Origin of the sequence: Prosthecobacter fusiformis (assembly GCF_004364345.1) — a bacterium.
Taxonomy (GTDB): Bacteria; Verrucomicrobiota; Verrucomicrobiia; order Verrucomicrobiales; family Verrucomicrobiaceae; genus Prosthecobacter; species Prosthecobacter fusiformis.
Map to the genome: position 1 here is coordinate 1 of NZ_SOCA01000014.1, position 57,671 is coordinate 57,671.

The window sequence follows — 57,671 nt, forward strand, 5'->3', positions numbered from 1 at the left end:
CGCCTTTGGCCGAGCTCGCGAGGTGGCCGCCTTTGCCGGACTGACACCTGCCTTGAGCCAGTCAGGCACGAGTGTGAACCGGCGCGGGCACATGACCAAAGAGGGCAGCGCCATACTGCGCAAGATGCTTTACATGGCAGCGCTGCAAGCGGTGAAACGCGCCACCAATGCCTTCCATGCCAGCTACCAAGCCTTTGTGGAGCGCGGCAAGCCGAAGATGTGCGCCCTAGGAGCCATCATGCACAAAATCATCCGGGTCGCCTTTGGCGTGCTCAAACACGACACGCCATTTGTCAAAAACTTCGCCAAACTGGAAGCCTGAAAAAATCTTCCACTTCGGCCTTGCTCTGACCATATCTATTTTCCGCGCTCCCTCCGGGAGCGAAGGGCCAGGGAGCATGACGTAGAAAAAGGAAGTGCACGCGCCCCCGCGTGCATTGGAAGGCACCCTCGCCTTCCACCGAGGTCCCTGGACGTCCTTCCTTCCGCACGACTAACTTCCTGCATCTGTAAAACGGGGGCGAGGCCACCTCCGCAAATCCCCCGCCGCAGTGCTGGGTTCGTATCCTAGCAGACCTTTCAAGGGCGCGGTTATTCACCCGCACCGCCTTCTTTCATGGCATCGCCGCTCGAACCCCGCGATTCCCCCAATTAAGGGCACCACAACAAACCTTCGCCACGGTTGCCGTTCAAGAATAATGGATTAAATTATAAAACATCATCCACCTTCTTCTCATCCCGCATCTCATAGTTCTCGTGATGCAAAGGCATGTCACACGATTCCGATTTTCCACAACTCAATGCCAATGGAACTTCTTAATCAAAATTCCAAAACTTCTTCCCCACCGTTCCCCACCGTTCCCCATTGGGGACACGATGGGGAAACAATCCCCATCATAATCCGTTGATTATCAATGGTAAACAACGCCAAATCCCCAAATGGGGAAAATTTCAAATTCATCCCCATGCACCTGTTTTAACACCTCTCTAGTTTCATGGGCCACGTCCCTGAATGCACCCGGCGCGTTATCTTTGGGATGGGCCTCGCTTTCCTGGGCCTCTCACTTGTTTCCATTGTTCCAGACTTCGTTCGTGACAAAAAAAGTGCTCCTGCTAATTTTGCATTCTTTTTCACGAATAATGTCCGGTAATCGCCCTGTGTTTCAACATCTTCGGATTAAGTTTGATCGTACCTGCCAGGTACGAGTGTCCGATTTTGCATTGTGATCCCTCGGTCAGTCATGTTTTACTCGTCTTCGTCTGCCATGCGTTACGTTCTTAGCCTAGTTTCAGTTCTTGCCTTCACCCTCCAGCTCACCGGGCAGGCCCCGCCGCCTGCTGCCCCGGCTGCACCCGCTGGCGCATTGAACATCCAGCAGGAAACGGAAGCTCTCATGGCTGAGGCTCTGCGCTTTTTCCAAGAGGCCAAATACCCCGAGGCGCTCAAAAAGATCGAGCAGGTAAAGACCAACCTCAATAACAAGCCCTTCGCTCAAGTCCTCTTCGTGGAAGGCGCTTCCTACTTCAATCTGGAAGAATACGACAAGGCCATTGCCGTCCTGGAGGACTACATCAAAAACTTCGGCGATGGCGAATACATCAGCGCTGTCAAAATGGCCCTTGGCCGCAGCTACATCAATAAAGGCGATGCCGACAAAGGCATCTCCGTCTTAAAAGAAGTCGTCTCCCAGTCCCCCGACATGAAGTCTGAGGCAGGCCTGTTCGTGGCTGAAGCACTCAAAAAGCAGGATAAGGTGGATGAAGCCCTCTCCGTGCTGAAATCCGTCCTTGAAGGCGGCATCCGCAGTTCGGAGGCCATCCAGGCCGCCATGATGGCCGCAGACCTTCACGTCGCCAAAGGTGAGCTGGATGAGGCCGGTGCCCTCATGGAAAAAGTGAAAGGTTTCGCCACCGGCGGTGACAACGTCGCCCAGATGAACAACATCTACCTCCGCCTCGGGGATCAGATGCTGGAGAAAAAAAGCTTCCGCGAGGCCCTCGGTGCCTACCAGTTCGTCCGCCGCAAGAATGAGATCACCCGCATGCAGAAGGACGTGATCGCCAAGATCGAGCAGAGCCTCAAAACCCCAGGCCGTGGCCCCATCAAAGGCACCAAGGAAGAGCTCGAGGAAAAGCTCAAATCCAATAACACCCTCCTGGCGGAAATTGAGCAGCGCAGCGACTACGATGCCTCCCTTTATTACCGCCTGGGCCGTTGTTATTTCGAAATGGGCCGCTTCTGGGAGGCCCTCCTCGCTTTCGATGTCATCGTCAATGACTTCAAAGAATTCCCCCAGCGTGACCGCTGCGTCTTTGGCATGATCATCGCCAATGCCCAGCTCAAGCGCGTCAAGTCCGCTCGTGAGCTCTGTGAGCGTTACATCAATGATTTCCCGGATGGGGCGGATCTCGGCACCGTTTCGGAAATGTTCGGCATGCTCGCCTATGAAAATGGCAAGCTCCAGGAGGCTGCCGATGCCTTCAATAAAGCCGAAGGATTCCCTAAATCCGACCGGGAACGCCTGCGCTTCCTTCGCGGGAACGTGCTCTTTGAAATGCAGCGTTTCGACGACGCCCGCACCACCTTTGAACTCCTCATCAATGAGTTCCCTCAGTCCGCCTATAAAGATGATGCCCTCTACCGCATCGCCCTCATCTACTTCTACCAGAACGATTCCGTCAATACCACGAAGGCGCTGAAGAACTACATGAAGGAAAACCCGAAAGGGCAGTACGTCGTGGATGCACGCTACCGCCTAGCCTTCATTAAATTCCAGGCCCGCGATGTGGACAATGCCATGCTGGACCTCCAGGCCATCATCAAAGATGCGCCGAATGATCCCAACATCGGCCAGGTGCACAGTTTGTTAGGGGATGCCTATAACCAAAAAGGCGAATATGAAAAAGCCCTGGAAAACTTCGCCCTCGGCGTGACCAAGGCTAAGTCTGACGATGTCCTCAGTTATGCCATGGACCAGGCCACCGACCTCTATGCCGGGACCGGCAAGTGGAAAGAGCTGGGAGACATGTGGCAGAAATACATGAATACCCACAAGGACAACGAAGAGCAGGAGCTCAAAGCTGTCCTATGGATCTCCCGCGCCCGGGTGAAGGAAAACAAACTGGACGAAGCCAAAAAGCTTCTCGCTGACGCCACCCGCCCAAAAATTTCCAATCCTTCCAATCAGCAGGTGGAAGGTCTCATTCAGCAGCTCGTCAGCCTTGTCGCTCCTAAACGCCGCCGTCCAGTGACCACCGAAGGCGCACCGGCACCGGAGCCTGAGCTCACCCATGAGCAGGTAGCCACTCAGCTTGAGGAGTTGCTCACCCCGCCTCAGGCCGCCCAGAATGGCACCTCCCAGATGCGCATCCTCTTTGCCAAGGCCTGGCTCGCCAAGGTCATGCGTGAACCCGTGAAAGCGGAAAAACTCTTCGCGGTCATCATTGACGTCGCCAAGCCGGAAGACCTCAGCGCCATGCTCCTCGCCACCGTTGGCGACAATGCCCGCACCAAAGGCGACCTGGATAAAGCCGCCGCTTGCTACAACCGCCTCAACGAATTCTTCAAGGAAACCGAATACGCGGATGGTGCCGCAGTCGGCTTGGCAGAAATCGCCTACTCAAAGGGAGAATACGACAAGGCTCTGGAGCTCTTCACTTCAGCCATTGAAGAATACTCCGCCAGCTCCCGTCTCCTGGATGCCACACTGGGCAAGGCCAAGACCCTCTTCCAGCTCAAGAAGTATGACGAGGCCAAGGCGCTTTACGTGCAGATCCTCAATACCAAGGAGTGGCGCGGTGAAGCCCATGCCACCTCACTGTTCATGCAGGGGGAGATCGAATTCGCCAACCAGAAATGGGGAGAAGCCATCCCCTTCTATCAGCGTGTCTTCATCGCCCATCAAAAGTGGAAGTCCATCATGGCCCAGTCTTACCTCCAGTGCGCCCGTGCATTCCTCAAGCGCAACGGACCTGCTGAGCCGCCTAACAAATACCCGGACCGGGAAAACGCCAAGCTCCTGCTCATTGAAATGGTCAAGCGCACAGACCTCAAAGACCTGCCTGAAATGAAGCAGGCTGAGCTGGAACTCTCCAAGCTGTAATTCCCCACGACTTAACTCCACGTTCTCATGTTGCGTTACACCTTTTGCATCCTGGCCTCCTTCCTCTTTTGCGGGGCCGCTTTTGGCCAGGCCATCGTTCTCAAAGACGGCACCCGCGTTCCGGATACGGAATTCACCATGGATGGGGACAAAATTGTCCGCACCCTCAAGATCGCCGGCAGTTCCGCCACCACGGTGCTCCCTTGGCAGAACGTCGCTTACCTCGACTGGCCTGAACCCCCGGAACTCCTGGAAGCCAAGTCCCTCATGGCCCAGGCCAAGGCGGACGAAGCACTCGCCATGCTCAAGAAGTCCCTCGATTTTTTCCAGAAGTTTGAAAAGATCGAAGGCAACTGGTACCAGCAGGTCTTCTTTGCGTATGTCGAAACACTCAGCCAGGCTGGCAAGTTTGAAGACACCATCAAACTTCTCCCGTTGCTGAGAACCCTGCCTCTCACCGCTGCCCAGAAGATGACGCTTCGCATCATCCAGTTGGACATCGACCGCCAGACCTCCACGGAATACACCTCCATCATGGCTGAGGCTGAAGGCATCCTGGCTGATACGGACGACTCCGCTGTCGGCGCTTCCATCTGGATCATCATCGCTGACATTCATGCCAAAAAGAAGGAGTGGGAAAAAGCCCTCATGGCCTACCTGCGCATTCCCGTTTTCTACGGTACTCAGATGCAACGTGTGCCGGATGCCGAACTCAAGGCCGGTCAAATGCTTGTGAAAATGAAACGTTATGAAGACGCCCAGGCCATCTTCAGCCGCATTGCAGATTCCTACAAAGGCTCCGCCATCGCCGATACCGCAGCCAAAGAAAAGGCCGCCATCAATGGCATGAAAAACGAGCCTGAAGAGGAACCTGAAGCCCCTGCTCAAAAAAGCTGATCTGTACTCATCCTTCTTCTTTTTCCAAAACAAATCTCTACACCCGACCCGCTACCCATGCACACCAGCACCCCTCCCTCCATGATCCAGAAAATCGTCCGTGGTTTCGTCCGCCTCAGCGCCTGCGCGCTCCTCGTCGGCGGGACTTTCCTTATGACTTCGGGCCTTCAGGCTCAGGACGCCGCACCTGCCGCTGAAGCTTCTGCTGCTCCTGTCGTCCACCAGCATACGCTCATGGACCGTTTTCATGAAGGCGGCTGGATCATGTATCCCCTCCTGCTTTGCTCCATCGCCCTCGTTTGGCTCACGGTGGATCTCTGGATGCGCACCAGCATCAAGAGCATGGCTCCTCCTTCCCAGGTGACTCAGGTGCAGGATCTCTTCCGCGCTGGCGATTACGTTGGTGCTTATCAGTTCTGCCGCAGCAACAACTCCTACTTCGCGGACATCACCCGCGTCGGCCTCAGCTTCGTCGGTGAAGGCCAGGAAGCTGTGGAAGCAGCTCTCTTTTCTGAGCTGAACAAAACCAATTCCATCGTTCAGACCCGCATCAACTATCTCTCCGTGCTCGGCGTCTGCACCCCCATGATCGGTCTTGTCGGCACCGTGACCGGGATGATGAGCGCTTTCGCCACCCTGGGCACCAGCGGTGTGGGTGATCCTTCCAAGCTCTCCGCGGCTATCGGTGAGGTGCTTGTGGCTACTGCTTCCGGTCTCGCCGTCGCCGTGCCTGCGTTCATGATCTTCTACTTCCTGCGTAACCGTCTCCAGGTCTCCATGCACGGCATGCAGGAAATCGTTTCCTCCCTCTTCCGCAAGATGCCTTACGAGCACCTCAAGGACGCTCAAGTGGGTGAAGAAGAATTCTATGCTGCCGTGCCTAACTGGGTCACTGGCAATGGTGAAGTCCAGGCTGTCGCCGTTGCTGTCGGCTGATCGCCATTCCGGCAGGTGCCGGTCCCAGTGTTATAAACCTTTTAATCTGATACCCATATGGCAGGAGGAGGCGGAAGTACCGAAAGCGGAGAACCGGAGTTTCAAATTGCTCCGATGATTGATGTGCTGTTGGTGCTGCTCATTTTCTTTATGAGCATCACCTCGGCGCAGGTGTTGGAGATTGATAAGGACATCAAGCTGCCGGTCGCAGCGGACGCCAAGAAGAAGGATAAGAACGCCATGTTCGAGACCGCCATCAACGTCCGTTGGATCGCGGCCAAGCAGCAGTCCATCATCAAGCTCGACAGTCAGGAATTGGATAACGAAGCAATCGTCAACACCCTGACCCAGTTCAAAAATGCCAACGCCGCCCATCGCGTCATCATTCGTGGTGACCGCGACGTGCCGGCTGTAGAAATTCAGAAAGTCATGGCCCTCATTGCCCAGTCAGGCATTGATGACATCTCTTTCTCAACCCTCAATCAAGACGGCTGACCCATGGCTCATAACAAAAAACATCGCCACATTGAGGCGGAGCAAGTCAACATGGGCTTTCAGATCGCACCCATGATTGACGTCGTCTTCGTCATCATGCTCTTCTTCATGGTCATGGCCGGTGCGGTGAAGGTAGAACGTGAACTGAAGACCCAGCTCCCAGGACTTGGCACTCCCGCGCTAAGTGATGACAATACCCCGCCTGATGAAATCCTCGTCACGGTGGAAGAAACCGGCATCGTCACTTTGAATGAGGAGGAATTCGATTCCCCCACAGACAAAGTGCTGCCGAATTTCACCAATACCCTCATGCGTCTCAAGCAGGAGGCTGATCATCGCAACGCCAAGGTCATGGTCACCATCCAGGCCGAAGAACAGGCACGCTATGAGCGCGTGATCGATGTGCTTAATTCCATGGCCAAGGCCAAAATCGCCAACGTCACATTCACGGTCGGTGGGGATGAATTCTAGAATCTTCAGCAGGGGCCATTAGCCCTCCTCATCCAAGCATCGTCAGTTGCTACAGGCTTCAGCGCCTACCTTTCGCCTTCTATGTCTGCCACGCCTCCCCCGCCTAGTCCCGGTGGCCCACCTTCGCCATCGGATCTTAGTGCCACCCAGCCCCTGGGTCCACCACCCGGGGCCACCAACCCTGGCAACCTGGGCTACCCGGTGCAGGGGAATTTGGGTTATCCAGTGCAGCCGAATCTGGGCTATCCCGTCCAGCCCGGCATGGTGCCTCCTACGCAGCCGTTGGGTTATCCCACTCCGTCCGCAGCTTCAGGCCCGGTGCCCGTCGCCGCCGTGGAGGAAGAGGAAGAAGAATTCATGGCCGTGGAAGCCGTGGGCGGAGAAGTATTCCATCCGCCAGCGCTCAATCATTTTGAACCGGCAAGACCCTCCAATCCTCTGATCCAGGCTTGGCGCAAGGTCGGCGGCGGTTCCCTGGCGCTGAGCATCGCCATCCACGTCGGCATCCTGGTTGTCGGCGGGGCCATCGTGGTCAGCACGCAGATGATCCAGAAGCAGGTGGACTTCTTACCCGGTGGCGGCACTCAGCAAGGGGCGGAAGCCTCTGCCGAGATGCAGCACAAGGTACAGCAGAAGAAGCGCACCACGCTGAACAAATCCATGCCGATGAAGAAGATCGTCAGCACCAGCCAGACTTCGGCGGTGACACTGCCGGACGCTCCGCCGGACATCCTGGATGTGCCGGATGTAGGCGCGATGCTGGGCGGCGGCAGCCTCAGTGGTGCAGGATTCGGCAAAGCCGGGGCCGGGGGTGGTTTCGGCACGGGGATGGGCATGGGCAGCATGCAGGGATTCGTCAGCCTGCCGCCTTCCATGAAACAGCGTTGCTCCACCTCGGAGCGCCTGGAAAAATTACGTCAAAACGGCGGCAATGCCGAATGTGAGCGTGCGGTATCCGCCTCCCTGGAATGGCTGAAGGGCCAGCAGAATGAAGATGGCTCCTGGGGGCAGGGCGGGGGTAAAAGGAATAAAGCGGCCATGACTGGCCTGGCTCTGCTCTGCTATCTGGGCCGCTGCGAAACGCCAGACTCTCCTTTCTATGGGGACAACGTCATGCGTGCCATCATGTATCTGGTGGAGCTTTCCAAAAAGAACGAGCACGGTGCCATCACCGAAGACTTCAAAGGCAACTCCGGTGCCTATGAGCACGGCATCGCCACCTATGCGCTGGGGGAGATGTATACCCTGGCCCGTCTCGGCAGCAAACAGCTCCCCGGTATGCGTGAAGCCTTCGAAAAAGGTGTCCAGCTCATCATCAAGACCCAGAATAAAGCCGATGCCAAAAACGCCGAAGGCTCCTGGGACTACTATACCAAGAACATCGCTGAGGGTAAGCCCACCTCTTCTCGCGAAGACCTTTCTGTCGCTGGCTGGCAATACCAGGCCCTGAAAGCCGCCAAGTTCACCGGTCTCAAAATCCCGGGTCTCCAGAGCGCCATCGACAAGACTTGTGACTATATCGAGCGTACCCAGACCAAGGACGGCGGTTTTGGCAAAGCCAACCGAGATGCTCATTACAATCAATGGAGCCTCACCGGAGTCGGTTCACTGGGCCTGCAAACCCTCGGTAAAGGCCGCACCGCCTCCATCAAGAAAGGCATCGGATTCCTGCGCAGTTTCATCACCGCCGAGCCGCTGGACTGGAATAAGAACTGCAATCTCTACTGCTGGTATTATTACACCCAGACCTTCTTCCAAGCAGGGGGTGAAGACTGGAAGTTCTACAACGAGCAGTTCCTCCCCCAGATCCTCGCCGCCCAGCAGCCGGATGGCAGCTTCAAAAAAGGCCGCCCTAACTGGCCTTCCGGTGACGCCCCGGATCCCGTCTATCGTCAGGTTCTTTGCACCCTTCAGCTTGAAGTCTATTATCGTTATCTGAAGGTCGGCGACCGTGACGAAGAAAGCTTCTTTGACCGCCAGTAACCGAAGTTGATCAACGCCGCCGGCGGCTGAAGGCCCATACACCGCCGAGCATCAGCAGCAGCATCCGGGAGGGTTCCGGGGTGATGTAGATGATGCCGTGGCTGACAAAAAGGGAAGTATCCCAGGTCAGTCCCAGGTCATCAATGTCCGGCAGTTCCAGGATGCCCGGTGCATCTGCGTCTGTCACTCCGGCGATGCCCAGACCAGCAAAGTCCAGGAGGTCAAAGACCATGCCGGACTGATAACTGATCCCGTCCGGCACCACCTCTACCCGTGTGCCGGTGCTGAATGTCAGCGTGCCTGAGACTTCCAATGAATCATGCTGAGTGCCATTTGGGTCCAGATCGCCCAGGCCGATGATGAAGGCATTGCGAGCAGCCTGATCCAGGCTCACATCCACAAAGGCCAGCGAACCTTTGATTTGCACTTGAAGCAGCGCATCACTCAAAAAGGTGGCGGATGAACCTACGGTCAGTGTGCCGATGGCCGTGCCCCGGGTGCCTCCAGGGATCACCTTGCCAGCCACCGTGATCGCCCGGCCAATGGTGCCATCGCCACCCAGGGTACCACTGGCATTCACCTGGAAAGCCGCGCTGGGAGTGAAGGTCTGCCCCTGCACATAAAGAGCACCATCCACCTGGGTCAGCGATATGATCTGCGTCAGCCTGCCGCCATTGATGAGTTCCACCGTTGCCGCCGTTCCGATCCGGGTCAATCCACTGGTATTGCCAAAGGGTTCCAGGTCGATGGTGGCCAGTCCTGTAGCCGTGGCATTGGCGATCCAGGTGCCCCCTGTCAGAGTGCCTGCACCATCGCTTTGTACAAAGTTCAGGTCGTCAAAATCGGTGGTCAGGGAGGTGGTGACGCGGAAGTTTCCGCCCAGCACTTCCACGGTGCCTTGGTTATCAAAAGTGCCTGCACCCACGTCCCCGTCAGAACTGTAGAACTGGGCCGGGTCACTGCTGCTGGTCGTGGCATTCTTGCGGATGATACCAGTGGCACTGTTGGTGAAAGTATAGCCTTCACGCATCTCGAAGTCATTGATATCCCCAAACACATACAGGCCGTTATTGATGAACTCACCGCCGGAGGTCAAGCCGACCAAGTTGTCCGAGCCCACTGAAATGAGGTTGAAGGTGCCGTTGTTGATGAACGTCCCAACGCCGGAGATGGTCCGGTTGGCGGTGCCGTTGACGTTGAAGGTGCCGTCGTTAATGACGCTCACATCAGCCCCGATGGACCAGGTGGCACTGGTGTTCCAGTTGACGATGCCGGTGCTTGCATTGCGCCATTCCCCGCTGCCATTGATTGTCCGTGTACCGGGATTTTCGAAGTTGAAGGTGCCTTCATTGCGCAGGCTTGTATTGGCATTGATGGTCAATGTTGAACCACTGCTCCAGTTGAAAGTTCCGGTGCTGCTGATCAGAAGCTGGCCTTCGTTCGCGAGGGTGCGCGTGCCCGTGCCGGTGATTTCGAAGATGCCGTCATTGCGGTAAGTGACGGTCGGGGCAATGCCCAGGGTGCCGCCTGTCCATTGTACGGTCCCCGTGCTGTCATTGATGAAAGATCCGGCTCCCGTATAGCTGGCTCCGGCTGCGATGTTCCAGGTGCCCTGGTTCCTAAAGATGCTGTTATCTGACAAGGTCAGGACCCCGTTGCCCTGATTGAATACACCCCCGCTGGCATTGACGAATTCACCCCCGCCAGTCAGGGTTTTTGTGGAGGAGGAGGCCGTGCCGAAGATGCCGAGGTTGGTCAGGGTATAACCTTGAGTATTGATGTTGTGCTGTGACCAGACGATGCCGTTGCCGCTGATATCGAAGGAGAGTCCGCCCAGACCGACAGTGAGTTCACTGACGACCGAAGCATTGGCACTGTCCGTGATGCGCATGGAGGAGCTGGAGCTACCTTTGATCACGCCGGACCAGACACCTGCGATATCCAGGGTGCCCCCATTCGCCGTCCAGGTGGCCCCGGCCACACTGGTGCCGCCGGATGCCAGGCGCAACGTGCCCAGGGTACTTTGGATCTCACTGCCATCGGCGGCGATAAAACCAGCGGTGCCATAAACAAAAGAGGTGTCCCCTGTATTGGAGGTCTTTTTGAGGATGCCGTTGTTTTCAAATGTACCGGAACTTGAAAACAAGATGTCCCCGCCAGCCTGGAAGTCATAGACCCCGTTGTTTTCAAAGGTTACCGTACCGCTGATGCTGAGGTTGTCAGCGCTGCCGCTGAAGACATGGTTAAAGGTGTTGTTGTTGATGAAGCGTCCGCTGCCTGTCAGAGTTTTGTTGGCATTGGTAATGAATTCGGCGATGCCGTTGTTGATGAGCTGGCTGCCGTTGAGAGTCAAGGTGCCACGGATCAGTGAAAAAAGCCCGGTCGCAGTATTGGTTAGGGTACCGCTTCCGCCCAGGGTGAGGGTGCCTGCGGAATCCAGGACAAGAGTCCCATCATTCTGAATGGCGGTGCTGGTGTTTAGGGTGCCCGTTTTGAGGGTAAAGGTGCCGCCTGCCGCATTGATGAGCGTGCCCGTACCTGCCAGGGTCACCGCAGTGCCTGCGGAGGCCGTTTCCAGCGTCATGGTTCCGCGGTTGGTGAAGTTGGCATCCGTCAGGGTCAAAGTCCCGGATTGCAGGAGGAAGGTACCGTCAGCACCGTTTTCCACACTGCCCGTGCCCTGAACCACTGCGCCGGTGCCGGTGAGGCGGAGGATGCCGTCATTGCGCAGGGTATTGCCATTGCCATCCAGGATCCCGGTGGTCCACAGCAGGCCATCACCAGTCACATCCAGAATGGTGATGGCAGCGAGGGCGGAAAAAATGCCACCCGTGGCTGCGGATGGGTTTTCATTGGTCAGTGCGACCGCTCCGGTACCAGTCATGCTGGAGACGCCGCGAAGAAGGGTCCAGCCGCCGGTGAATGACAGGGTGGCCCCATTGGCGACGGTAAAGTCTCCGCCATTGGAGGTGGCGGCACCAGCGGTCGTGCGGGCACCGGAGATATTGAGGTGCCCCGCATCCACCTGGATGTCCCCATTGTTCACAAAAGCTCCGCCCTGACTCGGAGAGGAAGGGTAGATGTAGGCCGGGTCATTGGAGCTTCCGTCACTGCCTTGGGTTTTATGGATCAGGCCATTGTTGGTGAAGGACGATCCAAGGCCTGAAAGGCGAAAATCGGAGCCGCAATCGATCTGATAGGTGCCATCATTGATCAGGCTGGCCGCACCGCTGACGGTGATGTTGTCATTGGTACTGGTGGTATCGATGAGCAGGCGTCCGCCCGAATCAATCTTCAGCGTGCCGCTGCCTGCAAGGATCCGGCCCCCTGTTGAGCTGGAGTTGACGGTGGAATTGAAAGTGACGGTAGATCCCGTGCCGATGTTGACGATGATTCCAGTATTGATGGTGACGTCGCCACCAGTCCAGGTGTCTCCGTTAGCCAGAGTCGTGTTGGCGCTGTAAGTGCCGGCGATATCCGCCGCAGATGCGTGGATGGCAAGGGCGAGGCATGTAGCTGCTATGAAAAAACGGCGCATGGTGGAAAAGGGAAGGTGCGCTTGTTTGGGGGACGCAACCTGATTGGGGACTGGATAGGTCGTCTGCCTAACCGTTTTGGCAAGAGGGTTTCCCGGTCTGAGCTTGGTATAAAGATTCTGCTAAGAGCAGGCAGCTGCCCCAAAAAGATTTGCCATTATCCAATGGAAAAATGATCGCCAAGTTTGGCTTTAAAATCTTCGGGGCAGATACAAAAAGTGACTGCCAGCTCACGCACTTAAAGCCATGCTAAAGAACTCATGACAGAAAACAGGATTCAATGTGATGTGGAAGAGTTGCTGCGGGTCATCGCGGGCCGCTGGAAGGTGGTGCTGATCCGGGAGCTGGAGACCGGGCCGCGCCGCCACGGCCAGCTACTCCGCAGCCTCACCGGCATCACTCAAAAGATGCTGACGCAACGTCTGCGGGAGTTGGAGGCAGATGGCCTGATTCAACACCGCGATGTTCTGGAGGGAAAAGTCCGCCATGTGGAATACTCCCTGACTGAATGGGGAGTGAGCGTGAAGGAGGTGGTCATGCATCTGCACCACTGGGCCGTCGCCCACCATGAAAATTTGGCAGGAAGAAAGCGCCTCCCTCTAAAAGAAATGATGCACTGAGACGAATCCCCCTGCCTGAGATTAGCTTTCCAAACGTTCAGCAAAAATGAGCCGATTGCCAAAGGGATCGTGGATGGTCATTTCCACGGTGCCCCATTCGGTCTTCTGGCAGCCAGGTTTGGCATTCACATAGTCTTTATCGCGCAGGCTCTTTGAATAGGATTCGACATCCTGCGTATGGATCCTCACCGTGGAGCCTGGGCAACTGTCCCCATGATGGCCCGTCAGATGGATCACACAGTCATCTTTGGAGATCTGCATGTACAAGGGAAAGCCATCGCCGAAGCGGTGCTCCCAGTCTTTTGAAAAGCCGAGAAACTGCAGATAAAACTCGGCGGCCTTTTCCTCGTCGAACATTCGAAGGACGGAGATGGTGCTGCCGAGTTTCATGGGATGAGTGAGCGGTTAATGAATCGGAGAGGTGTCGTAAACGATGACACGCTCAAAGAAGGGTTTGCAGATGTCCACGAAGCGTTTGTGTTTCGGGCAGTCTTTCTGGTAGAATTCGTGGTCTTCCATATTCTTGAAATGGAGAACCAGGGAGTAGCTGAAGCTATGGTCCGTGACCGGGCGCTCTTCCGTGGGAGCAGGTTTGCCGACGAAGCCGTGCTCCAGATACTCAATGGTTTTGAGAGCGATGAGCTCGTTTTCGAAGATTTCGACCTGCTCAGTGCTCAGGTCCTTTTTCAGCCAGAAGTAAACGTTATGGATCATGGTGAAAGCATGATGGCACAAGCTGCGCCGGGGCGTCAATCAGAAGAGGTGGCAGAAGTCGGCCCAGGATTCATCGTGGAATAAACCAAACCTTCCTGGCCCCTACAATTCAGGCTCGCCAACTCCCTGACAATATGAAGAATCGTCAGTATGAAATACATCCTTGCGCTTGATCAGGGCACCACCAGCAGCCGCAGCATCCTTTTCGATAAAGCAGGCAAAGTCATCGCCACCGCGCAAAAGGAATTCACCCAGCATTACCCCCAGCCAGGCTGGGTGGAGCATGATGCCAGTGAGATTTGGGACACCCAACTCCGCACCATCAAGGACGTCCTCAAAAAGGCCAAAGCCACCTCACGGGACATTGCAGCCATTGGCATCACCAACCAGCGGGAGACCACCGTCGCCTGGAACAAAAAAACCGGTAAGCCAGTCGGCAAAGCCATCGTCTGGCAGGACCGCCGCACCGCCGCCTTTTGTGACCGCCTGAAGGCCAAGGGAGCCGAGTCCATGATCCGGCATAAGACGGGCCTCGTCGTGGATGCCTACTTCTCCGCCACGAAGATGAACTGGATGCTCAAGCATGTGCCTGAGACAAAGGAACTGGCGAAGACGGGCGACCTGGCCTTTGGCACGGTGGACTCCTGGCTTCTGTGGAATCTCACCGAAGGCCGCGTCCATGCCACCGATGTCAGCAATGCCTCCCGCACCATGCTGTATGACATCACGAAGGGAGAGTGGGATGCGGAACTGATGAAGCTCTTTGGCGTCCCCGCCTCCGCCCTGCCGGAGGTCAGGCCCTCCAGCGGAATTTTTGGTGAGACTTTATTGTTAGGCGGCAGCATCCCCGTGGCCGGTATCGCTGGGGACCAGCAGGCCGCTCTTTTCGGTCAGGTTTGCACTACCCCTGGCATGGTGAAAAACACCTTTGGCACCGGCTGCTTCATGCTCATGCACACGGGCACAAAGCGCATCGCCTCTGGCAACAACCTCCTGACCACTGTCGCCTGGCAGATCGGCGATGGGGAGTTGGAATACGCGGTGGAAGGCAGCGTCTTCATCGCCGGAGCCGTGGTCCAATGGCTGCGCGATGGCCTTGGCATCATCAAAAAATCTTCCGAGGTGGAAGCTCTCGCCGCCCAGGTTTCTGATACTGGCGGCGTTTACCTGGTTCCCGCCTTCGCCGGTCTCGGCGCACCGCATTGGGATCAATACGCGCGGGGCCTCATGTGTGGCATCACCCGTGGCACCACAAAGGCGCACATCGCCCGCGCCGCCCTGGAAGGCATCGCTTTCCAGGTCACGGATATCCTCCACGCCATGCAGGCCGATGCCGGAGTGAAACTGCGCGAGCTGCGCGTGGATGGCGGTGCCAGCAATAACAACCTCATGATGCAGTTCCAGGCTGACCTCCTCGGCGTCCCCGTCGTGCGTCCCGTGGTCACAGAAACTACGGCCCTCGGTGCCGCGTACCTGGCCGGACTCGCTGTTCGTTTCTGGAAAAATCAGGCCGAGATCGCCACCCAGTGGAAAACGGACCGTCGCTTCGAACCGACCATGAAAGCGGCGCAAAGAAAAAGCCTGCTTAGCGGGTGGAACCGTGCTCTTGAGCGCACCAAGGGGGCTTGAGCTTGGGGGCGGTTTCCAGAATGATTGTTAGAACTTCGCTCGGAAGACACCGCCGATACTGCGGCTGGAAGCGGGAGATCAGATGAAGGTCAGTCTAACACCCAGTTTCAACCATCTTCGCCTCGCGCCCTTGGCTCCCGGAGGGAGCGCGGACATTAGCCGGTGGTGGAAACGGCGAAGCCGTTGAGAACCACCGGATGCGGGAAACATCGCCCCCACGGAGCATCGCGTCCCGGAGGGACGCCGGAATGGTAGTGTGAAGGAGGCATATCTGGGGTCAGGGCATACCTCCAGCGTCCCTCCGGGACGCCCTGGGGATTTGCAGATCGGGGTCGTCTCTCCGGTGGTTCCCGGCCGCTGCGCGACCTCCACCACCGGCTATTTTCCATGCTCCCGGAGGGAGCTGGTGTTGCGAAGCCGCGAAGCGAAAGGGTTGGGGGGGAGGGGGCGGTCGCAGCAGGTGAGCTTGTCTATTGCGTAAGTTACTCCTTCAGCACCTGAGTCAGTGCACTCAGCACCGTCATGGCTGTATAGGGCTTGTGCAGGTACAGGTTCACCCCCATGGCCTTCACTTTTTCAGCATCCGTGGTATAACCGCTGGCGGCGATGATTTTCACCTTTGGATTCATCCGCTTCAGTACCTGGATGGTCGCCGGGCCGTCCATCACCGGCATCATCATGTCCGTCAGCACCAGAGCCACTTCTCGTCCATGCTCGGCATAATGGGCGATGGCCTCAGAGCCATCGCTCGCGGAAAGAACCCGGTAGCCATAGGCCTGGAGGGTTTGCTGGGTGATGAAGCGCACGCTTTCCTCATCATCCACCAGGAGAATGATTTCGCCGTTGCCCCGGGGCATCGTATTCGCTGGCGCTTGCACCGGGGCGCTGTCCCCCGTGGTTTTGGATGGGAAGTGTACTTGAAAGGAGGTGCCGTTCCCCGGCTTGCTATAGACGGTGATGAATCCATCGTGACTCTTCACAATGGCCATGACGGTGGATAGGCCCAGGCCTGTGCCTTTGCCCAGATCCTTGGTGGTGAAAAACGGGTCAAAGATCTTTTCCTGCACTGCCTCAGAGATGCCTGTGCCCGTATCCGTGATCTCAAAGACAATGTAGGCTCCTCCTTTGATCCGCGTCCCGGCCCACATGCCCATTTCCCCTACCTGGGTCCCATAGACCTTGAGCGTCAGCCTGCCGCCATCCGGCATGGCATCCCGCGCATTCAGGAAAAGGTTCAGCAACACCTGATGCACCTGGGTGGCATCTCCCATGAATCCAGGCAGGTCCTCCTGCACCTGAGGATAAAATTCAATGTTCTTGGGAAAGGCTTCCTGAACAAAGCTGCGGATGTCCTCCACCACGCCCTTGGGATTCAGCGGATGCCGCTCACCGTCCACGCCACGCGCAAAAGACAGCACCTGCTGCACCATGTTGGCACCGCGCCGCGCACTGCTCTCAATGCTGGCCAGGATGTTCAACTGGCCCGCATCTTTAATGCTCAGCCTCAGCAGGTCGATGGAAAGGATGATGGGCAGCAGCACATTGTTCAAATCATGGGCGATGCCCCCTGCCAGCGTGCCGATGCTCTCGATGCGCTGGGAACGCAGGAAATGGCTTTCCATCCTCTTCTTTTCCATGATGTCCGTGTTGATGGACATCACCGCCCGCGCATGCCCTTCGGAATCACGCACCAGCGTCCAGCGGCTTTCCACCAGCACATCCCGGCCATCCTTGGCATGCTGGCCCAGCTCCCCGGTCCATTCACCATTTCTCAGCACTGCCGCTGTGGCTTCCTGAAAGCGGGTGGGCTCTCCCCGGAGGATCTCCGTGGACTGCCGACCGATGACCTCTGCCGCTGTCCAGCCATAGAGTATCTCCGCACTTTTGTTCCAGTATGTGATGCGGTTATCCATGTCCCGCACCAGGATGGCGTCACGCGCTTTGTCCAGCAGGGAGGCCTGGCTGCGGAAGATCTCCTCCAGCTTCAGCCTTTCCTCCATCTCCTGCTGAAGAGCCGATGTACGCTGCTGCACCACACGCTCCAGATCCCCCAGCAGCATCCGGGCTTCTCCCGCCAGCCGCCACTTCTCCGTCAGCGCATTGGCCAGTTGCTGTACCTCGATTGCATCAAAAGGTTTCTTTAGAATCAGCAGCCTGTCCCCAGGATTGATCTGCTCCTGCATCTGGTCCCACGAATAGTCGGAGTAGGCGGTACAAATCACGATTTGCAGATAAGGATCCACCTCCCAGATACGGCGGCTGGTCTCGATGCCGTCCCATCCTGGGGGCATGCGCACATCCACAAAGGCGATGGCATAGGGGGTGCCATTGGCGATGGACCGCTGCACCTTGGCCAGCCCTTCCTCCCCCTGGGAGGCGGCATCAATCTCAAACCATTCACTCTCCTTGGCCCCGAAAAGCTTGGCTTCAAAGGCATCCAGCTCCGCATCCGCAGCCTCTGGCTCCCCTAGAATTTTGCGAAAGTCTGCCTGGATCGCGCTATTGTCATCAATCACCAGGATACGCCTGTTCTTCTTCACAAGGGGTGCAGTCATCATGGCTGGGTAGTGGGGAAGGGGGGCTGCTTGGGGCAGGGAAGTTCCAGCGTAAAGGTGGCCCCCCGGCCAATGCCTGCGCTGTAGGCGGTGAGGTTGCCGCCCAGCTCACGGGCGGCCAGTGCACCACTGTGCAGGCCGAAGCCATGCCCATCTTTCTTGGTCGTAAAGCCGTGCTGGAAGATCCGCGTGAGGTTTTCTGAGGCGATGCCGACTCCATTGTCGATGATGGAGATTTGCACGGCCTTGTTTTCGTCTCTCGTTACTCTCACGGTGAGGATCTTTTCTTCCTGTGTCTGTGCCACAGCATACTTTGCATTGCCAAGCAGGTTTACCAAAATTTGCAGTACTTTATGCCGGTCCGTCAGGATGGGCTGGTCATCCTGGATATCGCAGACCAGGGAAAGCTCATGCCGGGTGAATCCCGCCGCATTGATGCGGATGGCATCATCGATCAATTCGCTCACCGATATCTCCTCCATCACCCCGCAGCCGCGCGCATAGTTTTGCTGCATGGCCACGATCTCCTTGATATGCTCGATGTTTTTGCGCAGGGATTCCAGTTCCTCCAGGATGCCCTGCTGGGGTTCGGCAAGCTGGCCCACCAGCTTCATCATGTAAGCAGGCACTTCTTTGCCGCGTGGGTCCGTGCTCAAAAAAGTACCCAGGTTGGCTGCATTTTCCTGGAGGAGTCCCGCCAGGTTTTTCAGACTACCGATGCGGAACTGCCGCACCTTGGTGGAGACCACCTCTGCGGAGACACTCACACTGTTTAGCACGTTGCCTACATTGTGCAGGATGCTCGTCGCCACCTCCGCCATCCCCGCCTGACGGGAAGTGGACAGCAGCCGTGTATTCGCCTCTGCCAGGCTTGTCACGGCTTGCTCGCGCGATGTGATGTCACGGAAATTGATCACCACCCCGACTTCCTTCCCATTCACGAGCTGCGGCTTCGCATACCGCTCGAAGGTCTGGCCTGACTTCAGGTAAATCCGGTCGAAGACTTCCTTCTCCAGCGGCAGTTCTAGCTCTTTGCCCTTAAAGATGAACACCTCTGGATTCACGGTTTTTGCGGCGATGAATTCCAGCAGCTTGTTCTTATCCGGCTTTTCTAAAAGTTCCGGCGGGATACTCCACATCTCCGCAAAGTGCCGGTTATGGCACACCACCTCTCCAGTGAATTGGATGGCGATGATGCCATCCGCCGTGGAGTCCAGCGTCGCATTCAGCAGGGACAGAGATTTAGCAAGCTCCTGCGTCCGCTCCTGCACCCGTGTCTCCAGGTTGCTCTGCGCAGTGTGAAGCTCGGAATCCTGCATCTGGATCTGGCTGAGCATCTCATTGAAGGCATCGATGAGGCTGCCCAGTTCATCATCACTCTGCTTCACCGCACGGACCGAATAATCCTTTTCCTTCGCCACCCGTCCTGCGATCTCCGCCAAGTGATGAACAGGCACCGAGATGAATTTTTGCAGCCGTGTGGATAGAAAAAATGCCAGCAGCAGGGAGGCCAGCAACACCGCGAGCACAAAGGTGGCGGAGCGTTTCAACCGTTGAGAAATGAACTCCAGATCCGCTGCGATATAGACCGACCCGATCACCTCATTTGCCAGGATGATGGTTTTGAACGTATCCAGGTAGTCCTTATGAAAGGTCTGCCCAGTCGCCTCAAGCCCGGCGAAATCGAACGGTTTATCCAGATCCGGCCTTTGGTATTCAGCTACCCGTTCTCCTCCCACATCATAGACGCAGGCGGCCATGATGATGGGATTCGCCTGGAGCGTACTCAGCGTATGCTCGATGGACTCCGGGTCATTGAAGGACAGGCCGGAGGCCACATTGTCATCCAGCGTATCTGCCATGATGGCCAGATCTCGCGCCATGGTTTCCCGGAAGGCATGCCGCTCATACATCAGGATGACTGCGCAGGCCAGCAGCAGCGCGGCCGAACTGACGGACATGATGATGATCGTCAGCTTCCGTTTGATGGGGATGTCATGAAGAAACTGCATGATGGATGGCGGGGTTTTAGGGATTTCCCGAGCGTGCTGGAATGGCCAGTTTTAGCAGTTGTGGGCTAATCTTCAGACCGGCGGCCTGACCCTCTTGACGGTTGATGCCAAAGCGGATTTTATCTTGCAGGGTGCTGAAGGTGATGATCCCTCCCAACGCCTCAAAACGGCTGGATTCACCCACCGTGAGCACACTGTGTGAGTGCAGGGATTTCATCGAAGGCCCGAGCCTGGATTCCTCCCCCTCCGCCACAAAAAGCAGGTCCACCGTAGTAGCTTCAGAGACTGAAGAAAGATATTTTACCAGGAGCTTTCTGCCTCCCACCATCCGGCCACGGACCACCTTTTCCAGCTCGTTGCCGAAAGGATTCCTGCCCAGGACGCCCATCACAAACGCATCCCCTGGAGATCCCGGACGCGGCTCTGGCCACACCACAAACTTCGTGAAATTGTATAAAAAGGCCGCCTTGATCTGGTGCTCCTTGGAGCCTTCTTCTGCTCCCTTTCCACCTGGGCAGAAAAACAGCGGGCAGACGAGCAGCAGCGCCAGCAGCCACCAGCGCAGGGCAGTGGGGGTAGGGTTAGCGCTAGAGAGGAGTTTCGTCATGGATTTTAAAATCGCCACGTGACCTTCCCGTAGATGCCTCTAGGTACAGAAGAAGTGACCGTCACCGGCTGGTCCCTCTGCTCCATCTGATAGTTGGAGAATAGGTTTTGAGCGCTCAAGGTTACATCCATGCTGTCTGTCACCCTGTACAGCAGCCGGAAATCCCCCGTCACATACCCTGGCACCGATTCGATCTGATCCACATACCGCACCTGGAAATCCAGGCTTAGCCGCGAAGAAAAATCATAGGAGGAGCGCAGCACTGCCTGCTGCGTGGGTATTGACCGCTCCTGCACCTCGGAATTCCAGTCATTGCTCACTGAATGAAAGTTCGCCAGCAGCAGGGAATAGCTCCCCGTCAGCCGCCATTTATCCGAGGCTGAAAACGTCATCGAGACCTCACCCCCGTAAGTTTCCGCGCTCAGCACATTGTCAAAAGGCAGCTCTGCCCGGCCGGAGGTGGCCCCTGGCACCAGACGGCTGATGGCCTCCACGCTGATGAGTTCATCGTATTGATTGTAAAAGGCTGCGGCATCGATGCTCACGCGGCTGTGAGGCTGGATGCGATAGCCCAGTTCATAAGCCCACAGGACCTCCGCGTGCGGTTCCAGATTTCCCACCACCGTCGGTGTATAAGGGATGCCGCCGGGGCCGATGAAGGGCTCGGCATACTTGATGCCAAAAACATCCATGCTTTCCAGGGCGGAGGGGGTGCGCACGGCCCGTGAAGCGGCTGCCCAAAGAGTCTGTTTCTCCGTGGGCTTGAACAGGAGTCTCAAACTCGGCTGGAATTCATAACCGGTGTAATCATTATGCTCCAGCCGCGCACCTGTCGTCACCCGCACGCGGTCACGCATCATGCGCCATTCATCCTGGATGAAGAGGCTGTATAGATTGCGGTCGAAGCTGTCTTCCCAGACCCTCACATCCGGCGTCGTTTCCTCCACGGAATTCGTCACAAACCGATAGCCTGCGCCCCAGGTGATATCGTGATGCTGGCCGAGGGAGAAGCTGTGCTGGATGGCTATATCGAACGTGTCCGAATTATACAACGCACGCCGCATTTCATCCCGATAGACGCGGTCATAAAAGGCTTGTACTTCTAGCCGGGAACTGCCTGATAACTCCTTCACCCAACGTGCCAGTGAATTAATGTTGTAGGCATTGGATCCTCCCTGGTCCATTTCCAAAAACGTCGCATCTGCCTGCCAAGTCAGTTGGGTATCCCCATCCGCATACTGGTCCACACGGAATCCGCCATGCCAGCTCATCCAGGCATCCTCGGCAGAGCGGCCATTCGCCAGACGGTAGTCATCGTTGGACTGGGTGCTGGCAAAAATCCGGTAGTAAACATCCTCGCTGATCATGCCGCCATAGCGCCCGCCGGCGAGGGTTTGATGCACATTACCGCCGCCCAGGTAGATCAGGCTGCCCTGGGTCTCCCGCGCACTGCGGCTCACCACATTGATCACCCCGTTCATGGCATTGGCACCCCACACGGCAGCACCAGGACCACGGATGACCTCGATCTTTTCCAGGTCCTCCAGCATCTGCTGCTGAAGATCCCAAAACACCCCGGCGAAGAGCGAGCTGTAAGCCGCACGCCCGTCCACAAGGACCAGCATTTTGTTGGCAAAGACGGTATTGAATCCACGAGCGGAAATCGCATACTGCCCTGAATTCACGGCCCCTACATTCATCCCAGGCACCAGCCGCAGCGCATCCGCGATGGTCGTCGCCCCGGACCGTTGAATGTCATCGTTGGTTAGCACAGAAACGGCGGCAGGGGAATCAAACAGCCGGGTTTTCCGCTTGGTCACGGAGTTCACCGATTCATTCAGAAGCTGCTCCATGCTCAGATCCGCCAAGCTATGGGCGATGCCCTCTGCCACCACCCTGGGAGAGGCCAGTGAAAGGGTGCTCAGACAAGTGAGCACTGTCCAAGCAAACCTGTGCAGAGGTTTGAAAAAGGAAGGCTTTGATCGCTGGAGGCGCAGGAAAGGCAAAGAGTTAAAAAGTATAAGTGAATTTCAGTCGGAAACTGCGCCCATCCTGTGGGATCGTATCCTGGACGTTACCCGCCACGGAAGGGTGTGAGTATTCGGTGTCAAAAAGGTTATAAAGGGTGGCGGACAGCTCCAGGTTCTTCATCACCTCACGGCTGAACAACGTCGCATTCGCGATCAGGAATCCCGAATTGTGTTTGCCTGTCGCCGTGGTCACATCCCCGGTATATTGCAGTTCCAGACCGCCATATAGCTTCTCCTTATAGAGTGGCAGGATCAGCTTCAGCTTCGCCAGATGGCGGGGTGAATTGCTCAGCTCCTCCCCCGTCGCCTCATCCTCCGTCCGTTGCAGGGCATAACTGGCACGCAGGTTGAGTCCACGCGCATACCGGCCTTCCAGTTCGACCTCGAGTCCGTTGGAGCGCACATTATCGACATTATTAAAGACATACAGCCCGTCCACAGGGTCGATCTCCTGGGTAATCAGATCGTCGATTTCATAGTGATAGGCTGAAACATTGAGCCTCAAATTCTTTGGCAGGATTTGCTCATACACCAGCTCATAGGTATGAATGGTCTCGGGCTCCAGCCACAGATTTGACTTGTTATACCCAGGGCTTTCCAAATACATCTCATACGCATTGGGCGCACGATAAGCCTGACCGTACAGAAGCTTAAAAGTGCTCTTTTCCCAGGGAGTATAAATCAGTCCCACCCGAGGATTTGCCGTGCCTCCGAAGTTGCTGAAGTAATCATACCTCAGACCCCCGTTCAGCAGTAAATCATCCCTGAGTTTAATCTCCGCCTGCGTATAGATCCCCAAGGTGACGGTTTCCCTTTCATCCTCGAAAAAGTACGCCGTCGGGTCTGTTGAATACCCTGCCTGATAAAGGCTCAGGCTGTGCCGGTATTCGGCTCCGACAATCACCGTATGACGGTCTAAAAAAGTGCGCGTAAATTGCAGTTCCGCACCGATGCCCTCAGCAGCATGGTCATCGACATTCACATACGCAGGCAGCACGTCGTCATACGGGTAAGTCCCCAGGTAGGAGTAGTGGTCGTAAAACACGCGCGCCGTCATCTCCGTCCCGCCGGTAAAGCTGTGTTCGAACTTCAGGTTAGCGAAAAATCGCTCATCCACGGTTCTTTGCCTGCGGTCATTAAAAATGGTCCCGTAAGAAGCCGTCGGCACCTGTTTCTCCCTCCGCGACCAGCCTGCCGTCAGCGTGAAAGCCTCATAGCTCAGGCTCCCAAACAGGCTCTGTGAATAATCTCCGTCGATCCCGTCCGCCACCCCGCCGTTATTCCCTGCCGTATTGAATTCCTCAAAATACAGCCCCTGCTGTCCGTCCGATGAAAGCACGGATCCTGAAAGCACTAACTCCACCCCGTTTTTGAAACTCTTGCCGTAAGTAAAGCGGCCCTTGTAACTGTCGAAACTGCCCACAGCAAAGGCCGCCTCGGTGCCATTGATCTGACTAGGCTTCCTCGTCACTACATTGATCACCCCCAGAAACGCACTGTTGCCGTAGATTGAAGAACTCGGCCCCCGGATCACCTCCACACGCTCAATCAGATCCACGTCCAGCATTCCCTCGGTGCCGATCAAGGCTGAACTATAAAGGTCATCATTCATCCGGTGACCGTCCACGAGAAGCAGCACTCGTGTATTGTAATCACTTGGCCGGTTAAACCCCCGCATCCCCACCGCAGAATAATTCCGGTCATAAGTCACATACACCCCGCCCACCCCGTTCAGTACATCCGCCAGCGTTCGGTGCCCCAGCATCTGGATCTCATTGGCCGTCACGATGGTCACGGATGCCGGTGCCTGGCTTATTTTCTGGTCGAATTTGGAGGCCCCATAGACGGAGTCCAGCTTGATATCCATCAGTTGTTCCAGGCTCAAGTCACCGTAGTCCAGTGCGGCCAGTTCTTTCACGTTCGGTCCTTCTTCATCCGCTGCCTTTACACTCTCCGCACACAATAGAATCTTCGCCAGCAGCAGGACTCCTGCGCGGAAGATTGTTTTGGTGATGGTAAAAACTTTACTCACAGACAGAAAAACCTTTATAAATGATCAAATGTTCCGAATGCTCTCATTTCCTCACCAGCGGGTCGAATGAAAAGGTGAAGGGAGCAGCATTGTAAATAAGCCATGACTGAAAAGAAGAAGTGAAGATCAGTGTCTGGTAGCTATTATTGATCCAAAACATGCAATTAAATATGGATATTATCAACGCCTTTCCGCTTTGATTGCATATTGCATGGATATTCGCTTAAAGACGGCTCTGCCAAAAGCACTGTAACTGGCTCTGGAATTCAGTGGAAATCGCGTCTTTCACCTGGGCGGCAGCCCCTGAAGACTTAAAAATCCTCAGTTTATACCCACCCGCCTACGCCTTCCCGCGCTTCACCATCGCCATCGCGATTTCCCACAGGCCCTGCACATGCTCCCAGCGGCGAATACCCAAATCCACAAGGAAAAGCAGCAGCAGGGTCAGGATGAGGGGGGGCCAAAGCTCAATGTATTGTACAGCGCGTGTCTCGCTCATGTCCGGCAGTTCACCGGGTTTCAGAATTTTTCCGCCGGTCAGCTTCGTGGCGCGGTCCAATAAATCTTCATTCACCGTGCCCAGGCTGGCTTCGCTACTTGGATTATGAATCAGGCCGGCGGAGACCATTTCCGCACCGCTTTGCGCCCGGACGAGGTATACCCCCGGCTGATCCGGTCGGAAACTGCCTTCATACAAACCTGGGCCGCTCTGGCCCAGGGTGAGATTTTGCACCGGCTTCAGGGGCGCGCCCAGTGCATCTGCGGCGACGAAGAATACCTCCGCCTGCACCTGCGCATCATTGGAGCGGGTGCCCGCATCTTCCTGCAGGTCCACCCGCAGGAGTGCATCATCCCCGCGCATTTCCGTGGCCAGGTCCATGTGCCGTCCCTGCGGCGGGCGGGCGGTTTCCCGCAGCACTTGGGACCAAAAGCGGCTGAACTCCGGCCAGCGGGCGATCCACAGAGACGCCCAGCGGCTTTTTGCATCACTGGTGAAAGCGGTGACCTTGCCCAAGCCGAAGCGCCAGTGCGCCAGCAGGGGATCTCCCGTATCCGTCACCAGCGGCACCTGCGCCGTCGCCTTGCGGATCGTTTTCACATAGCCCAGCAGGTCAGGGGAGGTCCATTTATCAAAACCTGCCAGCATCGCATGCTTTTCCACCAGCACCGGGATGAAAGGCTCCTCGCGCATCATCCGGCCTGTGTGCATGAGGGTATCCTGGGTGAAAATGCGGCTGATGTTCGTCGCATCCGTCGTGGTATAGGACTGCCCGCCGCCGCTGCTGGCGATGGCCTGGAGCAGCGCCACATGTGAGCCTTCACCGATGGAAACGGTGGAAATGGTGATGCCCTCGCCCCGGCATTGCGCGGCCATCGCTTCATAACCTGAGCCGGAGGTCTGCCCATCGGTCAGGATGATCATGTGCTTCACCTTGGCCTTCACCCGGCGCAGAGCCTCGCGGCCTTCTTCAAAGGCAGGCTGCAGGTTGGTCCCGCCACCGGAGGCCACGGCGGAAATCTGCCCCGCCACCGTCGCTGTGGAGGTCAGCCGCGTCATCGGCGCCACCACATGCGCCTCACTGTCAAAAGCATACACGCCGATGAAATCATTGCGCCCCAGCACCTCCGCCGTGGCGATGGAGGCACTCTTGGCCATCTCCAGCTTTTCACCCGCCATGGAGCCGGACCGGTCCATGACGATGGCCACTGCCGCGCTTTGTTTTTCCTCCTCATCCGGGGCCTTCAACCGCACCGGCAGCAAGTCATCCACCGGTGTCTTGTAATAGCCGCCCAGGCCGAAGCTGTTCGGCCCGCCCAGCATCAAAAAGCCGCCGCCCAGCTTGTCCACATAGTCCCGCATCGCATTCATCGTCCCCTCGCCCAATACATGAGCAGGTACATCGCTGACGATGATGCCGTCATAACCGGAGAGCTGATCCAGCGTCGAAGGGATATTCCCCGGCTGCCGCAGATCCAGCTCGATGCCCTCCTTGGCCATCGCTTGCGCCAGATACGCAGCTTCACCACCCTCACTGTCCAGGTAAAGCAGCCGCAGCCGCCCGCGCACATCCACCAGGGTGAGTGCACTGTTATTCGCCGGGATGGAGTCCCCGCCGATGCCTTCCAGCACCGCGCGATATTTGAAAATGTTTCGTTCCCCAGGCGTCCGGGTAAAGGTTTCCGCCAGGGCCACTCCGGCTTTGAGGGTGACGGGCCGCTGCTCCACCTGAATCCCGTTTTCGTAGAGCTTCAGCGTGCCCTGCGCATCCAGCGTGGACTCGATCTGCGCCGTCAGTTTCAGCGTCGCCCCTTCATTCAGCCGTGCCCGGCTGGCCGTCAGCTCGCGGATGCGCGCATCCGGCTTGCGGGGGCCTGCGATGGGCAGCGCATGCAGACGCACCCCGGCCACACTGGCCTGCCGGGCAGCCTCCAGCAGATCTCCCCGCGTTTCATGCCCGTCCCCGATGATGACGATGTCCCGGCTGGCCCCGGCGGGAAAAAGCGCCTCTGCGTACTCAATGGCCGCACTGTAATGACTGTCGCCGCCGTGCTCCGTTTGGAAGCGGGTCAGATTGTTCACCGGTTGCGGTCCCTTCGGTGTCAGTACGGGTTTATCCCCCAGCATGACGATGAAACTTTCCGTGTCATCCCCCAGGCGGCTTTGCAGGCGGGCGGCCTCCGCCAGTCCCTTGGTCAGCCCTTCCGTCCCCTGGCTCTGGCTGGCATCCACCACGATGCCCAGCGCTTTTTTACCCGTCTGTGAAATCCGTGCCGGACCCGCCAGCGCCGCCAGTGCCAGCAGGATGCCCAGTGCACGCACCACCAGGAGCAGCCTTTTCCTCAGTCCGTCCATGGGATGCGCCGACTGGCTTTCAAACCACAGCAGTAAAGCCAGGGCGGGCAGAGCCAGCAGCAAAAGTTTCGGCGATTCCCAGTCCATGTGAATTAAACGCAACGCTAGGGACAAATGCCGCACTTCCAAGCGAATACCTCATAGACTTCACTCTCACTTCGTTCACCAGTCCTGGTCCTCCGCTCACCATGCACATCCCTTCTCTCATTGAAGCCAAGCGCGATGGCCATGCCCTGTCCGCAGAGCAGATCCGCTTTCTCATCACCGCCTATGCGCAGGGGGACATGCCGGATTATCAGATGAGCGCACTGGCCATGGCCATTTTCTTCAAAGGCATGAGCGGTGATGAAACGGCCGCGCTGACTGAGGCGATGCTGCGCAGTGGCACCGTCCTGCACTGGCCTAAGGACGCTCCCATGCGCGTGGACAAACACTCCACTGGAGGGATCGGGGATAAGACCTCCCTCATCCTCGCCCCCTTGCTGGCCTGTGATGGTCTGTGGGTGCCCATGATCTCCGGACGTGGTCTCGGCATCACCGGCGGTACACTGGACAAGCTGGAGTCCATCCCTGGATTCCGCACCCAACTCAGCGAATCCGAAATCTATAAAACCCTGCCCATCACCGGTTGCCTCATGGTCGGCCAAACCGCCAACCTTTGTCCCGCCGATAAAAAACTCTACGCTCTCCGGGATGTCACCGGCACCATCCAGAGCATCCCGCTGCTGACCTCCAGCATCATGGGGAAGAAGCTTGCCGAGGGACTGAACCGCCTCATTCTTGATGTCAAATACGGCAGTGGAGCCTTCATGCAGACCCGTGAGCAGGCCCAGGCTCTGGCGGAGAGCATGGTCAGCGTGGGCCGTGCTTTAGGTGTCCGTTCCAGCGTCCGCCTCAGCCCCATGGATGAGGCCACGGGAGAATCCGCAGGCAATGCCCTGGAAGTCATCGAATGCCTCCGCTGCCTCCAGGGCCAGGGGCCACCGGACCTGGAAAACATCGTCCTGGACCTGGCTTGCGCCGTCTCCATCTCCTCCCGCGCGGAACTGCGGCAGATGCTGCATGATGGCCGCGCCTATGCCAAATTTCAGCACATGGTCACCGTCCAGGGTGGGCGTGTGGAAAGCCTGGAGCGCTTGCACAAAATTCACCGCGCACCCGTCATCCATGAGATGATCGCTGACCGCAGTGGCCATCTTCGGCGCTTGGATGCAGGCACCCTTGGCCGCGCCGTCCTTGCCCTCGGCGCAGGACGAGCCAAAGCCACCGACCGAATCGATCCCGCCGTCGGCGTGGACGGGCTGCGCAAGGTTGGCCAGGAAATCCAAGCGGGTGAGGTGCTGCTGCGCATTCATGCCCGTAGCCAAGCCGATGCGGAGGAAGCTGAGAAAGCCATCGCTCAAGGCGTGGATATTCGGTAAGCAGAAGCCGGGAGCCTGTTGCATCACCGGGTGCACTTGCTCACTTCGTCACCATCTCATCCAGGTTCAGCAGCAAGTTTGCCACCATGGTCCAAGCGGCCAGTTCGCTCACGTCCAGGTTCGCATCTGGCTTGGATTCACCAAAGCTGATCGCCAGCTTCGCTTCCTCCGGCCGTGCCTTGTATTCCGCCAGATGCTGTTTCAACGCCTGGAGGACGATCTCAGCCTCCTGCGCTGTGGGGTAGCGTCCCGTTGCACTGCGGAAAGCTTTCGTGATCCGCGCATCGGTGCTGTCATTCTTTTGAAGCAAAAGTTGTTGGGCGAAGTGGCGCGCTGCCTCGAAGTATTGCACATCATTCATCAGGTTCAGCGCCTGCAGCGGGGTGTTGCTGCGCTCCCGACGCAGGCAGTACGATTCCCGGTTAGGCGCATCGAAGTTCGTCATCCCTGGTGGTGGTGCGGTGCGCTTCCAGAAGGTATAAAGGCTGCGGCGATACAGGGATTCACCCGTGTCCTGCACATAGTTGCGGGTATTGCTACCGCCAAAGCCCACTGGCTCCCAGATATTCTCCGGCTGATAAGGCCGCACCCCTTTGCCGCCGATCTTCGGACTCAGCAGCCCGCTCACAAAGAGGGCGCTATCACGCACCACTTCTGCATCCGCACGGAAGCGCGGCCCACGTGCCAGCAGACGGTTTTCAGGATCTTTGTTCAGGCTCTCTGGAGTGAATTCCGCAGTCTGCCGGTAAGTGTGCGAGGTGACGATACCCTGAACAAAAGCCTTCATGTCCCAGCCGTTTTCACGGAAGGTCACCGCCAGCCAGTCGAGCAGCTCCGGATGGCTCGGCGGCTCACCCTGGGAGCCAAAGTCATTCGTCGTCTTCACCAGACCTGTGCCGAAAAACTGCTGCCACAAGCGATTCACCGTCACCCGTGCAGTTAAGGGATGTTCGGGGGAAACCAGCCAGTTGGCCAGGTCCAGTCGTGATGGCTGCTCCGCATTGGGCAGGGGCGGGAAGACGGCGGGTGTGCCACGGCTCACCTTTTCCCCCGGCTGATCATACAGGCCGCGGTTCATGACGAAGCTTTCTCTCGGCTGCGGCAGATCTGCCATGATGAAGGTGGCCGGGATCACATCCTCCAGTGCCTTCCGTTGGGATTCCAGCGCCAGCTTCTCACCACGCACCCCGTTCACGATTTCCCGCGCGCCCTGGTACTCATTTTCATACCACCAGTCCTTCACGCTTTTCGTCTCCGCTTCTGTCCACTCCGTCACCTTTTTGCCACGCACCAGCATTTGCAGATCCTGCGGCAGCTCAGCCACCCGGCGGCCCTGGTTTTTCGTTAGCCACACACTCCATGACCACTGTGCATCCTTCGCCGGATCCACCCGCGAGCTCATGCTCAGCCGGTCCCAGGACACGGTGCCAGCGAATTGAGTGAACGCATAACCCGTCACCTTCATGCCCGGCTTCAGCCCCAGTTTTTCAATGGGAACGTCCAGTTTTACCCACTCGCCCGCTTTCGGCAGAGCCCCCATTTTGACACGTTCTGGCGTGCGCACTTTGCCAAACGGGATGGCTCCTTCCTCACCCCAGAAGGCACGGTGATTCCAGCCACCGCCGACAAAAAATTGCAGCATGATGGATGAGGGTGGATTTTGCGGATCCAGGAAACACTGCACGCTGATGACCCCATTCGCCGGAACATCAAAGGTGGCTCCATCGCTGAAAAAATCCTGCGCCACCGCCGTGGCCGTGCGCCGGAGTGCCATCTCGCCACTGAAGACAGGTCCGTCTTTTTTGCTCACCAGCGTGGTCGGTTCACCGCCAGCACCATTCACGGTGACGCCAGGAGGAAAGCTGTCTTCAAACCACACCACCTCCGTCTTCTGAACGGGCGGCGGTGGCGTCAGGCTGGCCGGGTCGGTGTATTCGATCTTCGCTATCGCCTGTTTAATCTCCTCCTGCTTGGCCGTGATGGCCTGGTCCAGCTTTGTCAGCTGCACTTTTTGTTCGGGGGTGGAAAGCCGCAGGATGGGCGGTGTCAGCAGAATGTTGCCATCCATGGCCGGGTCCGCAGCGCTGTTAAAGAACGAATACAGCGCATAAAATTCCTTTTGGCTGATGGGGTCAAACTTGTGGTCATGACAAACGGCGCAGCCCGCAGTCAGGCCCATCCAGACAGCCACCGTGGTATCCGTACGATCTACCGCATAACGAAAAACAAACTCCTCCGCGATGGAGCCGCCCTCGCTCGTCGTCACATTGCAGCGGTTGAATCCAGAGGCAATCTGCTGGTCCACCGTCGCATTCGGCAGCAAGTCTCCGGCGAGTTGCCAGCGGGTGAATTCATCAAAGGGCAGATTGTCATTGAAGGCACGCACCACCCAGTCGCGATACGGCCACATGCTGCGTTCATTGTCCAGGTGCAGACCATGGGTATCCGCATAGCGGGCTGCATCCAGCCAGTAGCGGCCCATGTGCTCCCCATACCGTTCCGATTTTAAAAGTCGCGACACCACTTTTTCATACGCATCCGCTCCCGTGTCCGCCAGAAAGGCATCCACCTCCGCCAGTGTCGGCGGCAGGCCGGTGAGGTCCAGTGTCACCCGGCGGATCAGTGTTTCTTTGGAGGCCTCCGGCGCAGGTGCCAGCCCTTCTTGCCTCAGCCGATCTTGCACAAACGCGTCAATGGGATTGCGTACGAGCGCGCTCTTCACCTTCGGCGTCGCCGCTTTCACGGGTTTCTCAAAAGCCCAGTGCTTCTGGTACTGCGCGCCTTCTTTGATCCATCGCTGAAGGATCTCCGCCTGTTGGGGGGTGATCTTTTTATGCGATTCCGGCGGCGGCATGATTTCGTCTTCATCCTTGCTCAGGATGCGGGTGATGATGCTACTGCCCGCCGGGTCGCCAGGCTTCACGGCCTGCACACCGTCGATGACCTGATACGCGCCCTCTGGAGTATCCAGCCGCAGATCCGCCTTCCGCTTTTTCGCATCGTAGCCATGGCAGGCAAAGCAGTTGTCACTGAGGATGGGCCGGATGTCCCGGTTAAAATCCAGCCGGGTAGCAGCCTGCGCAGCCTGGGCGGCGAGCGTCGTAAAAGCGATGACAAAGAAGGTACGCATCCACCCGTCAGTACGTCCGCCACAGGCTCCGCATTACAAGTACATGGCGAACAGGCAGCATGCTTCATCCGGCTGCGCAGGATAGTCATATCCCCGGTTAGGGATCAATGCCATCCGCAGGCTATGGACTCGGGTGGCTGGCGGTCCCTATCCCAGGTCATTTGGGCGCGGGCTTGGCCGCAGGTTCGGGCGGCACTTTTTTAAAGTCCGTCAGTTTGGCCAGGCCATAATAGTAGCCGGCGACACTGCCCAGCAGCAGGAGGAAGGCGACCATGGGCCAAAAGCCGGGAAGCCAGGGCGGGGAAAGACGGCGGCGGCGTGACATGGGAGAAGATGAGGGAGAGGTGGCGGAAAGGGAAGGTGAAATGTCACTAACGGAACAATGCGCCCAGCTTTTTTCCCAGGAGCAGGGCTGCACCGGTGATGGTGATGGTGAGGAAGATCATGGCCCAGACACCGAGTGCGGAGGCCAGGCTGGGGCCGTTGCCGAGGGCCATGACGAGGAAATAGATGGCTTTGGTGATGGGGAAATGAGCGGCCTGCTGCGCCAGGATCATGGAATCACTGACCTCCAGCATGGCGAAGGCAAAGGCTAGCAACGCACCTGCCAGCAGATGCGGAGCCACCAGCGGCAGGGTGATGCGCCAGAGGGCTCTCTCCGGTGTGGCACCGAGGTTTTGCGCAGCTTCTTCCAGCGTGGGACTGACCTGCTGAAAACCAGCGGAGGCGGAGCGGACGATGAAAGGCAACCGGCGGACCGCATAGGCGATGACCAGGATGAGGACGGGATTTTCATCCAGGATCAGCCAGTCGAAGTACTGGCCGGGCCGGGTCATGGCCAGGTAACCAAAGGCCAGCACAACGCCCGGCACAGCCAGAGGCAGCATGGCCATGGCATCCAGCAACTGGCGGCCCCAAATGCGGGTGCGCACATTCACGTAGGCCACACCGATGCCTAACAATAAAGCGAACAGGATGGCGATGACGGAGTATTTCAGGCTGTTGGCAATGGCGCTGAGGGTGATCTCATGGCCTAGCGCCTCCTGGTAATGATCCAGGGTGAAAGCCTGGGGAAGCACGGTGCCATACCAGTCATCCGCAAAGCTGAGCATGACCACGCCGAGGTGTGGCAGTACAGCGACAAAGGTCACCAGGGCAAAAACCAGCGTGCACAGCCAGCCGAGGCCAAGGGGCAGCCTCAAGGTCTCGCGCCCGGTGGTGGCGCGTCCGCCGCCGGTGGCATCGGCACGGCCAAAGAAGACTTTGCCCACCAGATAGATGAGCGTGCTGAAGACCAGCATGACCACGACGAGGGCATAAGGGAAGGGGTTGTCACTGAGGTCATTGAGGGAGCGGAAAATCTGCACTGAGGTCACGCGGTCGTAGTCGAAGACCAGCGGCACGCCGAGCTCTGTGAAAGCCCAGATGAAAACCAGGGTGCCCCCGGCAAAGATACCCGGCATGATCAGCGGCAGCGTGACCCGCCAGAAACGCTGAAGCGGTGAGCAGCCCAAATTTGCCGCCGCCTCTTCCATGGCGGGATCCAGATTGGCGAGGGCTGCGGCCACATTCAGATACAGGATGGGATAAAGGTGCAGCACCTCCATGATGACGATGCCCAGCATCTGCCCCTCACCCAGCCAGTCCGTTGGATGCTGGGCGTTCATGAGGCCGAGATCAATCAGCAGCGCATTCAGAGAACCGGCTTGGCCCAGGATCGCCTTGATGCCAATGGCACCGACAAAGGGCGGCAGTACCAAGGGAGTGAGCACCAGACTGTTGAGCAGTGTCTTGCCAGGAAACGTATAACGAACAAAGAGCACGGCCAGCGGCAGCGAGATGAGCAGGCAGCCCAGCGTTGTCCAGATGGCGATGACGAACGAATTGATCAACCCCTCGCGGTAGAGGGTGTTCATGAAAACTTCGCAGACAAACTCCAGGGTAAAACGGTGGTCTGGCGTCTCAAAGGCAAGCTTCACGGTCGTCCAGATGGGATAGGCAAAAAAGCAGCCGAAAAAGGCGGCCATGATGCCAGACACAAGGAGGGCGAGGGAGCGTGACATGGTGCGAAATTTAGAACAGCAGGCTGGTTATTCTCCCTTGCCTGCCAGGTGACGGGCCAGCTCGTAGTTATTGCGGAAAGCATCGCCCAAAGTCCGGGCGAGGCGGGTTTCAGCCACTTTATCACGGGAGCGGACGACTTGGGTGATGGAGCCGATGGCGGTATCGTACCGGACGTTGTTCAGTTCCTCAAAGGTCTGTGTGGCGCGCGGAGGCATCCCTGAGCGGACGAGGGCCTGCCAGGCCTCTTTTTGCTCCAGATGGGTATCCACACACATCACGCGGATGAGGAAACGCAGGGTGCTGAAGGCGGCGGCAGTCCACTCTGGATGGTAGGTGAAGGCTTTGGCCTGTTCATACGGCAGCTCAGCGGGATCACTCATGTGCGCCTGATGCTCCGGGGTATAAAAATCCTTCCGTGCGGCGAGGCGGCGTAACGCGCTGCGGACCGGGCCGCCGGGTGTGCCTGCACGGTAGGACCAGACCTTCTGCCCGGCATCGCTGAGCACGAACTCGATGAATGCGGTGGCCAATTCTGACTCGGGCGCACCGCGAAACATGCCAATGGGATCGACGCTGACGGAACTGCCTCCAACTGGCATGATGAAACGCACCCGTGAGGTGCCATCGGGCCTCCTTGTTTCCTCCTCCGTGGAGCGCCCGTAATAATCAATGCACATGCCCGCTGCAGCATCGCCGCGTGCCACATCCAGGGGGATCTTGCTGGAGCTGTCGGCAAAGTAGCGTGAATTGGCACTGATGCGCTGGATCAGGTTGAGGCCCTTGCTCCAGCCTTCGTGAATGCCGGCGCTTTCGATCTCTTGCGGCGTTTTTAGATTTCCCGGATTTTGAGTCAGTCGGGTGATGGCCTCCTGCATTTCCTGCTGGATGAGCATTTCGAAAGCCTTGGTGACGGTGCCGCTGCGGCCAGGATCGGCTAGGGCCAATTGGCCAAAGAGGCGCGGGTCTGCCAGATCACGCCACTGGGAGGGTTCTTTTTCGATGCCCAAGCGCTTGAGTACATCCCGGTTAAAGACGATGCCAAAGCTGGACAGGCAGCTCGCCACCCAGCGGTCTTTTGGATCGCGGAAAGGCTCGCCACTGACCATCTCCGGGATGCCTTTGTCACTGAACCATTCGGGGTGTGTTTTCTTCAGCTCGGCGATGCCGGTGCCGGGCTCGTTTTCGGCTACGAGGGTTCCTGATTCCGCCTGGATTTGGAGGTCATAGGCCCCGCCGCCGAAGAAGACATCCATGCCGATGCCGACGCGGGATTTTAGGAAAGCCTGGCGCGCCGGATCATCCGCCGGTGCTTTGGCATTCATGAAATTTTGCGCCGTCGCCGAGGTCCACTCCTTGCCCAGTTTGCGCGTCCAGTATTGCTGAAAGGCGGCGCTGTATTCGGACTTCAGCATGACGGCGATTTCGGACGTCCCGCCGGGTACCCGCCAGTCCATGGCCACGGTTTCACCCGTCTTTTCCTTCCAATGCCGGACAAAGGCCTGGCCAAATTCCGCCCGCAGCCGCTCGGGATGCGGGGTGACGATGACCAACCTGCGGCTGGCGCTGGCGGAGGAGGCGGGCTGCGCAGGTTTCAGCAGAAAGGGCGCGAGCAGGGTGACCAGCAATGCCCCGACGATGGCGAGCTCCTTGCGCCAGCGTTTATGAAAAGGAGGGGCGGTTACGTCGGACATCAGCCCGTATCCAAGCGGAGTCTGGCCAGCAGGGCAATCCGGCTTTTCTCATCCCAGGCATGTTTTTAAAGAGCAGTGATTCCAAAAAAGAATCTTTTTCATCATCGCCAGGAGCCATCTTTTAGAGCAAAATACTTCCATGCCAGCGTCCGATACCCAGCACGATATAGACATCGCCAAGGTCAGCCAGCGTTCCAAAGACATTGAGGACAAGCTGCCGAAGCTGAAACATTGGACGGAGCAGGGAAAGATCATCCTGGAGATGGTGAAGGATTACTGGGCAGGGCGTTATCGCGAGGTGCCGTATTGGGTCATCAGTGCCAGTGCCCTGGCCATGCTGTATGTGCTCAACCCTGCGGACGTGATCCCTGATGTGATCCTGGGCGTGGGGTATCTGGATGATGCCACCGTGGTGGCTTTTTGCCTGAAGCTCATTGATCGAGAGCTGGAAAAATACAAGGCATGGCAGGCGGCACAGAAGACCGGTCAGGGGAATGGCGTCATTGTGGACGTGTGATTTCAACGGCGGTTGGATGGAATCCTCCATGGCTGAAAGCTGGCTTTGGCTGGCAAGGTAGGGTTATCTCGGGCGTATTATTCCTGACCGCCTGAAATGAAAGCTCTCGATCCCACAGCCCATGCCTTGAGTGTGAACCGCCGTGCGTTTTTGACGCAGTCGGCCTATGGGCTGGGCGGCATGGCCTTGGCGGGACTTGCTCAACAAGCCCAGGGCGGAGTGGCCGGAGCGATGCTGAAGCCACATCTGCCAGTGAAGGCGAAGCGGGTTATTTTTCTCTGCATGGCGGGCGGGCCATCGCATCTGGAAACGTTCGATTGGAAGCCGAAGCTGAAGGAGCTGGATGGCAAGCCCTTCCCGGAATCGTTTACCAAAGGCCAGCAACTGGCCCAGCTCCAGGGTGCGGAATTGACCGCACGCGGTGCCTTTTGCGACTTCAAGAAATGGGGCCAGAGCGGCCAGGAGATCTCGGAGCTGTTTCCCAACATCGGCAGCATGGCTGATGATCTATGCATCGTCCGCTCCATGCAGACGGAGCAGATCAACCATGACACGGCTCATGCCTTCATGAACACTGGCAGCATCATTAAAGGAAGGCCCAGCATGGGCTCCTGGCTGCTGTATGGTCTGGGCTGTGAGACCAGTGATCTGCCGGGGTTTGTAGTACTGACTTCCGCCGGTAAATCCGGACAGCAACCGGTATCCGCCCGGCAGTGGTCGGCGGGTATTCTGCCCAGCAAGTATCAGGGTATCCAGTTCCAGGCCAAAGGCCAGCCGGTGCATTATCTAGGCAGTCCAGACGGTGTCTGCCAGAGCACCCAGCGGCAGGTGGTGGAGGAAGTGCAGCGCCTGAATGGCATGTTGGCGGAGGAAAAGCTGGACCCAGAAATCCAGACCCGCATCGCCCAGTATGAAATGGCTTTTAAAATGCAGGCCAGTGTGCCGGACCTGACGGATGTGAAAAGCGAGCCGCAGCACATCCTGGATATGTATGGTGTGAAAGAGCCGGGGGATGGCAGCTTCGCGTCCAACTGTTTGTTAGCCCGCCGGATGGCGGAGCGCGGTGTGCGCATGATCCAGCTCTACCATCGTGCCTGGGATCACCATGGCGGCATTGTGGATGGAATGAAATCCGCCGCTCTGGATGTGGACCGTGCCACGGCGGGCCTGATCAAAGACCTCAAACAGCGCGGCATGCTGGATGATACGCTCATCCTGTGGGGTGGGGAATTTGGCCGTACGCCGATGGGGCAGGGGACGGGACGTGACCACCACATCCTGGCCTTCAATGTCTTCATGGCCGGGGGCGGGGTGAAGCCAGGTTTCAGCTACGGAGCCACGGATGAGCTGGGCTATCGCGCTGTGGAGGATGTCGTGCATGTGCACGATCTGCACACCACCATGCTGCATCTGCTGGGCATTGATCACAAACGCCTGACGGTTAAATATCAAGGTCTGGACGTCCGCCTGACGGGAGTAGCAGGAAATCTGGTGAAGAAGCTGATCGCCTGATCTTTACATCCGGCCGGGTTCGGCGTCAGTATGTCATTCATGCTGTGGCGCATTCTATCAGCGGTTGTGGTGCTCTTCTGGGCGGTGATGACTGGACTCATCATCCGGGACACGTATTTCCCGGACCACTCGCGCTTCGCCGTGGTGCCGCCCAAGTTTGTCTTTGACCTCTTTCTGACGGAGGCTGCGGCGTTTAATAACACGCTGCATCTTTATCATGAAAAGGAAAAGATCGGCCATACCACCTTCACCATCAGGCGTGACGGGAATGTTGAGGAGGATGAGGAAGCGCCTGTGTATGCTGTGCTGGCTTCCGGCTCCATGGACTTGAAGGAATCCCAAATCGCGGGGCATGACGTCACCTACCGCCTGACGGGAGAGCTGGAGGATGCGGAGCGGTGGAGCAGCTTTGATCTGGAATTGAAGTCCGTTTCTGCGGATATGCAGGCCACGGTGATCTGGAAAACAGGGGATAAACTGCCTGCCATCGAAGTAAAAAAAGCAGGGCAACTGGTCATGAATACCCAGTTCATCCAGACCATGATGGCAATGAAGGGCGCGTTTGGCGGGGAAACGGACTGGCTGGCCCAGCTAACCAAAGTGCGGGAAGGTGCCCAGGCGATGCCGCTGAAAGCACGCGAGGGCATCATGGAACTGGCTGGCAAACAACGCCGTTGTTACATCGTCACCCTGGATGTTTTGCAGATGGAGGAGGTGCGTCTTTATTTTACTGAGGTGGGGGAACTGGCCCGCATCGAATTTCCCCAAGGATACCGTTTCATCGAGCCGATGATGCACGGTCTAGAGCGGGGCATGAATACCCTGGAGTGAGTGGTGTTCAGGCAGCCTTCAATTGCCAGCGTGCGCGGTGGATGGTCCGGCCACTTTCTAACCAGTGACTTTCAAAATCCGTGACGGGATAAAAGAAGGCGTCTTCCGGCCATTCCAGAAGCGCAAAGTCTGGTCGTGCGGCGAAGCTGGCCAGCGCGTCTTCATAATAAACGCGGTCGTCCGTTTTGAGCAGAAATTCCCCTCCCGGCTGGAGCACCCGCGCCAGGCCGTTGAGGAATTCATCCTGGTTCACCAAGCGGCGTGCCGCGTGTTTCTTTTTCGGCCACGGATCCGGGCACAGGAGATGCAGACGGGTCACGGAGGCGGCAGGCAGCAGCCAGCCGACGGTGTAGCCGCTCTCCAGGCGCATCACTTTTGCATTGGTGAGGCCCTTGCGGTCGATCTTGCGGCTGGTCTTGGAGACGCGGCCGAGCATGCGTTCCACGCCTAGATAATCACGGTCAGGATGCTCTGCCGCCATGCCCACCAGGAAGGTGCCGTCTCCACAGCCCAGCTCCACCTCCAGCAGGCGGGTGGCATCTGGGAAAATCTCGGCTGGCTGAAGTTCACGAAAATAATGAGGCGGGATAAAGAGAGACATTACGATTACAAATCAGCCGTGACTTTGACCGCAGTGCAACGTAATCCGTAATGCCGTGGCAATTGTCACCGTTTCACGAACCTGAAACTTACTATCCTACCATGAATCGCCGCTTTTTCATTACCACCACTGGGGCTGCCGTCGCAGGCTCTTTCATCAGCACTGGAGCCCAGGCTGCCTCCGTCATCTCACTGGAGCAGGCACCCCTGCCATATCCCTCCGCCGCCCTGGAGCCGCACATTGATGCAGCTACGATGGACATTCACTTTGGCAAACATCACGTGGCCTACATCACCAACCTGACCAAGGCCCTGGAAGGAACCAAGCTCTCGGGTGACAACGTGGTGAAGCTCATCACTGACCTGTCTAAAGTGCCTGAGGCATCCCGCATGGCCGTGCGTAATAACGGCGGCGGTCACGTGAACCACACTTGGTTCTGGCAGTGGATGGCCCCTGCGGGCAGCGGAGCCACCGCCCCTGAAGGCAAGCTGGGCGAGGCAATCCAGAGCACCTTTGGCAGCCTGGATGATTTCAAAAAACTTTTCGGTGAAGCCGGCACGAAGCGCTTCGGCTCCGGCTGGGCCTGGCTGATCGTCAAGGCCGATGGCAAACTGGCCGTCACCTCCACGCCTAACCAGGACAATCCCCTCATGAAGGGCGTAGTGCCGGATACAGATCTGGGCACACCGATCCTGGGTCTGGATGTATGGGAGCACGCTTATTACCTGAAATATCAGAATAAGCGCCCGGACTACATCACCGCCTGGTGGAATGTGGTGAACTGGGATGCCGTGGCCAAGGGCTATGCCGCCGCCAAGGAAGCCTAAGAAGGCGATGAGGGGAATGGCTGAGGGAATCCAGGCGCATGGCCTGCTATTCAAGAATCTCACCATTCCCCTCTCATCCCCCTAAAGTGGGGTGTGAGAGACTGTGAAATGTCTCGTCAGAGCGCGTTTAAATCATCACACTGATGATCACCATGACCCGCGCTCTTTCATTTCTTTTGTTTCCCGGCTTCCTGCTGGCCGCTGATGTCCCGGATGATGCCAAGGATGCCGCGCAGAATGACTCCACGCCTATCCCAAAGGTGACACCTCTGGTGAAGTGGACCTTTGACGCCAAAGAACCCGGCGTGCTGAAGGGCAAAGCCAGCATTGATGCCACTGGGCCGCAGAAGCCGATCTATCCTGGTTTTCCCAAAGGGAACAAAGCGGCCGTTTTTACGGGCAAAGACAGCTATATTCAAGTCCGCGAGGCCGACCTGCCAGAAACAAATCTGCGTTTTGTGCAAGGCGAGACGATCAGCATCGAGGCCTGGGTCAATGCTGAAGAACTGGGTAACGGCAAGTATGTCTATCTCGTCGGCAAAGGTCGTAACAAGGCCAAAGGCTTCACGGCCGAGAACCAGAACTGGGCGCTGCGCCTGAAGGGTGAAGATGGCGAAGCACGCCCCTGCTTCCTCTTCCGCAGCCGCAACAAAGCCGGTGCGGAAAATTATCACCGCTGGGTTTCCAAGGAAGGCTTCAGCCCCGGCTCCGGTTGGCATCACATCGCCGTGACCTACACCTTTGGGAAACCGGAGACGATGAAGGCCTATGTGGACGGCAAGAAGACCCCCGGTGGTGTCTGGGACATCGCAGGCAAGTCCACCGAACCGCCGGTGAGTGATGCCGATGATGTCATGATCGGCACCGGCTACGGCGGCGGTTCAGGCAATACCCTGAACGGTGCCCTGGATGAAATCGCCATCTATCGCGAGATCCTCCCGGAGGCCTTGCTGGCCCAGCGTTACCAGTTCCAGCCGCCACCACCAGCCATTGATGCCAAAAAACTGCCGAAGGGTCAGGTGCTGGTTCAGATTTGTGAAGAAGGCGTGCCGCCGAAAAACTCCTGGCCTGCCATGCCTCCGACGGCCAGCGAGACCTACACGCTGGATGTCTTTGGCCTGTCTGAAGTGCCGCAGAAGTATGTGGAAACAGGTGTGCGCGGTGACCGCCCCATCCCCTATCTCCTTCGTGCTGCCTCGGTGGTGAATCTGCCTGCGGGCAAGCATCGCCTGCTGGTGCGTGGTCGCAGTGCCACCCGTCTGCACATTGATGGCAAGCCGTTCCTGGACCTCCCCTTTGCCCGTTCGGATACCGGCGGTCATGGCCGTGTGGCTGAGCAGGATGTTTACCTGAACCTGGGCCCCGACTTCCGTTTTGCACCTCCTGGGACTCAGGAAACCTGGGCGGAGTTTGAAACCAAGGGTGGTGAGCATCTGTTCGTGATTGAAAGCATGATCGGTGGTGCTGTAGGCAGTGCCAGAAAGCGTCCTGAAACCGGTGAAACCGTGCTGGCCATTTCCTATGAAGGCAGTGAAAACTGGGAACTCATGAGCCCCGGTAAAACCAAGGTGGCCTACAATGACGTAGGCTGGACTGCCTATGAAAAGCAGCAGACAGCCCGCCTGACTGAGATGAACGCCAAGCGCCGTGCTGAGGTGCGTGCCCAGCATGATGGCTACTGGAAAAAGCGTCGTGAAGCCGCTGCCGAGTGGCTGGCCAGCGCCCCTGCTGTGAAAGTGCCCGCACCGGTGAAAGGCTATCCTGTCAGCAATGAAGTGGACCTTTTTCTCAATGCCAAAATCGCTGCCGTTTCCTTCCAGTATTCTGCCGCCAAGAAGGATGGAGTGAACTTCTACAAAGAGGTGATGCCCATCCTGGAAGCGAACTGCTTTAGCTGCCACCAGGGCAGCAAGACCAAGGGTGATTTGAAGCTCGACTCCCTGGCAGATGCGCTGAAAGGCGGCGAATCCGACGGCCCTGCGATCGTCCCCGGCAAGCCTGAAAAAAGCTCTTTGCTCGCCCGCATCAGCACCACCGATGAAGATTACATCATGCCTCCCAAGGGGCACCCGCTGAAGAAGGAACAGATTGACGTGATCCAGCGCTGGATCAGTGAAGGCGCCGTGTGGCCGGAGATGAATGTGGACCGCATCGAGATCACCGCCCTCAGCGATGACCTGGCCTTCCTGCGCCGTGTCACTCTGGATACCGTCGGCGTGGTGCCGACTCTGGAAGAAATCTCCGCCTTCACCGCAGACACCTCCAAGGACAAGCGCGCCAAAGTCATTGAACGCCTCCTTTCCGACAAACGCTGGGCCGACAAATGGATGGGCTACTGGCAGGATGCCCTGGCGGAAAATCCGAACATCCTGAATCCTACGCTGAACAACACTGGCCCCTTCCGCTGGTATCTGCATGAAGCCTTGGAGGACGACCGCCCCATGGACCTCGTGGTGACAGAACTCCTGCAAATGAAAGGCAGCGAGCGCTTCGGTGGCCCTGCCGGATTTGGCACCGCCTCCGGCAATGACGTGCCCATGGCGGCCAAAGGCACCATCATCAGCACCGCCTTCCTCGGTGTCGAAATGAAGTGCGCACGCTGCCATGATGCTCCTGCTCACAAGAGCCTGCAGCAGGACCTCTTCGAACTGGCCGCCATGCTGCAAATGAAAGCAGTGGACGTGCCCAAGACCAGCAGCGTGCCCATGGACAAGCTGCATGAAGGCGGCCGCAAGCCCCTCATCCAGGTCACTCTGCAACCAGGGACCAAAGTGGACCCCGCCTGGCCGTTTGAAGAATTTGCTCCAGCCTCCGTCGCCGATACGCTGGCCCAGGATCCCAAGGATTCCCGTGACCGCCTCGCCACCCTCATCACAGCTCCGCAGAATGAGCGCTTTGCCCAGGTCATCGCCAACCGCCTCTGGCAGCAGTTCATGGGGCGTGGCATTGTGGAGCCCGTGGAAGATTGGGAAAAGGGCAAGCCTTCTCATCCTGAACTCATCCAGTGGTTAGGCCGTGAGTTTGTGCGCGGTGGTTACAGCATGAAAAATCTCTCCCGCATCATCCTCAGTTCCCACGCCTATCAGCGTGCCACGGATTCGAAGCTCACGGCCACCAGCCCGCTCTTCGCCTCCCCGGCACCCCGCCGTCTGGCCGCCGAGCAGATCGTGGACGCTTTGTTTGCCGCCACCGGCAAGCCGTTCCGGACTGAGGAAGTCAGCCTGGACATCGATGGTCGCCGCGACATGAAGAGCTCCATTTCCCTGGGGAATCCTACCCGCGCCTGGATGCTGGCCAGCACCAGCAACGAGCGTGACCGCCCCAGCCTGAGCCTGCCCCGTATCCAGGCCGTGTGCGACGTGCTCGAGGCCTTCGGCTGGCGCGGTTCCCGTCAGGACCCGGTCAGCAGCCGTGAAAATTCCCCGAATGCGCTGCAGCCTGCCATCTTGAGCAACGGCACCGTCGCTGTCTGGCTCACCCGTCTGAGCGATGACCACGGCATCACCAGCTTGGCATTGCAAGACATGCCGTTAGACCAGCTCGTGGATACGCTCTACCTGCGCCTGCTGACCCGCAAGCCGACCGCTGCCGAGCGTGAGCAATACATCGCCTACCTCAGTGAAGGGTATGACTCCCGCATGCAGGAAGTCTCCCCGCCAGTGTCTGGTCCGCGCTACCGCACCAAATACGTCTCCTGGACTAACCATCTGGATGCAGAAGCCAATGCCCTGCGCATGGAGGAAGAAACCGCCGCCCGCGCGGGTGATCCCCCAACGGAACGCCTCAAAGAAGAATGGCGCAACCGCCTCGAAGACGTCCTCTGGGCCCTCCTCAACGCCCCCGAATGGGTCTTTGCACCTTGATCATTGAGTCCAGATTTTGATTTTGAGTTCTGATCCCAGTGAGGTTAAAATTCCATCATGAGCACCACCACCGCCACCTCGGCAGATCCAAAGGACCAGCGGCCGCTCCTGCATTCGGAGATTGACCGGTTGCCGGATGCTCGCTTGGGCCTGGCTCACCGGGTGCTTCTTGAAATTGAGTTGGAGCAACGGACTGCGGAGCTTGACGATGCGGCGGATGCCGCCCGTCAGGCGGGGCGTCTCACGCCTGAACGCATCGCTGCTTAACTTTGAATCACACCACCATGACCGCCGCTGCTGAATCTTTGATGGGCACTCTGCTGACACTGCCGGAAGAAGACCGCTTGGAAATTGCCGAGCGTCTTCAAGACAGTTTTTCCGGCGTGCCTGCCGATGAAGTGCTCACCGACGATATGAAAGCCACCCTGGACCGCCGCTGGGACGAGATCGTAAGCGGCAGGGTGCAGTGTGAGGATGCTTTTGCTGTGCTTGACCGCATTGAAAGGAGGCATCGTGAACGAATTCAGTCAGCATCCTGAAGTCGAGAATGAAATTGAAGAGATCGTTATTTACTTGGAGGGAACAGGTCTTTGGAATGCAGACAGGTTTATTGAGAGATTCCGCGAGAGCCTGCGCGGAATTCTCCAAAACCCAAAATCCTGTCATTTCGTCCATGAGAGTTACCGCCGCTCGAATCTGAAACAGTTCCCATACGCCATCATTTACCGCGAACGTAAAGATGACGTCCATGTAATAGCCGTGATGCATACTAAACGCCACCCGGACTACTGGAAGACCCGTATTCAGGACGACCACGAGTGACTGCTTATTAAACGAGCCTTGCTGCGCCAGCCTAACCTAGACCACCGTGGACACACCCCCCACGAAAGTGATAGCAATAGAAATATGAAAAGCGCTCCGAAAAGCGTTTGATACATTAACCATGAAACGCCGCCACTTCCTCCAAACTGCCGCCCTGGCTCCTTTTGCCTCCATGGGCGTTCGCGCCAGCACCACCGCGCCGATCCCAATGGGCAAGGCTGAGAATTGCATCTTCATCTGGTTAGGCGGCGGCATGTGCCAGATTGATACCTTTGATCCCAAGGCTCTCGGAGATCCCAAGGCCAATCCGAAAAAGGCAGGCTCTGCCTATCCATCCATCGAGACCTCCGTCCCAGGGGTGCGGGTGTGTGAGCACCTGCCCAAAACCGCACGCCAGATGGAGCACGTCACCGCTGTCCGTACCGTGTTTCACAATGTGATCAACGAGCACGCCATCGCCACAAACTTCGTCCATACAGGACGCCCAGTCAGTGGCAATGCTAGCTATCCCTCCATCGGCTCCATCGTCGCCCATCAGCGTGGCGCGGCAAATCCGAAGGTGCCCGCTTACATGCTCATCGGTTATCCCAGCCCCAGCCGTGGTCCTGGTTTCCTGGGGGCCAAATATGGCAATATTTACCTGTCGGACACCAAGGCAGGCCCCTCCGGCTTCACCCGTCCTGAGTATGTCACTTCTCAGCGCGTGAGCGCCCGCGAAAAACTCCTGAAACCTCTTCAGGAACGCGCCGCCCAGGATTCCTCCCTGGCGGATTACGAGGCCGCTCAGCGTGAAGGCCTGCGCCTGGCTGGTCCTGAGTTCATGCGCAATTTTAACCTCGACGAAGAATCCTCCGACCTCCGCAACGCCTACGGCAGCGAGTTCGGCCAGCGCTGCCTCCTGGCCCGTCGCCTCATTCAGGACGGTGTCCGGTTCATCGAAGTCTCGCACAACCTCGGCTTCGTCAATGGCACAGGCTGGGACACCCACAACGACGGCCAGCTGAACCAGCATCTGCTCATCAAGGACCTGGATGATGCCCTGGCGACCCTCATTGCGGACCTGAAGGCGCATGGCATTCTGGACAAGACCCTCATCGCCATCGGCACTGAATTCGGCCGCCCGCCGGAGTTCGATGGCGGCGGCGGTCGCGGTCACCAGTGCACCACCTTTAGCATGATCCTGGCCGGCGGTGGCCTGAAGCATTGCGGTGCCTATGGTGTCACAGATGACCTTTCCAAAAAGATCGTCGAAAATCCCGTCTCCACCCCGGATTTCCACGCCACCATCCATGCCGCCCTGGGCATCAACCCCTCCCATGAATTGATGGATGCCTCCCGTCCGGTGCCGATCACCGATGGCGGCAAGCCTATCGCAGCCCTTTTTGGCTGAACAGACGAGGGCACCGCCACTGCAAAACCTGAAAGTGCATTCGACAAAGATTGAATCCTGAGGCATCCCGAAGCGTTTAATTTTTGTCCATGCGGTTCCTCATCAAAGCCATTCGCTTCATTCTTCCTGTCATCGTGCTGGGAGGCTGCGTCCTCGTGGCGTGGTGGTTGCTGTCCCATCCGCCCGAACAGAAAAAGATGGAGATGCCCCCCACGCTCGTCCGCGTGGAGGGCACCGTGTTAAACAAGACCAGCTATGATCTGCGCGTGCGCTCCCAGGGCACCGTGCAGCCACGCACCACCAGCACCCTGCTGCCAGAGGTAAGCGGAAAGATCATAGAAATCAGCCCGTCCTTCCGCCCCGGTGGATTCTTCGGCCAGGGAGATGTCCTCATGCGTCTGGATCCGCTGGATTACGAAACCGCCATCGTCATCAGCAAAGCCGCGCTGGCCCAGGCGGAAGTCATGCTGGCGGAGGAAAAAGCCCGGGCGGATCAGGCCGTGGAAAACTGGCGTGCCATGGGCCGCACCGGCACCCCGTCCGCCCTCGTCACCCGCACTCCCCAACTGGCAAAAGCCGAGGCCGATGTCGCCTCCACCAAGGCACAAGTCATCAAGGCAGAGCGTGACCTGGAGCGTACCACCGTTCGCGCTCCTTATGCCTGCCAGGTGCTGGAGCAGGCCGTGGACATCGGCCAGTTCGTCGGGCAGGGGACCATCCTCGGTCGCATCTTTGCCGTGGATTATGTGGAGATTCGCCTTCCCCTGCCGGAGCGTGAGAGCCAGTTCCTAAAGCTCCCCCAATCCTTCAGCGACCAAAGCACCGCCTCCGTGGATGGAGCCACCGTGTATCTGAAATCCGTCATCGCAGGCAAGCCCGTCGCCTGGGAGGGAAAAATCGTGCGTGTGGAAGGCTCCCTGGATGCGGAGACCCGCCAGTCCACCGCCGTCGCCCAGGTCACCGATCCGTACGCCCGGCGTGCCGATGGATCTCCGCCGCTCACCATCGGCGCTTTTGTCGAAGCTGAAATCGCCGGTGAACCTCTTCAGGACGTCTACATCATTCCCCGCAATGCCGTCCGTGCAGGCAATGAGATCATCCTCATCGACCAGCCGCAGAATACCCTCCGCCGCATGACCGTGGAGCCCATGGTCAGCAACGAAGATCACATCGTCGTCTCCGCCAGTGCCGCCAAGGCCCCAAAGCCCGGTGATATCCTCTGCCTCACCCCCATTCCTTTCCCCGCTGACGGTGCCCGCGTCGTCCCCACCATTGATGGGAAAAACCCACCGGGCGGCGAAAAAAAGGCCAAACCCGAGCCGAAACCCAAGCTCACCCAGGCCAAACCCACAGCCACCTAACCTTTTTGGCGGGAGACCCCGTGAAAATTTTTGCCGCTGCGGTTGCACGCGTGAAATTGAGCAGTATTCTGCCAACCCTCACCTCATTACCCCGTGGTGTAATGGTAACACAGGAGATTTTGGATCTCTCGTTCATGGTTCGAATCCATGCGGGGTAGCCAAGGGCGCTAAGCGCTCAGTATCAGGCTGCTGGAACCTTGATTCTATAAGACTTCACTGAGTGGTTAAGAATAGGCAATATTGAGGAGTGGTATTCTTTAAGTATGGACCCACGCGATCAAGACATTCGGGCAGCCAGCCGCACACCCACCCGCGCTTCCTTGAGGAAAGGTCTAAAGGGGGCAGTGATAGCTATGGGGATTCTTACAGGGGTCGTGTGCATCGCCCTGATGTCCTCTCTGAGTGCCGATTCGTTCGACCAGTTCATGCGGGGAACCTGGGTGGAAAGTGGCACATGGGTGGAAACAACCGTGTACTCCCTTCCTCGGATCTTATTCTGGGTGGCGTTTAGTTTACCGATCGCTGCCATTGCGGCCAGTTTGCTGGTGAAGCGTGACTAGCAACACGTCTAGCGGCCTGATCTCTCTTTATGCCCTATGTCTTTCAGAGGGTCCAAATTTAGATCGGGATCTTGAAAACTAATCTGGAAGATACATCTGCTGAGGGAAACGAAGCGCGGCTAGCGTTCTCTGGCGGGATGAAATTCAACCGCTCCTTTGCCGTCCTTCTGGTCCCTTTGTGCCTCGCCTTTGGTTTGTTCGCCCTGGCGCAGGACAGTGATGACCGTGCCCGTCCCGCCATCATGGGGTCCACCATTTTCGATTGGACCCTGCTGCCTGTCAAAGTCAGTGAAAAGGGCGAGTCCCGCCGTGTGCTTCGCGCACCCACGGCCACGCTGGATGAACTGGAGTGCCACGTCACCACCCTGAATCCCGGCCAGGAGGCCCATCCTCCTCATCAGCATCCGGATGAGGAACTGATCATCGTCAAGGAAGGGACGGTGGAATCCCTGGTCAATGGCGAGCTCAAAATCGTCGGCCCGGGGTCCGTCATTTTTCAGGCGGCTAACCAAATGCATAGCATCCGCAATGCCGGGGATACGCCCGCCACGTATCACGTCATCAAGTGGAATTCCCCGGGCATGCTGTCGCTGAAAAAGGCAGCGAAAAAAATGCAGAAGTGACCCGCATCCGTTAGGCCAACAGCCGCTGAGCAAGGGGTGGCCACCACGTTTGAAAATAAATTCAGCAAGCTCATTTCAGCAGCGGCTCCCGATATGTCATTGCTATGAGCACTATCTCTACCCTCAATAACTTGATCGAAACTCTGAAAGATGGCCAGGAAGGCTTCCGCGCCGCATCGGAGGATGTGGAATCCTCTGACCTGAAAACCCTCTTCAGCAAATACTCGCTTCAGCGCAGCCGCTTCGCCGGTGAGCTCCAGGAAGTGGTCATCTCTCTGGGTGACCATGATCCTGCTGACAGCGGCTCCGTCTCCGGTGCTGTGCATCGCGGTTGGCTCAACCTGAAGGCGGCTCTGATGAGCAAGGATGAACACGCCGTCCTCGCTGAGTGTGAGCGCGGTGAAGACGTCGCCGTGGCGGCCTACAGCAAGGTGTTGGAAGACACCGATCTCCCGGCCAACGTCCGCTCCATCGTCCAGAAACAGGCCGCTGAAGTGAAGTCCGCACATGACAATGTGCGCAACCTTCGCGACACCCTGGCTGCTGCAAAGCGCTAATCCCCATCTCGGTGATAAAGCACGGTCAGTCGCTGACCGGCCGTGCTGAATCCCTTCTCCTTTGAGAGCCTCCGGGTTCTCTTGCTTCATCCCTTCGTCGGTGATTTCCTCACCGGAGGAGGGATGTCGTTTTAACAGGCTTACATAATCTGACCAGCGCTCCCGGAGGGAGCATGGAAAATAGCCGGTGGTGGAGGTCGCGCAGCGGCCGGGAACCACCGGACAGACGACCCCCGATGTGCAAATCCGCAAGGCGTCCCGGAGGGACGCTGGAGGTATGCCCTGACCCTAGACATGACTCCTTCACACGATCCGTCCGGCGTCCCTCCGGGACGCGATGCCCAGTGGGGGAGACGTTTCCCGCATCCGCGCTCCCTCCGGGAGCCCTGGAGTTTAGAGCCAAACTCCAATCGTCGCTTCGCGACGCCCCTATTGGCTTGAACCATTTGATCAGCGCGCGACGCAAAATCGTTTTATTCCCCTTCCTCTTCAGCAGCCAGTTTTGCCGCCTCGCGTTTGAGGATACGGCCCACGCGATGCTTGGCCAGATAGACTTGAGCCGCATTCACGCCCAGCTCCTTTTTCACCCGCTCTGGGCTCCAGCCCTTGAGCACATAACAGGAAAAGATTTGGTACTGGCGGGGTGAAACGAGCGCTTTCACACGCCGCAGGGCGATGTCCATCACCTTGTCCTGCCATTCCTTGTCCCAGAGTTTTTCCAGGGTCATGCCGTTCGGGTCCGCACAGCGGTCGATGGGGGCGGTGCGGCGGTCATCGGTTTCATCCGCATACAGATTGGCCTCACGGCTCTGCTGTTTTTTCCGCCGGCGAAACTGGTCCAGGATGCGCCAGCGCGCCTGATTCAGCAGGAAGGATTTAAAGGAACCCAGGCTGGTATCGAACTTCTTCTTTTGCAGGTTCTTGGCCACGCCGATGAAGGTCTCCTGCACCACATCACCAGCCTCATCATCACTGAGGCCAGACTTGCGCGCCACATGGAAAACGAACCCGGAATATGTACGGTAAAATTCATCCCAACTGGCCCAGTCGCTCCAGTTGTCCAGTCGCTCGATCAAGGTCTTGCGGGTTGCCGGTGAGCCGGACACCTCCTTGATCATTTCTTCGGTGATTTCTTTTGGGAGCGGTTCCTCCATGGGCAGTCAGTGTAAGTCGTCGGTTAGGCGTAGCAAAGAGTTATTTGAAACGCAGGATTCGCCATCAGTTGCAATAAAGATGCGAAATAAAGGTTTTTTGAGGCCGGGGCACGCGGGAGGCTTATTTAATGCCTGTTGATAGACGCATCCTTTTCTGGCCGTTATGTCACCTCCCCCCAGATACACACAGCAGGCTCCACCAACCCATAGGAGCGGGCTGAATGCTTATTATGCCGATTCCCATGCCCCACAGTCCTCTCACACGCACGCTCTACGCAGCCGCCACGGTGAGTCTGTGTATGCTTTCAGGATGTTCGCAGGGACACTATAAAAAATGGGCAGACCGGGAGGTCTTCGGCATCATCGGGAAAAAGTCACAGTTTGTCGCCGGGTCAGAGGATGACACCCTTTTGAGCATCACCCCGCCAGCGCCGGTGAAGCTGGATACCCTGATCAAAAGTGCTGAAACCGCCGAATTCCTCGGTGACCGGGCTTTTATCGAAAAAGGTGCACGGGTCGTCTCCCTGGCGGACGCGCTGGACTTCGCCGTCCATCGCAACCGCACCTACCTCAGCCGGAAAGAACTCGTTTATCTCAGCGCGCTCACCCTCACTCTCACCCGGCAGCAATACGGCCCCATCGTGGATAGCTCCGGCAGCGCTGGGTATTCAGATGTCCAGGTACAAAATGGTGTAAACCGGATCGTGCGGAATTCCACCCTGGCCACAGGCGGGGCGGTGACCTTTGATTACCTGATGAAAACAGGCGCGCGTCTCGCCGTGGACCTGACCACGGATTTCACCCGCTTTTTCACCGGGGACGTGCGCGGTCTTAGCGATTCCAGAGCCGCCGTTTCCCTCACTCAGCCCCTCCTGCGCGGAGCAGGGGTATTGGCCACCGTCGAGCCTCTGCGTCAGGATGAACGGGATGTGCTCTATGCCATCCGTGATTTCACCCAATACCGGAAGACCTTTACCGTCGGCATCGCCACTCAATACTTCCGCGTGGTCCAGGCCCGCGAAGCTGCGCGAAACCGTTTCGTCGCCTACAGGGCCGCCCTCGTTTCCATTGAGCGTGAGACCGCCCTCGCCGCCGCCAACCTGCGCTCCCAGTCCAGTCTGAAGCAGATCCAGCAGGGGCGCATCACCTATGAGCGGAACTGGATCAATGCCATCCGTACTTATGAGGAGCAATTGGATGATCTCAAAATCTCCCTCGGTCTGCCGGTGAATGAGCGTGTCGTCCTGGCCAAGGACGAACTGCAAAAACTCCAGGTTACAGATCCCCAGGGCACTCTGGATCAGGTTCTGGATACCGCTTTGATCACCCGTCTGGATATCTACAATGAGCGCGACCGCGTACAGGACACCAGTCGCAAGGTCAAAATCGCCCATCAGCAGACCTTGCCCACGCTCAATGCCCTGGTCGGTTACCAGGTGGGCTCTCCCGTAAACAGCCAGGGATTGCAGGTGAGTACAGACCAGCGTTCCATCGCCGCCGGAGTGGATGTGGACCTGAACTTGAACGTCAAGCCGGAGCGCAATCAGCTTCGCGCTGCCCAGATCGCCGAGCAGAGCGCCCAGCGGGAACTCGAACTGGCTGAGGAGCAACTCCGCAGCACCATCCGCAGTGACTGGCGCGGGCTGGAAGTGGCCCGCAAGCAGTATGACCTGGCCCAGCAAGGCCTCGCCCTGGCCCAAAAGCGTCTCGAGATCGAAGAAGCACTCATGGAGGAAGGGCAGGGGACCGCTCGTGACATTGTGGAGTCTCAGGACCGCCTCATCGTCGCCCGCGACTTGGTCGTCTCCACCTTGATTGATCACGTCATCGCCCGTCTTCAGCTCTGGAGCGACATGGGAGTCCTCTACATTGAGAAAGATGGGTCCTGGGTGGACGTATTGAATAAAGAAAAACCGAAGGGAGAGTCATGAAAAAGGGGAAGTCTAAAATTTGGATTTACGGGGGCGCGGCTGTGGCGGTCATCGCTATAGGGGCCTATCTTTTTTCCGGCTCCACCAGCCAGGGGGAGGACGTCCCCACTTTCACGGTGCAAAAAGGGCCGCTGGCCATCAACGTACTCCAGGGCGGGGAAATCCGTGCCTTGCAGAATTTCGAACTCAAATCCGAGATCGAAACCCCCACCAAAATTCTCAGCATCATTCCTGAAGGCTACCTCGTGACGGAGGAGGATGTGAAGGAGGGTAAGGTACTGGTGGAGCTGGACAATTCGGATTTAAAAACCCGCATTCAGGATCATGAAATCCAGTTTCAGGGCACCGTCGCCGCTTACATCGATGCCGATGAAGGCCGTGAGATTCAGCGCAGTGAAAATCAAAGCCTGGTCCGGGATATGAAGGAGACTTCCATCTTCGCCCTGATGGACTTTGAAAAATACCTCGGCAGTGACCTGACCACGAAACTCCTGGCTGTCAGCCTGCTGCCCAAAGATGCCGCCGAATTCGATAAATTTGCCTCCACATTGGAATCTCAGGCCAATGCCCAGCTTGAAGCCGGCACCAATATCAGCGCCGTCGGTGAAGCCAAAAAGGACACCAAAAGCCTGCTCAAAAAGACCATCGGCAAGCCCATCACCGAGCGCATTGATTTTTCCCCCTATCTGGAAGCACAGTCAGGCGGCGATGGTGAGGCGCAGCAGATGCTCCGCCAGCTTGAGGACGAGCTGCTGCTGAGAAAATCCGAGCTGGCCGTATCCAAGCAAAAAGTGGAGGCTTCCCAACGTCTCGCTGCCCGGGATTTCATCTCCAAGACCCAGCTTGAAAATGACCAGGTGAACTTTGAAAAAGTCTCCCTGGCTGTGAAGACCGCCGAGACTGAACTGGCCTTGTTCAAAAAATACGCCTTCTCCAAGCAGTGCGCCCAGTTGCTCTCCGCTTATCGGGAGAGCCTGACCAAGCTTCAGCGCACCGTGCGTGCCAACCGCTCCAAGATGGCCCAGGCAGAGACCCGTTTCACCACCGCCAAGCGCCGGTATGAAATGGAACTGGCCAAAAAAGAGGACCTCGACCGCCAGCTCAAGGCCTGCATGATGCGCGCCGTGCAGCCCGGCCTTGTGGCCTATGGCAACCTCAACGCCAGCGCCTCCGCCCGTTTCAATGAATCCATTGAGGAAGGTACCAATGTCCGTTTCCGCCAGACGGTGCTCACCATTCCCAACATGTCGCAGATGGGCGTGCATGTGAACATCCACGAATCCCAGGTCAAAAAAGTGCGTGTCGGCCAGCCTGCCCTGATCACCGTGGATGCGGAGCCTGGAGTCGTCCTGCAAGGCCGCGTGGCGGAGCTGGCAGTCCTGCCGGATTCGGCCAGCAGCCGTTATACGCCTAACCTGAAAGTTTATCCCGCCTCCGTCCATATCCTGGGCACGCATCCCTGGATGAAGCCAGGCATGAATGCCAAGGTCGAAGTCCTGGTGGACCAGCTTGCCGAGGTCGTGTTCGTCCCTGTGCAAAGCATTGAGGTGGAGAATGACAGCCACTACTGTTATGTCACCGTTGGCGGGGGCCTGGAGCGCCGCCCAGTGAAGACAGGTCTGTTTAACGATGAGTTTATCGAAGTCCGCACCGGCCTTCAAGTTGGAGAGCTGGTCGCCCTGGCCCTGCCGAAAAAGCTGGTGCCTGAAAACAAAGCAGGACCTTCCATTCCCGGCATTCCGGATGAAGAACCTGTGGCCCCGGTCAAGCCCAAGGGTAAGGCCAAGCCCAAAGATGTGGCTGCCATCGTTAAATGAGCCATGCCTGCTTCTGAGCCGATCATCAGCCTGCGGGACATCCGCAAATCCTACCAGATGGGGGATGTGCTCAGCCACGTCCTCCAGGGCGTCACCTTTGACATCTTTCCGGGGGAATACGTCTGCATCATGGGCCCTTCCGGTTGTGGCAAGTCCACACTCCTGAATGTCCTCGGCTGCCTGGACCAGCCCACCAGCGGAGATTATTTCCTGGGGGGGGAGAACGTCGCCACCCTCAATGACGATGACCTCTCTTCCGCACGTAACCGGAATCTCGGATTCATTTTCCAGAGTTACAATCTCATCCAGCAGCTCACGGTCGTGGAGAACATTTCCGTGCCCATGTACTATGGCGGTGCCGATGATGCACACATGCGCGAAGTGGCGGAAAAACTGGCCACCCAGGTGGGGTTAGGCCATCGTCTTTATCACAAGCCTAACGAACTTTCCGGCGGACAGCAGCAGCGTGTGGCCATCGCCCGTGCCCTTTCTAACAGCCCCCTCATGATCCTGGCCGATGAAGCCACAGGCAACCTGGATTCCAAGTCAGGCCAGGAGATCCTCGCTCTCTTTGATGAGCTGAATGAGCAGGGTAAAACCCTCGTCTTCGTCACCCACGATGAACGCATGGTGGAACGCTGCACCCGCATCATCCGCTTGCGGGATGGGGTGGTGGAAAAGGATGAGCGCGGGGCCAAAGCCAAGGGCCATCACCCCGCACATCTCGTCGCTGCTTAGTGGCTACTGGAGCCGCTTCGCCACTTCTGTGGATAGCGCACGGTTATCTGCACGGCCTGCGGCACGTTCACCCAGCAGCTTCATCACCGCGCCCATGTCTTTCTTGGAGGTCGCACCCAGTTCCAGGATCACGCTGTTGACCAGCTTTTCCATTTCATCGGCGCTCATCGCAGCAGGCAGATACTTTTCCAAAACGGCGATTTCAGCCTTCTCGGTTTCTGCCAGGTCAGGCCGCCCGCCTGCTTCATAGCTGGCCACGGAGTCCTGGCGCTTTTTCAGCTCTTTACGGATCACGGCGATGGCATCCGTATCTTCCAGTTCACCTTCTGCCCCATGCTTTTCGATGGCTGCATACTTGATGGCGGATTTCAGGCCCCGGACCACATTCAGGGTCACGGTATCCTTCGCCTTCATGGCGGTTTTCATGTCTTCAGTCAGCTGTTGGGAAAGGGGCATAAGAGGTTGTTTCTGGATGGATAGTGGCGTCTGCACCCTGCCTTGTCCAGAGGGGAAGGGGAGTCCCCCGGATTCAGTCGCAGCAGAAAACAAAAAGCCCCCTGCACCAGGGCGGGCAGAGGGCTTTTCAAAAAATGGCTGACGGCAGATCCGGCAGCAAACCGGCTTACTTCAAAGTCACCTTGATGCCAGGGATGGCATCCGTCAGTTCCTTCACACCAGCAGCCGTGGCCTTCGTCTGAAAGAGCGAGACAGTCTTCAGCGATTTGATCGCCGCCAGTTCCTTCACGCCTTTGTCAGTGACCTCAGTGCCGAAGAGGTTCAGATTTTGCAGGTTCTTCAGCCCGCTGAGCGATTTCAGGCCCGCATCCGTCACCTTGGTCTGCCGCAGGTCCAGCGAGGCCATGCGGGGAAATTGCGCCACCGTCTTCAGCGCTTCATCCGTGATCACCGTCCGGCCCAGGTCCAGTTGCGCGATGTTTTCTTTCAGCGGCAGCAGCACCGTCACGCTCTCATCCGTGCACTTGGAGACCCCCGTCAGGAAGTCGGCCCTCAGCAGGGCGCTGTCCATCTTCAGCGTGGCCAGTTGCACACCCGCAGCCTTGGCTTTCTCCATCGCGGCCGCATCCGCCGGCTTCACGCCTTCCTCCAGCTTTTTGTAAAACACCTCATGCTCACGCACCTTCGCCACGGCAGGGGTGGCTGCCTCCTGGGGCGCTCCTTCCATGTTGCCCTTCCAGCCGCCAAAGTCCGCACCACTTTCGATCCATTCTTTCAGCAGCTTGATCTCACCTTCCGTCAGTGGATCACCCTTGGGTGGCATGAACATGTCATCATCCTTCGGCAGCGTCACCACCTCATACATGTAGCTTTTGGCCAGATTTCCCGGCACCAGGGAGGGGCCGCTCTCCGCACCCTTCAGCATCGCCCAGGCCGCATCCAGCCGCAGGTCCGCCTTGGGTTTCTTCATCTTGCCATCTTCCATATGCGGGGCGGAGTGGCAGCCCAGGCACTTGGCTTCGAGCACGGGGAAAATTTGTTTCTCAAAATCCACCGCCGCCTGGAGCGGAGGGGTGAGGCCAGCAGCGCCGAGCGCAAGAAAAGTAAGACGAAGCGAAGCGGAGGACATGCGATTTGGGGGTGGTTGGGTATGTTGCAGGGAGAATCATCAGGAATACCTGCATCATGAGCGAGAGAAACGCTTGCCTAGGCGTCTTGTTTCAAGGAAAACTAACTCACACAAAACGACCCCCATGCCTACACGAATCGAAACTGATGCCCTCTTGCGACGTTCCACCCTAGCCATCGTCATGGGCGGTGGGGCTGGAACACGCCTTTTCCCGCTCACCAAAGATCGTGCCAAGCCTGCCGTTCCCCTGGCTGGTAAATACCGCATTGTCGATATCCCGATCAGCAATTGCATCAACTCTGGCGTCCGTCAGGTGTACGTGCTCACGCAGTATAACAGCGCCTCGCTGAACCGCCACATCGCCCGCACGTATCAGTTTGATGATTTCACCCGCGGTTTCATTGAAGTTCTCGCCGCCCAGCAGACCCCTCAGGGAGAGCGCTGGTACCAGGGCACGGCCGATGCCGTCCGCCAAAACCTCCGCTATTTCCTGGAAGGCGACCACGAATACTTCCTCATCCTCAGCGGTGACCAGCTTTACCGCATGGACTTCCGCAAAGTCATGGACCAGCACCTCATGACCGGGGCAGAGCTCACCATCGCCACCCTCCCCGTCAATGCCACCGATGCCACCAGCTTCGGCATCATGAAGGCGGATGCCACCGGTCGCATCCATGAATTCGTCGAAAAGCCCAAGGATCCCGCCCTCCTGGACGGTCTGCGCATGCCGGATGAGACCCTCAAAGAACTCGGCCTCCCCGTGAGCGAGCCCCGTTATCAGGCCTCCATGGGCATTTACGTCTTCAACCGCAAAGCCCTCATCGAAAGCCTCGACAACGATTGCATGGACTTCGGCAAGCACATCATCCCGGCTGCCCTCAAAAAGTATAAAGTTCATTCCTTCAATTTCCAGGGCTACTGGGAAGACATCGGTACCATCCGCAGCTTCTTCCAGGCGAATCTGGACCTCTGCAAGCTCGTCCCCCAATACGATTTCTTCGATTCCTCCGCCCCCATCTTCACCCACGCCCGTTTCCTGCCCGCCACCAAGATCAATGGTGCCGTCATCCGCGAGGCCCTCATTTCGGACGGCTGCATCATCACCGATGCCCATGTCGAAACCGCCGTCATCGGCATTCGCTCCATCATTGAGACCGGCACCACCATCCGCGACACCGTCATCATGGGGGCCGACTACTACG

At 57.7% G+C, this 57,671-nt stretch carries 43 protein-coding genes and 1 tRNA gene (1 of these 44 running past the window's edge); 27 read left to right on the top strand and 17 right to left on the bottom strand.

Going from position 1 to position 57,671, the window contains the following annotated elements; all coding sequences use genetic code 11:
* The 7 genes from EI77_RS21380 to EI77_RS21410 form a co-directional block, all read left to right on the top strand.
* The coding region (locus tag EI77_RS21380) for a transposase (RefSeq protein ID WP_133797356.1) at positions 1-322 on the top strand (322 nt) is incomplete at its 5' end.
* Positions 323-1,265: 943 nt separating this feature from the next.
* A complete protein-coding gene (locus EI77_RS21385) occupies positions 1,266-4,103 on the top strand; it encodes a tetratricopeptide repeat protein (protein WP_166647430.1) in 2,838 nt (945 codons plus the stop codon).
* Between the two features lie 27 nt (positions 4,104-4,130).
* Entirely contained in the window at positions 4,131-5,000 is an 870-nt protein-coding gene (locus EI77_RS21390) for a tetratricopeptide repeat protein (protein ID WP_133797358.1), read from the top strand.
* A 57-nt stretch (positions 5,001-5,057) separates the two neighbouring features.
* The gene (locus EI77_RS21395) at positions 5,058-5,936 is read left to right on the top strand and encodes a MotA/TolQ/ExbB proton channel family protein (protein WP_133797359.1); all 879 of its coding nucleotides are present in this window, start codon (positions 5,058-5,060) and stop codon (positions 5,934-5,936) included.
* 57 nt (positions 5,937-5,993) lie between these two features.
* Positions 5,994-6,431 (top strand): ExbD/TolR family protein, encoded by a 438-nt coding sequence (locus tag EI77_RS21400; RefSeq protein WP_133797360.1) that lies wholly within the window; start codon positions 5,994-5,996, stop codon positions 6,429-6,431.
* 3 nt (positions 6,432-6,434) lie between these two features.
* Positions 6,435-6,902, top strand: coding sequence for an ExbD/TolR family protein (locus EI77_RS21405; protein WP_133797361.1), 468 nt, complete (start codon positions 6,435-6,437; stop codon positions 6,900-6,902).
* Between the two features lie 81 nt (positions 6,903-6,983).
* Positions 6,984-8,885, top strand: coding sequence for a prenyltransferase/squalene oxidase repeat-containing protein (locus EI77_RS21410; RefSeq protein WP_243838986.1), 1,902 nt, complete (start codon positions 6,984-6,986; stop codon positions 8,883-8,885).
* A 10-nt stretch (positions 8,886-8,895) separates the two neighbouring features.
* On the opposite strand, the gene EI77_RS21415 is transcribed toward EI77_RS21410, so the two are convergent.
* Positions 8,896-12,423, bottom strand: a complete 3,528-nt coding sequence (locus EI77_RS21415; protein ID WP_133797362.1) for a PEP-CTERM sorting domain-containing protein — start codon at positions 12,421-12,423, stop codon at positions 8,896-8,898.
* A 258-nt stretch (positions 12,424-12,681) separates the two neighbouring features.
* Here EI77_RS21415 and EI77_RS21420 point away from each other — a divergent pair, with 258 nt between their 5' ends.
* The gene (locus EI77_RS21420) at positions 12,682-13,041 is read left to right on the top strand and encodes a winged helix-turn-helix transcriptional regulator (protein ID WP_133797363.1); all 360 of its coding nucleotides are present in this window, start codon (positions 12,682-12,684) and stop codon (positions 13,039-13,041) included.
* Positions 13,042-13,062: 21 nt separating this feature from the next.
* Here the strand turns inward: EI77_RS21420 and EI77_RS21425 are convergent, their stop codons facing one another.
* Both EI77_RS21425 and EI77_RS21430 read right to left on the bottom strand, forming a co-directional pair.
* The gene (locus EI77_RS21425) at positions 13,063-13,431 is read right to left on the bottom strand and encodes a glyoxalase superfamily protein (RefSeq protein ID WP_133797364.1); all 369 of its coding nucleotides are present in this window, start codon (positions 13,429-13,431) and stop codon (positions 13,063-13,065) included.
* A gap of 15 nt (positions 13,432-13,446) precedes the next feature.
* Entirely contained in the window at positions 13,447-13,755 is a 309-nt protein-coding gene (locus EI77_RS21430) for a Dabb family protein (protein WP_133797365.1), read from the bottom strand.
* A 150-nt stretch (positions 13,756-13,905) separates the two neighbouring features.
* Here EI77_RS21430 and glpK point away from each other — a divergent pair, with 150 nt between their 5' ends.
* Entirely contained in the window at positions 13,906-15,384 is a 1,479-nt protein-coding gene (glpK, locus tag EI77_RS21435; protein WP_133797366.1) for a glycerol kinase GlpK, read from the top strand.
* A 482-nt stretch (positions 15,385-15,866) separates the two neighbouring features.
* On the opposite strand, the gene EI77_RS21440 is transcribed toward glpK, so the two are convergent.
* From EI77_RS21440 to EI77_RS21465, 6 genes are all read right to left on the bottom strand, one after another.
* Positions 15,867-17,942 carry an ATP-binding response regulator gene (locus EI77_RS21440; RefSeq protein WP_133797367.1) on the bottom strand — a complete coding sequence of 692 codons (2,076 nt, stop codon included), beginning with the start codon at positions 17,940-17,942 and terminating at the stop codon, positions 15,867-15,869.
* Positions 17,939-19,951, bottom strand: coding sequence for a sensor histidine kinase, YfiR-like protein-associated (locus EI77_RS21445; protein WP_133797368.1), 2,013 nt, complete (start codon positions 19,949-19,951; stop codon positions 17,939-17,941). The genes EI77_RS21440 and EI77_RS21445 overlap by 4 nt, the downstream gene beginning before the upstream one ends.
* Positions 19,952-19,967: 16 nt before the next feature.
* A complete protein-coding gene (locus EI77_RS21450; protein WP_133797369.1) occupies positions 19,968-20,558 on the bottom strand; it encodes a TOL_0243 family YfiR-like periplasmic protein in 591 nt (196 codons plus the stop codon).
* Positions 20,559-20,563: 5 nt separating this feature from the next.
* Positions 20,564-22,495 carry a TonB-dependent receptor plug domain-containing protein gene (locus EI77_RS21455; RefSeq protein WP_133797370.1) on the bottom strand — a complete coding sequence of 644 codons (1,932 nt, stop codon included), beginning with the start codon at positions 22,493-22,495 and terminating at the stop codon, positions 20,564-20,566.
* Positions 22,496-22,568: 73 nt separating this feature from the next.
* Positions 22,569-24,620: a TonB-dependent receptor plug domain-containing protein gene (locus EI77_RS21460; RefSeq protein WP_133797371.1), complete on the bottom strand. Its 2,052-nt coding sequence runs from the start codon at positions 24,618-24,620 to the stop codon at positions 22,569-22,571.
* A gap of 340 nt (positions 24,621-24,960) precedes the next feature.
* A complete protein-coding gene (locus EI77_RS21465) occupies positions 24,961-27,561 on the bottom strand; it encodes a VWA domain-containing protein (protein ID WP_133797372.1) in 2,601 nt (866 codons plus the stop codon).
* Between the two features lie 101 nt (positions 27,562-27,662).
* Between EI77_RS21465 and EI77_RS21470 the strand changes: the two genes are divergently transcribed.
* Positions 27,663-28,895 carry a thymidine phosphorylase gene (locus tag EI77_RS21470; RefSeq protein ID WP_133797373.1) on the top strand — a complete coding sequence of 411 codons (1,233 nt, stop codon included), beginning with the start codon at positions 27,663-27,665 and terminating at the stop codon, positions 28,893-28,895.
* A 40-nt stretch (positions 28,896-28,935) separates the two neighbouring features.
* Here the strand turns inward: EI77_RS21470 and EI77_RS21475 are convergent, their stop codons facing one another.
* From EI77_RS21475 to EI77_RS21485, 4 genes are all read right to left on the bottom strand, one after another.
* Positions 28,936-32,025, bottom strand: a complete 3,090-nt coding sequence (locus EI77_RS21475; protein WP_133797374.1) for a PSD1 and planctomycete cytochrome C domain-containing protein — start codon at positions 32,023-32,025, stop codon at positions 28,936-28,938.
* 157 nt (positions 32,026-32,182) lie between these two features.
* A complete protein-coding gene (locus EI77_RS23465; protein WP_166647432.1) occupies positions 32,183-32,350 on the bottom strand; it encodes a hypothetical protein in 168 nt (55 codons plus the stop codon).
* A 46-nt stretch (positions 32,351-32,396) separates the two neighbouring features.
* The gene (locus EI77_RS21480) at positions 32,397-34,088 is read right to left on the bottom strand and encodes an ABC transporter permease (RefSeq protein WP_133797375.1); all 1,692 of its coding nucleotides are present in this window, start codon (positions 34,086-34,088) and stop codon (positions 32,397-32,399) included.
* 27 nt (positions 34,089-34,115) lie between these two features.
* On the bottom strand, positions 34,116-35,780 hold the full coding sequence (locus tag EI77_RS21485; RefSeq protein WP_133797376.1) for an ABC transporter substrate-binding protein: 1,665 nt from the start codon (positions 35,778-35,780) through the stop codon (positions 34,116-34,118).
* Positions 35,781-35,919: 139 nt separating this feature from the next.
* Here EI77_RS21485 and EI77_RS21490 point away from each other — a divergent pair, with 139 nt between their 5' ends.
* The 3 genes from EI77_RS21490 to EI77_RS21500 all read left to right on the top strand — a co-directional run bounded on the left by EI77_RS21490 (position 35,920) and on the right by EI77_RS21500 (position 38,640).
* Positions 35,920-36,297, top strand: coding sequence for a YkvA family protein (locus EI77_RS21490; protein WP_133797377.1), 378 nt, complete (start codon positions 35,920-35,922; stop codon positions 36,295-36,297).
* Between the two features lie 96 nt (positions 36,298-36,393).
* Positions 36,394-37,809 (top strand): DUF1501 domain-containing protein, encoded by a 1,416-nt coding sequence (locus EI77_RS21495; protein WP_133797378.1) that lies wholly within the window; start codon positions 36,394-36,396, stop codon positions 37,807-37,809.
* 30 nt (positions 37,810-37,839) lie between these two features.
* Positions 37,840-38,640, top strand: a complete 801-nt coding sequence (locus tag EI77_RS21500; protein WP_133797379.1) for a hypothetical protein — start codon at positions 37,840-37,842, stop codon at positions 38,638-38,640.
* 7 nt (positions 38,641-38,647) lie between these two features.
* Here EI77_RS21500 and trmB read toward each other — a convergent pair whose 3' ends face one another.
* The gene (trmB, locus tag EI77_RS21505; RefSeq protein ID WP_133797380.1) at positions 38,648-39,241 is read right to left on the bottom strand and encodes a tRNA (guanosine(46)-N7)-methyltransferase TrmB; all 594 of its coding nucleotides are present in this window, start codon (positions 39,239-39,241) and stop codon (positions 38,648-38,650) included.
* Between the two features lie 185 nt (positions 39,242-39,426).
* Here trmB and EI77_RS21510 point away from each other — a divergent pair, with 185 nt between their 5' ends.
* The 10 genes from EI77_RS21510 (at position 39,427) to EI77_RS21555 (ending at position 49,244) form a co-directional block, all read left to right on the top strand.
* Positions 39,427-40,068: a superoxide dismutase gene (locus EI77_RS21510; protein WP_425606570.1), complete on the top strand. Its 642-nt coding sequence runs from the start codon at positions 39,427-39,429 to the stop codon at positions 40,066-40,068.
* 152 nt (positions 40,069-40,220) lie between these two features.
* Complete coding sequence (locus EI77_RS21515; RefSeq protein ID WP_243838987.1) at positions 40,221-43,931, top strand: DUF1553 domain-containing protein; 3,711 nt, start codon at positions 40,221-40,223, stop codon at positions 43,929-43,931.
* Positions 43,932-43,988: 57 nt separating this feature from the next.
* On the top strand, positions 43,989-44,198 hold the full coding sequence (locus EI77_RS21520; RefSeq protein WP_133797383.1) for a hypothetical protein: 210 nt from the start codon (positions 43,989-43,991) through the stop codon (positions 44,196-44,198).
* 17 nt (positions 44,199-44,215) lie between these two features.
* Positions 44,216-44,470, top strand: a complete 255-nt coding sequence (locus tag EI77_RS21525) for an addiction module protein (protein ID WP_133797384.1) — start codon at positions 44,216-44,218, stop codon at positions 44,468-44,470.
* A complete protein-coding gene (locus tag EI77_RS21530) occupies positions 44,445-44,753 on the top strand; it encodes a type II toxin-antitoxin system RelE/ParE family toxin (RefSeq protein WP_166647433.1) in 309 nt (102 codons plus the stop codon). The genes EI77_RS21525 and EI77_RS21530 overlap by 26 nt, the downstream gene beginning before the upstream one ends.
* A 121-nt stretch (positions 44,754-44,874) precedes the next feature.
* Positions 44,875-46,143, top strand: a complete 1,269-nt coding sequence (locus EI77_RS21535) for a DUF1501 domain-containing protein (RefSeq protein WP_133797386.1) — start codon at positions 44,875-44,877, stop codon at positions 46,141-46,143.
* Between the two features lie 89 nt (positions 46,144-46,232).
* On the top strand, positions 46,233-47,504 hold the full coding sequence (locus EI77_RS21540; RefSeq protein ID WP_133797387.1) for an efflux RND transporter periplasmic adaptor subunit: 1,272 nt from the start codon (positions 46,233-46,235) through the stop codon (positions 47,502-47,504).
* An 87-nt stretch (positions 47,505-47,591) separates the two neighbouring features.
* Positions 47,592-47,665, top strand: a tRNA-Gln gene (locus EI77_RS21545).
* Between the two features lie 536 nt (positions 47,666-48,201).
* Entirely contained in the window at positions 48,202-48,687 is a 486-nt protein-coding gene (locus EI77_RS21550) for a cupin domain-containing protein (protein ID WP_133797388.1), read from the top strand.
* 104 nt (positions 48,688-48,791) lie between these two features.
* The gene (locus EI77_RS21555; protein WP_208300442.1) at positions 48,792-49,244 is read left to right on the top strand and encodes a PA2169 family four-helix-bundle protein; all 453 of its coding nucleotides are present in this window, start codon (positions 48,792-48,794) and stop codon (positions 49,242-49,244) included.
* Positions 49,245-49,717: 473 nt separating this feature from the next.
* Here EI77_RS21555 and EI77_RS21560 read toward each other — a convergent pair whose 3' ends face one another.
* Positions 49,718-50,398, bottom strand: coding sequence for a sigma-70 family RNA polymerase sigma factor (locus tag EI77_RS21560; RefSeq protein ID WP_133797390.1), 681 nt, complete (start codon positions 50,396-50,398; stop codon positions 49,718-49,720).
* A gap of 242 nt (positions 50,399-50,640) precedes the next feature.
* Here EI77_RS21560 and EI77_RS21565 point away from each other — a divergent pair, with 242 nt between their 5' ends.
* From EI77_RS21565 to EI77_RS21575, 3 genes are read left to right on the top strand one after another with little or no spacing between them, the layout of a single operon-like run.
* Positions 50,641-52,329, top strand: coding sequence for a TolC family protein (locus EI77_RS21565; protein WP_166647434.1), 1,689 nt, complete (start codon positions 50,641-50,643; stop codon positions 52,327-52,329).
* A complete protein-coding gene (locus EI77_RS21570) occupies positions 52,326-54,146 on the top strand; it encodes an efflux RND transporter periplasmic adaptor subunit (protein WP_133797392.1) in 1,821 nt (606 codons plus the stop codon). Before EI77_RS21565 ends, EI77_RS21570 begins: the two co-directional genes overlap by 4 nt.
* A 3-nt stretch (positions 54,147-54,149) precedes the next feature.
* Positions 54,150-54,884, top strand: coding sequence for an ABC transporter ATP-binding protein (locus EI77_RS21575; protein WP_133797393.1), 735 nt, complete (start codon positions 54,150-54,152; stop codon positions 54,882-54,884).
* A gap of 3 nt (positions 54,885-54,887) precedes the next feature.
* Here EI77_RS21575 and EI77_RS21580 read toward each other — a convergent pair whose 3' ends face one another.
* Together EI77_RS21580 and EI77_RS21585 are read right to left on the bottom strand one after the other, a co-directional pair.
* Positions 54,888-55,340: a GatB/YqeY domain-containing protein gene (locus EI77_RS21580; protein ID WP_133797394.1), complete on the bottom strand. Its 453-nt coding sequence runs from the start codon at positions 55,338-55,340 to the stop codon at positions 54,888-54,890.
* Positions 55,341-55,506: 166 nt separating this feature from the next.
* Positions 55,507-56,469 carry a c-type cytochrome domain-containing protein gene (locus tag EI77_RS21585; RefSeq protein ID WP_133797395.1) on the bottom strand — a complete coding sequence of 321 codons (963 nt, stop codon included), beginning with the start codon at positions 56,467-56,469 and terminating at the stop codon, positions 55,507-55,509.
* A gap of 124 nt (positions 56,470-56,593) precedes the next feature.
* Between EI77_RS21585 and EI77_RS21590 the strand changes: the two genes are divergently transcribed.
* Positions 56,594-57,671: the 5' portion of a glucose-1-phosphate adenylyltransferase gene (locus tag EI77_RS21590; protein WP_133797396.1), read on the top strand. Its footprint extends 221 nt past the window's final position; the window shows 1,078 of its 1,299 coding nt (coding positions 1-1,078); the start codon lies at positions 56,594-56,596; the stop codon falls past the right edge of the window.

Excerpts from the sequence above, each read along its gene's own strand:
- glpK (WP_133797366.1), top strand. The coding sequence starts at position 13,906 with ATGAAATACATCCTTGCGCTTGATCAGGGCACCACCAGCAGCCGCAGC.
- EI77_RS21450 (WP_133797369.1), bottom strand. The coding sequence starts at position 20,558 with ATGACGAAACTCCTCTCTAGCGCTAACCCTACCCCCACTGCCCTGCGC.
- EI77_RS21470 (WP_133797373.1), top strand. The coding sequence starts at position 27,663 with ATGCACATCCCTTCTCTCATTGAAGCCAAGCGCGATGGCCATGCCCTG.
- EI77_RS21425 (WP_133797364.1), bottom strand. The coding sequence starts at position 13,431 with ATGAAACTCGGCAGCACCATCTCCGTCCTTCGAATGTTCGACGAGGAA.
- EI77_RS21515 (WP_243838987.1), top strand. The coding sequence starts at position 40,221 with ATGACCCGCGCTCTTTCATTTCTTTTGTTTCCCGGCTTCCTGCTGGCC.
- EI77_RS21500 (WP_133797379.1), top strand. The coding sequence starts at position 37,840 with ATGTCATTCATGCTGTGGCGCATTCTATCAGCGGTTGTGGTGCTCTTC.
- EI77_RS21555 (WP_208300442.1), top strand. The coding sequence starts at position 48,792 with ATGAGCACTATCTCTACCCTCAATAACTTGATCGAAACTCTGAAAGAT.
- EI77_RS21535 (WP_133797386.1), top strand. The coding sequence starts at position 44,875 with ATGAAACGCCGCCACTTCCTCCAAACTGCCGCCCTGGCTCCTTTTGCC.
- EI77_RS21565 (WP_166647434.1), top strand. The coding sequence starts at position 50,641 with ATGCCCCACAGTCCTCTCACACGCACGCTCTACGCAGCCGCCACGGTG.
- EI77_RS21575 (WP_133797393.1), top strand. The coding sequence starts at position 54,150 with ATGCCTGCTTCTGAGCCGATCATCAGCCTGCGGGACATCCGCAAATCC.
- EI77_RS21415 (WP_133797362.1), bottom strand. The coding sequence starts at position 12,423 with ATGCGCCGTTTTTTCATAGCAGCTACATGCCTCGCCCTTGCCATCCAC.
- EI77_RS21540 (WP_133797387.1), top strand. The coding sequence starts at position 46,233 with ATGCGGTTCCTCATCAAAGCCATTCGCTTCATTCTTCCTGTCATCGTG.
- EI77_RS21475 (WP_133797374.1), bottom strand. The coding sequence starts at position 32,025 with ATGCGTACCTTCTTTGTCATCGCTTTTACGACGCTCGCCGCCCAGGCT.
- EI77_RS21550 (WP_133797388.1), top strand. The coding sequence starts at position 48,202 with ATGAAATTCAACCGCTCCTTTGCCGTCCTTCTGGTCCCTTTGTGCCTC.
- EI77_RS21490 (WP_133797377.1), top strand. The coding sequence starts at position 35,920 with ATGCCAGCGTCCGATACCCAGCACGATATAGACATCGCCAAGGTCAGC.
- EI77_RS21570 (WP_133797392.1), top strand. The coding sequence starts at position 52,326 with ATGAAAAAGGGGAAGTCTAAAATTTGGATTTACGGGGGCGCGGCTGTG.
- EI77_RS21485 (WP_133797376.1), bottom strand. The coding sequence starts at position 35,780 with ATGTCCGACGTAACCGCCCCTCCTTTTCATAAACGCTGGCGCAAGGAG.
- EI77_RS21400 (WP_133797360.1), top strand. The coding sequence starts at position 5,994 with ATGGCAGGAGGAGGCGGAAGTACCGAAAGCGGAGAACCGGAGTTTCAA.
- EI77_RS21560 (WP_133797390.1), bottom strand. The coding sequence starts at position 50,398 with ATGGAGGAACCGCTCCCAAAAGAAATCACCGAAGAAATGATCAAGGAG.
- trmB (WP_133797380.1), bottom strand. The coding sequence starts at position 39,241 with ATGTCTCTCTTTATCCCGCCTCATTATTTTCGTGAACTTCAGCCAGCC.
- EI77_RS21480 (WP_133797375.1), bottom strand. The coding sequence starts at position 34,088 with ATGTCACGCTCCCTCGCCCTCCTTGTGTCTGGCATCATGGCCGCCTTT.
- EI77_RS21420 (WP_133797363.1), top strand. The coding sequence starts at position 12,682 with ATGACAGAAAACAGGATTCAATGTGATGTGGAAGAGTTGCTGCGGGTC.
- EI77_RS21410 (WP_243838986.1), top strand. The coding sequence starts at position 6,984 with ATGTCTGCCACGCCTCCCCCGCCTAGTCCCGGTGGCCCACCTTCGCCA.
- EI77_RS21495 (WP_133797378.1), top strand. The coding sequence starts at position 36,394 with ATGAAAGCTCTCGATCCCACAGCCCATGCCTTGAGTGTGAACCGCCGT.
- EI77_RS21440 (WP_133797367.1), bottom strand. The coding sequence starts at position 17,942 with ATGATGACTGCACCCCTTGTGAAGAAGAACAGGCGTATCCTGGTGATT.
- EI77_RS21585 (WP_133797395.1), bottom strand. The coding sequence starts at position 56,469 with ATGTCCTCCGCTTCGCTTCGTCTTACTTTTCTTGCGCTCGGCGCTGCT.
- EI77_RS21580 (WP_133797394.1), bottom strand. The coding sequence starts at position 55,340 with ATGCCCCTTTCCCAACAGCTGACTGAAGACATGAAAACCGCCATGAAG.
- EI77_RS21445 (WP_133797368.1), bottom strand. The coding sequence starts at position 19,951 with ATGCAGTTTCTTCATGACATCCCCATCAAACGGAAGCTGACGATCATC.
- EI77_RS21385 (WP_166647430.1), top strand. The coding sequence starts at position 1,266 with ATGCGTTACGTTCTTAGCCTAGTTTCAGTTCTTGCCTTCACCCTCCAG.
- EI77_RS23465 (WP_166647432.1), bottom strand. The coding sequence starts at position 32,350 with ATGTCACGCCGCCGCCGTCTTTCCCCGCCCTGGCTTCCCGGCTTTTGG.
- EI77_RS21405 (WP_133797361.1), top strand. The coding sequence starts at position 6,435 with ATGGCTCATAACAAAAAACATCGCCACATTGAGGCGGAGCAAGTCAAC.
- EI77_RS21520 (WP_133797383.1), top strand. The coding sequence starts at position 43,989 with ATGAGCACCACCACCGCCACCTCGGCAGATCCAAAGGACCAGCGGCCG.
- EI77_RS21465 (WP_133797372.1), bottom strand. The coding sequence starts at position 27,561 with ATGGACTGGGAATCGCCGAAACTTTTGCTGCTGGCTCTGCCCGCCCTG.
- EI77_RS21430 (WP_133797365.1), bottom strand. The coding sequence starts at position 13,755 with ATGATCCATAACGTTTACTTCTGGCTGAAAAAGGACCTGAGCACTGAG.
- EI77_RS21390 (WP_133797358.1), top strand. The coding sequence starts at position 4,131 with ATGTTGCGTTACACCTTTTGCATCCTGGCCTCCTTCCTCTTTTGCGGG.
- EI77_RS21395 (WP_133797359.1), top strand. The coding sequence starts at position 5,058 with ATGCACACCAGCACCCCTCCCTCCATGATCCAGAAAATCGTCCGTGGT.
- EI77_RS21525 (WP_133797384.1), top strand. The coding sequence starts at position 44,216 with ATGACCGCCGCTGCTGAATCTTTGATGGGCACTCTGCTGACACTGCCG.